The organism is Microbispora sp. H10836, assembly GCF_012999525.1.
In the GTDB taxonomy this organism is placed as follows: domain Bacteria; phylum Actinomycetota; class Actinomycetes; order Streptosporangiales; family Streptosporangiaceae; genus Microbispora.
The window spans coordinates 517390-575060 of sequence record NZ_JABBWU010000002.1 but is presented as its reverse complement, the minus strand read 5'-3'; the positions used below and the strand labels follow the sequence as shown (position 1 = coordinate 575060).

45 protein-coding genes (1 of these 45 running past the window's edge) are annotated in these 57671 nt (G+C 71.1%); 17 read left to right on the top strand and 28 right to left on the bottom strand.

The genetic code is table 11. The features are described from left to right. Positions 1-342: 342 nt before the first annotated feature. Positions 343-1437, top strand: a complete 1095-nt coding sequence (locus tag HHX30_RS41405; RefSeq protein WP_169980627.1) for a glycoside hydrolase family 11 protein — start codon at positions 343-345, stop codon at positions 1435-1437. A gap of 104 nt (positions 1438-1541) precedes the next feature. Here HHX30_RS41405 and HHX30_RS07260 read toward each other — a convergent pair whose 3' ends face one another. Both HHX30_RS07260 and HHX30_RS07255 read right to left on the bottom strand, forming a co-directional pair. After that, complete coding sequence (locus HHX30_RS07260; protein WP_169980625.1) at positions 1542-1904, bottom strand: DUF2203 domain-containing protein; 363 nt, start codon at positions 1902-1904, stop codon at positions 1542-1544. Between the two features lie 124 nt (positions 1905-2028). Further along, positions 2029-2916, bottom strand: coding sequence for a helix-turn-helix domain-containing protein (locus HHX30_RS07255; RefSeq protein ID WP_169980623.1), 888 nt, complete (start codon positions 2914-2916; stop codon positions 2029-2031). A 102-nt stretch (positions 2917-3018) separates the two neighbouring features. Between HHX30_RS07255 and HHX30_RS07250 the strand changes: the two genes are divergently transcribed. After that, positions 3019-4416 carry an MFS transporter gene (locus HHX30_RS07250; protein WP_169980621.1) on the top strand — a complete coding sequence of 466 codons (1398 nt, stop codon included), beginning with the start codon at positions 3019-3021 and terminating at the stop codon, positions 4414-4416. A 15-nt stretch (positions 4417-4431) separates the two neighbouring features. On the opposite strand, the gene gdhA is transcribed toward HHX30_RS07250, so the two are convergent. The 3 genes from gdhA to HHX30_RS07235 all read right to left on the bottom strand — a co-directional run bounded on the left by gdhA (position 4432) and on the right by HHX30_RS07235 (position 7764). Continuing rightward, the gene (gene gdhA, locus HHX30_RS07245; protein WP_169980619.1) at positions 4432-5775 is read right to left on the bottom strand and encodes an NADP-specific glutamate dehydrogenase; all 1344 of its coding nucleotides are present in this window, start codon (positions 5773-5775) and stop codon (positions 4432-4434) included. A 69-nt stretch (positions 5776-5844) separates the two neighbouring features. Beyond that, entirely contained in the window at positions 5845-6777 is a 933-nt protein-coding gene (locus HHX30_RS07240) for a GNAT family N-acetyltransferase (RefSeq protein ID WP_169980617.1), read from the bottom strand. A 90-nt stretch (positions 6778-6867) separates the two neighbouring features. Further along, positions 6868-7764, bottom strand: coding sequence for an acetyltransferase (locus HHX30_RS07235; RefSeq protein ID WP_169980615.1), 897 nt, complete (start codon positions 7762-7764; stop codon positions 6868-6870). A 342-nt stretch (positions 7765-8106) separates the two neighbouring features. On the opposite strand from HHX30_RS07235, the gene HHX30_RS07230 reads away from it, so the two are divergent. Both HHX30_RS07230 and HHX30_RS07225 read left to right on the top strand, forming a co-directional pair. Continuing rightward, positions 8107-9885 (top strand): PQQ-dependent sugar dehydrogenase, encoded by a 1779-nt coding sequence (locus tag HHX30_RS07230; RefSeq protein ID WP_169980613.1) that lies wholly within the window; start codon positions 8107-8109, stop codon positions 9883-9885. 122 nt (positions 9886-10007) lie between these two features. After that, entirely contained in the window at positions 10008-11477 is a 1470-nt protein-coding gene (locus HHX30_RS07225; protein ID WP_169980611.1) for a PQQ-dependent sugar dehydrogenase, read from the top strand. A gap of 12 nt (positions 11478-11489) precedes the next feature. On the opposite strand, the gene HHX30_RS07220 is transcribed toward HHX30_RS07225, so the two are convergent. The 3 genes from HHX30_RS07220 to HHX30_RS07210 form a co-directional block, all read right to left on the bottom strand. Continuing rightward, positions 11490-12263: a thioesterase family protein gene (locus tag HHX30_RS07220; RefSeq protein ID WP_169980609.1), complete on the bottom strand. Its 774-nt coding sequence runs from the start codon at positions 12261-12263 to the stop codon at positions 11490-11492. A gap of 62 nt (positions 12264-12325) precedes the next feature. Continuing rightward, the gene (locus HHX30_RS07215) at positions 12326-13759 is read right to left on the bottom strand and encodes a DEAD/DEAH box helicase (RefSeq protein ID WP_169980607.1); all 1434 of its coding nucleotides are present in this window, start codon (positions 13757-13759) and stop codon (positions 12326-12328) included. Between the two features lie 333 nt (positions 13760-14092). Beyond that, positions 14093-14299, bottom strand: coding sequence for a cold-shock protein (locus tag HHX30_RS07210; protein WP_169950158.1), 207 nt, complete (start codon positions 14297-14299; stop codon positions 14093-14095). Between the two features lie 312 nt (positions 14300-14611). Between HHX30_RS07210 and HHX30_RS07205 the strand changes: the two genes are divergently transcribed. Continuing rightward, entirely contained in the window at positions 14612-15586 is a 975-nt protein-coding gene (locus HHX30_RS07205) for an aldo/keto reductase (RefSeq protein ID WP_169980603.1), read from the top strand. Positions 15587-15608: 22 nt separating this feature from the next. Here HHX30_RS07205 and HHX30_RS07200 read toward each other — a convergent pair whose 3' ends face one another. Beyond that, positions 15609-16907, bottom strand: a complete 1299-nt coding sequence (locus HHX30_RS07200; RefSeq protein ID WP_169980601.1) for a TIGR04013 family B12-binding domain/radical SAM domain-containing protein — start codon at positions 16905-16907, stop codon at positions 15609-15611. 112 nt (positions 16908-17019) lie between these two features. On the opposite strand from HHX30_RS07200, the gene HHX30_RS07195 reads away from it, so the two are divergent. After that, positions 17020-17229 carry a hypothetical protein gene (locus tag HHX30_RS07195; RefSeq protein WP_169979854.1) on the top strand — a complete coding sequence of 70 codons (210 nt, stop codon included), beginning with the start codon at positions 17020-17022 and terminating at the stop codon, positions 17227-17229. 63 nt (positions 17230-17292) lie between these two features. On the opposite strand, the gene HHX30_RS07190 is transcribed toward HHX30_RS07195, so the two are convergent. Both HHX30_RS07190 and HHX30_RS07185 read right to left on the bottom strand, forming a co-directional pair. Then, complete coding sequence (locus tag HHX30_RS07190) at positions 17293-17742, bottom strand: hypothetical protein (protein ID WP_169980599.1); 450 nt, start codon at positions 17740-17742, stop codon at positions 17293-17295. A gap of 74 nt (positions 17743-17816) precedes the next feature. After that, positions 17817-26867, bottom strand: a complete 9051-nt coding sequence (locus HHX30_RS07185; RefSeq protein WP_169980597.1) for a DNRLRE domain-containing protein — start codon at positions 26865-26867, stop codon at positions 17817-17819. 420 nt (positions 26868-27287) lie between these two features. Here HHX30_RS07185 and HHX30_RS07180 point away from each other — a divergent pair, with 420 nt between their 5' ends. From HHX30_RS07180 to HHX30_RS07160, 5 genes are all read left to right on the top strand, one after another. After that, positions 27288-28190: a helix-turn-helix domain-containing protein gene (locus tag HHX30_RS07180; protein WP_169980595.1), complete on the top strand. Its 903-nt coding sequence runs from the start codon at positions 27288-27290 to the stop codon at positions 28188-28190. A 55-nt stretch (positions 28191-28245) separates the two neighbouring features. Continuing rightward, a complete protein-coding gene (locus HHX30_RS07175; protein ID WP_169980593.1) occupies positions 28246-28794 on the top strand; it encodes a GNAT family N-acetyltransferase in 549 nt (182 codons plus the stop codon). Positions 28795-28804: 10 nt separating this feature from the next. After that, on the top strand, positions 28805-29752 hold the full coding sequence (locus HHX30_RS07170; protein WP_211591648.1) for an alpha/beta hydrolase family protein: 948 nt from the start codon (positions 28805-28807) through the stop codon (positions 29750-29752). Between the two features lie 5 nt (positions 29753-29757). Then, entirely contained in the window at positions 29758-31443 is a 1686-nt protein-coding gene (polX, locus tag HHX30_RS07165; protein ID WP_169980589.1) for a DNA polymerase/3'-5' exonuclease PolX, read from the top strand. A 308-nt stretch (positions 31444-31751) separates the two neighbouring features. Beyond that, positions 31752-33308, top strand: coding sequence for a wax ester/triacylglycerol synthase family O-acyltransferase (locus tag HHX30_RS07160; RefSeq protein ID WP_169980587.1), 1557 nt, complete (start codon positions 31752-31754; stop codon positions 33306-33308). A gap of 25 nt (positions 33309-33333) precedes the next feature. On the opposite strand, the gene HHX30_RS07155 is transcribed toward HHX30_RS07160, so the two are convergent. The 7 genes from HHX30_RS07155 to HHX30_RS07125 all read right to left on the bottom strand — a co-directional run bounded on the left by HHX30_RS07155 (position 33334) and on the right by HHX30_RS07125 (position 40277). After that, entirely contained in the window at positions 33334-33939 is a 606-nt protein-coding gene (locus HHX30_RS07155; protein WP_310741915.1) for a helix-turn-helix domain-containing protein, read from the bottom strand. Positions 33940-34127: 188 nt separating this feature from the next. Beyond that, positions 34128-35738, bottom strand: a complete 1611-nt coding sequence (locus tag HHX30_RS07150) for a cation acetate symporter (RefSeq protein ID WP_169980585.1) — start codon at positions 35736-35738, stop codon at positions 34128-34130. Further along, positions 35735-36079, bottom strand: coding sequence for a DUF485 domain-containing protein (locus tag HHX30_RS07145; RefSeq protein WP_169980583.1), 345 nt, complete (start codon positions 36077-36079; stop codon positions 35735-35737). Before HHX30_RS07145 ends, HHX30_RS07150 begins: the two co-directional genes overlap by 4 nt. A 180-nt stretch (positions 36080-36259) precedes the next feature. Continuing rightward, on the bottom strand, positions 36260-37735 hold the full coding sequence (locus HHX30_RS07140; RefSeq protein ID WP_311922162.1) for a cation acetate symporter: 1476 nt from the start codon (positions 37733-37735) through the stop codon (positions 36260-36262). Positions 37736-37748: 13 nt separating this feature from the next. Further along, positions 37749-38180 carry a hypothetical protein gene (locus tag HHX30_RS07135; RefSeq protein WP_249349730.1) on the bottom strand — a complete coding sequence of 144 codons (432 nt, stop codon included), beginning with the start codon at positions 38178-38180 and terminating at the stop codon, positions 37749-37751. 19 nt (positions 38181-38199) lie between these two features. Further along, on the bottom strand, positions 38200-38949 hold the full coding sequence (locus HHX30_RS07130; protein WP_169980581.1) for a LytTR family DNA-binding domain-containing protein: 750 nt from the start codon (positions 38947-38949) through the stop codon (positions 38200-38202). A 149-nt stretch (positions 38950-39098) separates the two neighbouring features. Beyond that, entirely contained in the window at positions 39099-40277 is a 1179-nt protein-coding gene (locus HHX30_RS07125) for a sensor histidine kinase (protein ID WP_169980579.1), read from the bottom strand. Positions 40278-40397: 120 nt separating this feature from the next. Here HHX30_RS07125 and HHX30_RS07120 point away from each other — a divergent pair, with 120 nt between their 5' ends. Further along, the gene (locus tag HHX30_RS07120; protein ID WP_169980577.1) at positions 40398-40757 is read left to right on the top strand and encodes a hypothetical protein; all 360 of its coding nucleotides are present in this window, start codon (positions 40398-40400) and stop codon (positions 40755-40757) included. A 50-nt stretch (positions 40758-40807) separates the two neighbouring features. Here the strand turns inward: HHX30_RS07120 and HHX30_RS07115 are convergent, their stop codons facing one another. The 7 genes from HHX30_RS07115 to HHX30_RS07085 all read right to left on the bottom strand — a co-directional run bounded on the left by HHX30_RS07115 (position 40808) and on the right by HHX30_RS07085 (position 46707). Continuing rightward, positions 40808-41713 carry a haloalkane dehalogenase gene (locus tag HHX30_RS07115; RefSeq protein ID WP_169980575.1) on the bottom strand — a complete coding sequence of 302 codons (906 nt, stop codon included), beginning with the start codon at positions 41711-41713 and terminating at the stop codon, positions 40808-40810. Positions 41714-41825: 112 nt separating this feature from the next. Continuing rightward, complete coding sequence (locus HHX30_RS07110; protein WP_310741913.1) at positions 41826-42263, bottom strand: HIT family protein; 438 nt, start codon at positions 42261-42263, stop codon at positions 41826-41828. Continuing rightward, the gene (locus HHX30_RS07105) at positions 42260-43420 is read right to left on the bottom strand and encodes an acyl-CoA dehydrogenase family protein (protein WP_169980573.1); all 1161 of its coding nucleotides are present in this window, start codon (positions 43418-43420) and stop codon (positions 42260-42262) included. Before HHX30_RS07105 ends, HHX30_RS07110 begins: the two co-directional genes overlap by 4 nt. Beyond that, positions 43420-43938: a MaoC family dehydratase gene (locus HHX30_RS07100; protein ID WP_169980571.1), complete on the bottom strand. Its 519-nt coding sequence runs from the start codon at positions 43936-43938 to the stop codon at positions 43420-43422. The genes HHX30_RS07105 and HHX30_RS07100 overlap by 1 nt, the downstream gene beginning before the upstream one ends. Before the next feature lie 431 nt (positions 43939-44369). Next, complete coding sequence (locus HHX30_RS07095; protein ID WP_169980569.1) at positions 44370-45374, bottom strand: YihY/virulence factor BrkB family protein; 1005 nt, start codon at positions 45372-45374, stop codon at positions 44370-44372. Continuing rightward, positions 45371-46312: a DUF3618 domain-containing protein gene (locus HHX30_RS07090; RefSeq protein ID WP_169980567.1), complete on the bottom strand. Its 942-nt coding sequence runs from the start codon at positions 46310-46312 to the stop codon at positions 45371-45373. Before HHX30_RS07090 ends, HHX30_RS07095 begins: the two co-directional genes overlap by 4 nt. Next, positions 46309-46707 carry a phage holin family protein gene (locus tag HHX30_RS07085; RefSeq protein WP_169980565.1) on the bottom strand — a complete coding sequence of 133 codons (399 nt, stop codon included), beginning with the start codon at positions 46705-46707 and terminating at the stop codon, positions 46309-46311. Before HHX30_RS07085 ends, HHX30_RS07090 begins: the two co-directional genes overlap by 4 nt. A gap of 441 nt (positions 46708-47148) precedes the next feature. Here HHX30_RS07085 and HHX30_RS07080 point away from each other — a divergent pair, with 441 nt between their 5' ends. The 3 genes from HHX30_RS07080 to HHX30_RS07070 all read left to right on the top strand — a co-directional run bounded on the left by HHX30_RS07080 (position 47149) and on the right by HHX30_RS07070 (position 52675). Beyond that, positions 47149-49548 carry a glycoside hydrolase family 48 protein gene (locus tag HHX30_RS07080; RefSeq protein WP_311922161.1) on the top strand — a complete coding sequence of 800 codons (2400 nt, stop codon included), beginning with the start codon at positions 47149-47151 and terminating at the stop codon, positions 49546-49548. 153 nt (positions 49549-49701) lie between these two features. Continuing rightward, the gene (locus tag HHX30_RS07075; RefSeq protein WP_169980561.1) at positions 49702-52128 is read left to right on the top strand and encodes a glycoside hydrolase family 9 protein; all 2427 of its coding nucleotides are present in this window, start codon (positions 49702-49704) and stop codon (positions 52126-52128) included. Positions 52129-52282: 154 nt separating this feature from the next. Then, a complete protein-coding gene (locus HHX30_RS07070; RefSeq protein WP_169980559.1) occupies positions 52283-52675 on the top strand; it encodes a cellulose binding domain-containing protein in 393 nt (130 codons plus the stop codon). A 192-nt stretch (positions 52676-52867) separates the two neighbouring features. Here the strand turns inward: HHX30_RS07070 and HHX30_RS07065 are convergent, their stop codons facing one another. From HHX30_RS07065 to HHX30_RS07055, 3 genes are all read right to left on the bottom strand, one after another. Further along, positions 52868-53131, bottom strand: coding sequence for a hypothetical protein (locus HHX30_RS07065; RefSeq protein ID WP_169980557.1), 264 nt, complete (start codon positions 53129-53131; stop codon positions 52868-52870). 133 nt (positions 53132-53264) lie between these two features. After that, positions 53265-54773: a HAMP domain-containing sensor histidine kinase gene (locus HHX30_RS07060; RefSeq protein WP_311922160.1), complete on the bottom strand. Its 1509-nt coding sequence runs from the start codon at positions 54771-54773 to the stop codon at positions 53265-53267. A 10-nt stretch (positions 54774-54783) separates the two neighbouring features. Beyond that, positions 54784-55512: a response regulator transcription factor gene (locus tag HHX30_RS07055; RefSeq protein ID WP_283246692.1), complete on the bottom strand. Its 729-nt coding sequence runs from the start codon at positions 55510-55512 to the stop codon at positions 54784-54786. Positions 55513-55661: 149 nt separating this feature from the next. On the opposite strand from HHX30_RS07055, the gene HHX30_RS07050 reads away from it, so the two are divergent. Together HHX30_RS07050 and HHX30_RS07045 are read left to right on the top strand one after the other, a co-directional pair. Beyond that, a complete protein-coding gene (locus tag HHX30_RS07050) occupies positions 55662-57035 on the top strand; it encodes a ferredoxin reductase family protein (RefSeq protein WP_311922159.1) in 1374 nt (457 codons plus the stop codon). A gap of 21 nt (positions 57036-57056) precedes the next feature. After that, on the top strand, positions 57057-57671 hold the 5' portion of the coding sequence (locus tag HHX30_RS07045) for an FMN-binding protein (RefSeq protein ID WP_211591647.1). The gene runs 51 nt beyond the window's last position; the window shows 615 of its 666 coding nt (coding positions 1-615); it begins with the start codon at positions 57057-57059; the stop codon falls past the right edge of the window.

Here is a 57671-nt window from a genome sequence, read left to right as displayed (position 1 = left end):
CGTAACTTTCATCGCCTCCGCCGACGCCCGCCCCACCGCCGAGCACACGTGACCAGGAGCGATCCGCCAAGACGACCCTCTGGGCAGGGAACCGGCTTTACGCGAGTCGTTGACAGCCCGGCCGGATGGTCTGACACTTTCGCCGTCTGTCCGATAATTTCGCCCAAGCGAAGGGCCTCGACCACTGTCGATCCGGGTCACGAACCGCGACATGGTCCTCAGGTCGGCGACCGCGTGACGACCGGCCGACCTCCGCCGCGGTGCGCGACGCCGGCGCGGTGGCCGTCACCCCGGCAGCACGTAGGCCGGCCGCCCTCGGCCCGTTGAGGAGGAAGTACGTACATGAATCACATTCCCGTCCGGATGAGAAGCCGCGGACGCGGCGGTGTGCGGCTGTTGATCGGCCGTGTCTGCGCCGTGGCACTGGCCGCGGCCGTGGCGCTGCTGCCCGGCGTCGCCCACGCCGCCGTCACCACGAACCAGACCGGCACCAACAACGGATACTTCTTCTCGTTCTGGACCGACAGCCAGGGCACGGTCTCCATGGAGCTGGGCTCCGGCGGCAACTACAGCACGTCCTGGCGCAACACCAACAACTTCGTCGCCGGCAAGGGCTGGAAGCCGGGCACGCGCAGGACCGTGACCTACTCCGGCAGCTTCAACCCCTCCGGCAACGCCTACCTCGCGTTGTACGGCTGGACGCGGAGCCCGCTCGTGGAGTACTACATCGTCGACAACTGGGGCACCTGGCGGCCGACGGGCACGTACAAGGGCACCGTCACCTCCGACGGCGGCACCTATGACGTCTACCAGACCACCCGCTACAACGCGCCTTCGATCGACGGCAACCAGACCTTCAACCAGTACTGGAGCGTCCGGCAGCAGAAGAGGACCGGCGGCACCATCACCATCGGCAACCACTTCGACGCGTGGGCCCGCTACGGCATGCCCCTGGGCAACCACGATTACCAGATCCTCGCCACCGAGGGCTATCAGAGCAGCGGCAGCTCCAACATCACCATCGGCGGCACGACCGATCCCTCGCCCTCGCCCTCTCCCGCGGTCTCGCCCTCCTCCCGCCCCTCGCCCACGGTCTCGCCCTCCTCGCCGGGAGGCACCGGCGCGTGCCGCGTGTCCTACACGAAGAACGAGTGGAACAACGGATTCACCGCCGAGGTGACCGTCACCAACACCGGCAGCGGCACGATCAACGGCTGGACGCTGGCCTGGTCCTTCTCCGGCGGCCAGCAGGTCACCAACGCCTGGAACGCCACGGTGAGCCAGAGCGGCTCGTCGGTGACCGCGCGCAACGTGTCCTACAACGGCTCACTGGCTCCCGGCGCGACCGCCTCGTTCGGCTTCCAGGGCACCCACTCCGGCAACAACCCCAACCCCTCCGCCTTCAGCCTCAACGGCTCGGCCTGCACCACCGGCTGACCGGCACGACCGTGCGTCACGGCGCGGTAGCCGCGCGAGCGGGGAGCGGGCGCCTTCGGGCCCCGCTCCCTCGCCGCAGGGGCAGTGCGGCGGCAGCCGCGAGATCAGGGCAGCGGGCGGCGGCCGGGGAAGCCGAGGTCACTGCGGTGATACCAGCCCAGGTCGGTCTCCCCCTCCAGCCAGCACAGCCGTACGGACACGCCGCCCAGCACGGCGGGGAAGTCGACGAGCAGCGGGGCGACGCCCTTGATCTCGATCTCCTCGGCGTCGAACCAGCTCAGGATCTCGTCCATCCGCGCCTCCAGGCCCTTGGCCTCCGGCAGGCCGCCGAGGGGTGAGGCGCCCGCGTGCCGCAGGTCGTGGGTGAGCTCGGCCAGGTCGGCGCGTACGGCGACGAACTCCCGGGCGTGCTGGAGCACCACCGGCATCAGCGATTCGGCCTCGTCGACCGTGAAGATCCTCGCCACTCTCCGGACGCTATCGCATCGGCCCCCGCGAGGCTCACAGGCGGCGGCGCAGCAGGCGGAACTCGTCGCCCTCCGGATCGGCGGGCACGTGCCGGTCCTCCTCGCCGGTCCGGCCCATGCGGCTTCACCCCCGGACCGTCTCCTCGTGCAGCGGGCAGTGACCGGCCTCCGGATGGGCCAGCAGCCATTCGATGCGGCCGCGGCTCTCGTCGTCCGCCGGCGTGTAGACCACGATGCGGGTCTCCGGCGGCGCCGCCAGCGCCATGCTGGTGGACGTCAGCCTGATCAGCCCCACCGAGGAGTGCTGGAACAGCTTCATCCGCGCCCCCGGCCTGGCCACGTCGTGCGTCGCCCACATCCGCGCGAAGTCGGGGCTGGCCGCCGACAGCCGGGTGACGAAGTTCGTCCACGCCGGCTCCCCCACGTGCCTGCCGAAGGCCGCTCGCAGGGTGGCGACCATCTGGGGAAGCTCCTCCTCCTTGTTCACCAGCGGGCAGCAGCAGCCCGGCATCGTGAACACCCGCCACAGGACGTTGCGCTCGAGCCGGGGCCGGCCGACCACGGACGCGAAGATCGTGCCGTACGCGGCGTTCCAGGCGAGCAGGTCGTACCGGCCGTTGTAGACGCAGGCGGGCAGCGGGTCGAGCCGGCCCAGGATCGTGTGCACCTCGGCGTCGAGGCCGTCCCCGGCGTCGCCGGGGCCGGCGACCTCCGGCAGGTCGGCCAGCCGGTAGAGGTGCTCCCGCTCGGCCGCGTCCAGCCGCAGCGTGCGGGCGATCGCGTCCAGCACCTGCACCGACGCGTTGATGGGGCGGCCCTGCTCCAGCCAGGTGTACCAGGTCACGCCCACGCCGGCGAGCTGGGCGACCTCCTCCCGCCGCAGCCCCGGCGTACGGCGGCGCAACCCGGGCGGCAGCCCGACGTCCTCGGGCCGGATCCGCTCGCGCCTGCTGCGCAGGAAGGCCGCGAGCTCCTCACGCCTGGTGTGCCTGCTGCGGGTCCCCGTCGTCACCTCTCCATCCTGGCGAGTGTGCGGACGCGTTGCCAGGTGGTGTCGCTACCAGTATCCGCAGGCTCTCGGCACCGGTATCGCGGCGGCCGCATCGTTGCCGCCATGACCACTGTCGCCACCCGCGCGCCGGCCGCGCGGCGCACCTCGCCGGCCCTGCTGCTCACCGTCATCCTGGCGGGGCAGTTCATGGCCGTCCTCGACGCCACCATCGTCAACGTCGCCGCGCCCACGATGCGCGCCGGCCTCGGGGCCACCGGCTCCGGGCTGCAACTCGTCGTCTCCGGCTACACCGTGGCGTACGCGATCCTGCTGATCACCGGGGCACGCCTCGGGGGGCTGCTCGGTTACCGGCGGCTGTTCCTCGCCGGGCTCGTGGTGTTCACGGCCGCGTCGCTGATGTGCGGGCTCGCCCCCTCGATCGGCGTGCTGATCGCCTTCCGGCTGGTGCAGGGCGCGGGAGCCGCCCTGATGGTGCCCCAGGTGCTCAGCCTGATCCAGGTCACCTTCGACGGCGCCGCCCGGGGACGCGCGCTCGCTGTCTACGCCACGGTCATCTCGGCCGGCGCGGTCGTCGGCCAGGTGCTCGGCGGACTGCTGGTGACCGCCGACCTGTTCGGCACGGCCTGGCGGCCGGTCTTCCTGGTCAACGTGCCGATCGGGCTCGCGCTGCTGGCCGCCGGCGCCCGTACGCTGCCCGCCGTCCACGTGCGGCGCGAGCAGCGGCTCGACGTGCCCGGCCTGGTCACGTTGTCGCTCGCCGTCTGCCTGCTGGTCGTGCCGCTCGTGCTCGGCCACGAGGAGAACTGGCCGCTGTGGGGGTGGATCTCCATGGGACTGGCGGTGCTCGCGTTCTGCGCGTTCCTGCTCGTGGAGCGGCGGGCGGCGCATCCGCTCGTCCCCGGCCGCCTGCTGCGCGCCTCCGGGGTGGCCGCCGCCGCGTCGGGTGTCTTCCTCGTGATGGCGGCATACGGCGGCTGGCTGTTCGCCATGGCCCTCCACCTGCAGGGCGGCCTCGGCGACAGCGCCCTGCGGGCGGGCTGCCTGTTCATCCCCGCGGCCGCCGCCTTCGGCCTGACCAGCCTGAACTGGAAGCGGCTGCCGGCCCGCCTGCACCGGCCGGTGATCGTCACGTCCGCCGTCGTCACCGCCGCGGGCGAGCTGGCCCTGGCGGCGGCGCTGGCCGGCGGCGGCCACGGCGAGCCGCTGCTGGAGATCGCTTTCGTGGCCATCGGGGCCGGCATGGCGGGCACGTTCGGCCCGCTGATGGCGGTGGCGCTGGCCCGGGTCGCGCCCGCCGACGCGGCCGACGCCAGCGGCCTGCTGGCGATGATGCTGCAGCTCGGCCAGGTGGTCGGCGTGGCCGTCTTCGGCACGCTGTTCCTCAGCCTCGCCCCGTCCGCGCACGCCGCCGCGGTGACGTCGCTGTCGCTGGCCGCGGTCTCGCTGGCCGCCGGCGGGTGCGCGGTACCTCTCCTGCGCACCCGCCGGGACGGCCGATGAGTCCTACGTGGGCGCTCAGATGAGGCCGAGGGCGAGCATGGCGTCCGCCACCCGCCGGAAGCCGTCGATGTTGGCGCCGGCCACGTAGTCGCCCGGCATGCCGTACGCGTCGGCGGTCTCCAGGCAGCGGGCGTGGATGTCGCTCATGATCTCCTGGAGCCGCCGCTCGGAGAAGTCGAACGTCCACGAGTCGCGGCTGGCGTTCTGCTGCATCTCCAGGGCGCTGGTGGCCACGCCGCCCGCGTTGGCGGCCTTGCCGGGACCGAAGGCCACCCCGGCCTCCCGGAACACCCGGATGCCCTCGGGCATGGTGGGCATGTTGGCGCCCTCGCCGACCGCGACGCACCCGCTCCGCACCAGCGCCTCGGCGTCCTTGCCGGTGATCTCGTTCTGCGTCGCCGACGGCAGCGCCACCTCGCAGGGCACCTCCCACACGCTGCGCCCGGCCACGTACGCCGCCCCGCTGCCGCGGCGCTCGGCGTACGCGCTGAGGCGGCGTCGCTCGACCTCCTTGATCTGCTTGAGGAGGTCGAGGTCGAGGCCCTTCTCGTCCACCACGTAGCCGGAGGAGTCGGAGCAGGCCACGACGACGCCGCCCAGCTCGTTCACCTTCTCGATGGCGTAGATGGCGACGTTGCCCGAGCCCGAGACGACCGTCCGCTTGCCGTCGAACGACGTGCCCCGCGCCTTGAGCATCTCCTCCACGAAGAACGCACAGCCGTAGCCGGTGGCCTCGGTGCGGACCTGGGCGCCGCCGTAGGTCAGCCCCTTGCCGGTGATCACTCCGGACTCGTACCGGTTGGTGATGCGCTTGTACTGGCCGAACAGGTAGCCGATCTCCCGGCCACCGACGCCGATGTCCCCCGCGGGCACGTCGGTGTACTCGCCGATGTGCCGGTACAGCTCGGTCATGAAGCTCTGGCAGAAGCGCATGATCTCCCGGTCGGAGCGGCCCTTCGGATCGAAGTCCGCGCCGCCCTTGCCCGCGCCTATCGGCAGGCCGGTCAGGCTGTTCTTGAAGATCTGCTCCACGGCCAGGAACTTGATTATGCCGAGGTAGACCGAGGGGTGGAAGCGCAGCCCGCCCTTGTACGGCCCGAGCGCGCTGTTGAACTCGACCCGGAAACCACGGTTGATGTGCACCTCGCCCTGATCGTCCTCCCAGGGCACCCGGAAGATGATCTGACGTTCCGGCTCGAAGATCCGCTCGATGATCTTCTGCTCCGCGTACTCGGGGTGCTTGCCGAGGACGGGGCCGATGCTCTCCAGCACCTCGCGTACGGCCTGGTGGAACTCCGTCTCGCCCGCATTGCGGCGCAGGACGTTGTCGTAGACCGCCTCGAGCCTCTCGTGCAGCATCAACTCTCCTTGCTGTCTGTTTTCTCCCTATCTCACAGTAGAGGCATCCGCGTTGTGAGCAACGCAGTCTCAAGATCCGGGACGCACGAGGGCCCGCCAGACGTCGATGACGAGCACGGGGCGCATGCCGACCGACTGGTACAGGCCGAGCGCCGGAGTCGTGTTGTTGCCGTCGACGTGCAGGATCGTGCCCACCCGCCCGCGCCGCTCGTCGGCCTCGAAGGCCCGCGTGAGCAGCAGCCGGCCGAGGCCGCGCCCGCGGAAGGCGGGCCGCACCGCGAGCGTGCGGACGTAGCCGCAGTTCTCGTCGGGCACGAAGTGGTTCGTGCCGAGCAGCATGGCCGCGGGCTCACCGTGGACGCGGGCCAGCAGCAGCTGCGTCCAGTCGTTCGCGCTGGACGCCTCCATCTCCTCGGCCCACTCCTCGAACGTCTTCGGCACGAATCCGAAGTGCTCGGCGAAACCCTCCTGCTGGACGGCGTGCGCCGCGCGCAGCACCTCCTCGCCGCCGGGCGAGCCCGCTTCGACCGTGACCCCGGGCAGGAAGACGGGCCGTACACCGGCGTGGTCGGTCCGCATGCGGTGGAAGCTGGTCGCGGGCGCGAAGCCACGCTCCTTGGCGGCCTCGCGCATGACGGTGTCCTGCTCGTAGACGCTGACGTCCACCACCGCGTGGTCGTGCCCGGCCTCGCGGGCGAGGCCGCCGGCGCGGCCGAGCGCCAGGTCCCACAGCAGCGCGGCCGCGCCGGGCTCCCGCGCCTGCACGTCGATGTCCACGTTGTCGCTGTCGCCCTTGCGCCTGGCGTAGCCCCAGCCGAGGAGCCGCCCGCCCGAGCGGACCACCCAGCTGTCGTGCTCCAGGTCCAGCTCGCCGAGGGTGTCGGCGACGTCGTCGAGCGTCCAGTCGGGCTTGCCGGTCACTTCGATGTCGTGCTCGGTGACCAGCTCGTGAATCGCCGCCGTGTCGGCGGGCGCCGGCCGCCGGATGTCGTAGTCGTTCATGTCACTGGTTGTACGCAGCGCGACTTGTGGGCAGCTTGCCGAGGAGTTGGCGGCGTCTCCGCGCCTGCTCCACGTGATCTGGGGCGGCTCTCACCGGGGGACGGCGGCGGGTTCGAACAGCACCCGGGCCCGCACCTGCCGGAACCCGCTCCGCTCCAGGTCCGCCGACGCCTCCGCCCGATGCGCGTCCACGTCGGCGATCACCTCCGCGGCGCCGCCGCCGGCCAGGACCCTGACCGCATCGGCCAGGAGGTCACCCCGGGCGGCCCCGTCGAGCACGCCGAGATAGGCGATGAGGGGATAGCACGCGTCCCCGGCCGTTCCGGCCAGGCCGACCGGCTCTCCCGCGTCCAGCGCCACACGCCAGCGGCCGATCGGTCCCGTCCACCAGGCCAGCGGATCGGTGGCCGGATCCACGCCGGCGACCGCCCGCGCGATCTCGGCGCCCGTCAGCAGGTCCGGCTCCGCGATCCGCGCCACCAGGGCGTCGATCTCGGCCGCGCCGGCGGCCGGGCGGAAGGTGTACCGCCCGGAGGGCGCCGCGGGCGGCGTGCCCGTCCAGGAGTATCTGAGCCGCTCACCACGCTCGACCAGGCCGGCGAGGCGGGCCGCGGCCATCGGCGCCTCCACCACGGCGAGGACGTCCGGCCGGCCGCGCCAGTGCGGCGGCAGGGCGGCGTAGTACGACCCGGGCCCGCCGAGCGCCTCGTGCGCGGCGCGCAGCAGCGCGGCGCCCACCTCCGGCTCGGCGTCCAGGTCGAAACGCTCCAGCCAGGGAGCGCCGGCGGCGCCCGGCGGCAGCAGCCAGGCCGCCCGGCCGACGACGCGCCCGGCACGCAGGGCGACCCAGGTGCGCTCGGGCCGGTAGCCGCCGCCGGCGATGCCGTCGGCGTAGCCGACCTGGCGCAGCTGGGGCAGCGGATCGGGCATGGAGTCGAACAGGCTCTCCTCGCCCGCGACCAGCGGACGGATGACCACCTCGGTCATGGATTGATCCTCCGGGAAGGCGAACGCCCCGGATCAGATCCGCGCGAACGCCGGAGCGCGGACGGGGCGCAGAACATCGGACATTGTTCTGACCTCCTTCCTGCTCGACGGCGTACCCGGAACCTACTCGCCGCGTTCGCGAGCCGCAAGACCGCCGATCATCGGGACACCCGGGATCGCGCCGGCCGGCCGCGGGCCCGTGAAAGTTTCCCGCGCGGGACCCGGCCGGCGGGCGTACGCGCAGGTCGGAGAACAGACGCCCGTCTGCCGGTTGCCCCGGGCACGGCGGGCGCTTTCGATGACCTTGAGCCGGAAGCCCCCGTCCCGCCCCGGGAGCATGTGATGCCCAAGCGACTGTCCGCGGCATTCTCCGTCGCCGTCTGCGCCGTGGCCGCCGCGGCGGCGCTCGTCGTGACCCGGCCGGCCCCGGCGGACGCGGGGACGGGCGGTTTCGACTTCACGCGGGCGCAGGTCGTCGCGACGAACCTGCGGGTGCCCTGGGGCATGGCCTTCCTCCCCGACGGCAGCGCACTCGTCTCGGAACGCGACACCGCGATCATCGTGCGGGTGCGTCCCGGATCCTCGCCGGAACAGGTGGCCATGGTCCCGAACGTGAAGCCGGGTGGCGAGGGCGGCCTGCTCGGCATCGCGCTCTCCCCCACGTTCGCGCAGGACCAGATGGTCTACGCGTACTACACCAGCGCATCGGACAACCGGGTGGTCCGGTTCAGGCTCGGCGCCCCGCAGACCCAGCAGGTGATCCTCGCCGGCATCCCCCGGGGCCCGTCGCGCAACGGCGGGCGCATCGCGTTCGGCCCCGACGGCCTGCTGTACGTGGCCACAGGCGACGCCGGCTACCCGGCGAACGCCCAGGGATCGAGCCTCGGCGGCAAGATCCTGCGCGTCACCCGGGACGGCGCGGTCCCCGCGACCAACCCGTACTCCGGCTCGCCCGTCTACAGCTACGGCCACAGCAACGTCCAGGGGCTCGCCTGGGACGAGGCCGACCGGCTGTACGCCACCGAGCTCGGCCAGAACACCACCGACGAGATCAACCACATCCAGCCGGGACGCAACTACGGCTGGCCTGCCTGCGAGGGCGTGTGCGGCAACCCGAACCTCGTGAACCCCCTGGTGACCTGGAACTCGGCCGAGGCCTCGCCCAGCGGCCTCGCCTACGCCAACGGCACGCTCTTCGCCGCCGCCCTCGCAGGCAAGCGGCTGTGGACGGTGCCGGTCGGCGGAGGCGTCAGGACGGGTGATCCGGCGGCCGAACTGCGGGGCTCGCCGGGCCGGCTGCGCACCGTGGCGGTCGGGCTCGACGGATGGCTCTGGGTGACGACGAGCAACCGCGACGGCAGGGGGACGGTAGGCCCCGGCGACGACCTGATCGTCCGGATCCCGCCCGTCGGCACGGGGCCGCCGTCGAGCCCGTCGCCGTCGGCCGGTCCCCCGCTCTCGCCGTCGCCCGTCCCGTCGCCCTCGTCGCCGGGCGGCTCCTCGCCGTGCCCCTCCCCTTCGTCCAGCCCGTCACCGTCGCCCTCACCGTCCCCCAGCCCGTCGGCGTCCCCCAGTGCCTCCCCCTCGCTCAGCCCTTCACCGTCGCCGTCCCCCAGTCCCAGCCCGTCACCGTCGCCCTCACCGTCCCCCAGCCCGTCGGCGTGTCCCTCGCCGTCGCCCAGCCCCGCACCCTGCCCCTCCCCTTCGCTCAGCGCTTCACCCTCGCCCTCGCCGTCGCCCAGCCCGTCATCGAGCCCGTCGTCATGCGCCTCACCGTCCCCCAGCGCGTCGCCGTCGCCCGGCCCGTCGGGTACACGATCATGTGAAGCGACGATCCGGCTCCACCTCAGTTGGGCGGCGGCCTCCTGGGGCGAGCTGACGGTGCGGAACACGGGAACCCTGACCATCACCTCGTGGATCGTCACCTTCAAGGTCCCCAACGGTCTGAGCTACGTGCACATGGGGGACGGCAACTACGCCCAGCCGGGAGCCACGGTGACCGTCACCAGCCAACCCTCGAACGGTGTGCTGCCGCCGGGCGCGTCGGTGACGCGGCAGTTCGCGATCGGCTGGGCCGGTGCCGCCGTCGATGCGCCGGTGGCCACCTGCACGGTCAGATGACGCCTGTCCGCCATGCCGGCGCCCGCCCGGCCCCGATCGCGCGTACGGGGCCAGGTCCGGGCGTGGCGGACGCGTTCGACGGGGCATGAGCCGCAATCCCACATCTCGACCTGGAGCCTTCGATGTCCAAACGTCTCGCCGTGGCAATCGCGACCACCCTCAGCGCGGTGCTCGCCTCCACCGCGCTCGTCGCGGCCCGCCCCACCGCCGCGGGCGCGGCGACCGGCGGATTCGACTTCACCCGGGCGCAGGCCGCCACGACTGGCCTGCGGGCGCCCTGGGGAATGGCCTTCCTCCCCGACGGCAGCGCCCTCGTCTCCGAACGCGACACCGCGACCATCGCGCAGGTGCGTCCCGGGTCCGCGCCCGTGCGGGTGGCCACCGTCCCGAACGTCTCGCCGGGCGGCGAGGGCGGCCTGCTCGGCATCGCGGTCTCCCCGGCGTACGCCGCGGACCAGTGGGTCTACGCGTACTTCAGCTCCGCCTCCGACAACCGGGTGGTCCGGTTCCGGCTGAGCGCGCCGCAGACGCAGCAGCCGATCCTCACCGGGATCCCCCGCGCCCAGTTCCACAACGGCGGGCGCATCGCGTTCGGCCCCGACGGCATGCTGTACGTGGCCACGGGCGACGCCGGGAACTCCGCCAACGCGCAGGACCTGAACAGCCCGGGCGGCAAGATCCTGCGCATGACGCCCGACGGCGCGGTCCCGGGGGACAACCCGTTCTCCGGCTCACGGGTCTACAGCTACGGTCATCGCAACGTGCAGGGGCTCGCCTGGGACGAGGGCGGCCGGCTGTACGCCACGGAGTTCGGCCAGAACACCTGGGACGAGATCAACCACATCCAGCCGGGCCGCAACTACGGCTGGCCGGTCTGCGAAGGCGTGTGCGGCGACTCGCGCTACACCAACCCCCTCGTGACGTGGAGCACCGCGGAGGCGTCGCCCAGCGGCCTCGCCTACGCCAACGGCACGCTCTTCGCCGCGGCACTGCGCGGGACCCGGCTGTGGGCGGTGCCGGTGAGCGCGAGCAAGGCCGGCACGCCGGTGGCCGAGTTCCAGGGGACGTACGGACGCCTGCGTGCCGCCGCCGTCGGGCCCGACGGATGGCTCTGGGTGGCGACGAGCAACCGCGACGGCAGGGGGACCCCGGCCGCCGACGACGACCGGATCATCCGCGTCCCGCCGGCGGGCGGCCCGTCACCGTCGGCGAGCCCCTCACCGTCGCCCTCCGCGTCGGCGAGCCCCTCGCCTTCCCCCAGCGCGTCCCCGTCAGCAGGTCCGCGCGCGTGCTCCGCGGCGTACCGGGTGGTCAACCAGTGGCAGGGCGGCTTCCAGGGCGAGTTGACGGTGCGCAACACGGGCACCGCGGCGACGTCGTCGTGGACCGTCACCCTCACCTTCCCCAACGGCCAGCGCATCACCCAGATGTGGGGCGGGCGCTACACCCAGTCCGGGGCCACGGTCACCGTCACCAACGAGTCCTGGAACGGCACGCTCGCGCCCAACGCGTCGACGACGGCCGGTTTCACCGCGAGCTGGACCGGCGGCGCCAATGGGACGCCGGCCCCCGTCACCTGCACGGCCGCCTGACGCCCGCCCGGGTCAGCGTGGCGCGACGAAGAGGGTCTGCGTGGCCGTGCCGACCTCGCCGGACTGGTCGAACAGCGTGGTGCGGGTGAGCCCGCGTCCCCGTGGGCCGATCGTCGTGGCCGCGTCCAGGCAGATCCACTCTCCTTCGGGGGCGCGGAACAGCGAGATGGTGAGGTCCACGTTGGCGAAGAGGTAGGCGTCGAAGTCCAGGACGCCGCTGATGCCGTTGCCGCTGTCGGCGAACATCGCGAGCCGTTCCAGCGGCGTGGTCTCCTCGCCCTCGACCAGCGGCACCCGCGTCCTGCCCCACGCCACGGCGGGCCCGGGCTCGTCCGGGGACCCCTTGACGAACCGCCAGTCCGTGGCCCTGCCGTACCCGAAACCCCGTGCGATCCAGGAGTCCGCGTCGCCGGGGGCGGGCGGCGGGACCGGCGCGGGCGGCGGCGCGGCCTCGCTCGCCGGGCTGCCGGCTTCCCTGATACGCCACGCGGTCGCCCTGACCAGCTCGCGCCCGCCGGAGGCGACGGAGGCGCCGAGACACTGCACGCGCCTGCCGTCCCTGATCATCTCGGTGCGCACCTCCACCTCGGCGACCGGGACGGGTGCGAACACGTCCACCGCCAGCCGGGCCTCCGGAAGCCCGGGGAAACGGCTGGGGACGCGGGCGAGCTCGTGCACCAGCAGCGCGGTGACCGGCCCCATGTGCTGATGCCCCGGATCCCACGGCCCCTGCGTGTGCTCCGTCGCCTGGTACCGGCCCTGGCCGAGGGGGACGTACATCGTCATGGAACAAGATTCTAGAGGCGGCCCCGAATCGCGGCCGAGCCCGGTCAGGGCCGGCCCGCCTGCTACCCGTAGCGTCGGCCGTTCCGTCCCGTCCGCCGATTCGCCACCGGTGTGGTGATGGTCACGGGGATCCCCGAGGGGGCCTGGGCGCCAGTGATACGTCGTAGTTCGGCCTGGCCCGAACAGACTTGGCTGGTCTGCGGGACGATACCGGCGTCGGCCATCAGGCGGGTCACGGCACGGCGCTGGTTGGGCAGGACGAGGGTGACGACGCTGCCGGACTCGCCGGCGCGGGCGGTGCGGCCGCCGCGGTGCAGGTAGTCCTTGGGGTCGCTTGGCGGGTCGACGTTGACGACGAGGTCGAGGTTGTCGACGTGGATGCCGCGGGCCGCGACGTTGGTCGCCACCAGCACCGTGACGTGGCCGGTCTTGAACTGGGCGAGGGTACGGGTGCGCTGGGGCTGGGACTTGCCCCCGTGTAGCGCGGCGGCGCGTACGCCGCTGTTCAGGAGGTTTTCGGTGAGCCGATCCACGGCGTGCTTGGTGTCCAGGAACATGATCACCCTGCCGTCGCGAGCAGCGATCTCCACAGTGGTGGCCTGCTTGTCGGCGCCTTGGATATGCAGCACGTGGTGCTCCATCGTGGTGACCGCGCCCGCCGAGGGGTCAACCGAATGGACCACCGGGTCGGTCAGGTAGCGGCGGACCAGCAGGTCGACGTTGCGGTCCAGAGTGGCGGAGAACAGCATCCGCTGGCCCGAGGGGCGCACCTGGTCGAGCAGGTAGGTGATCTGGGGCATGAAGCCCATGTCGGCCATCTGGTCGGCCTCGTCCAGCACGGTGATGCCGACCTGGTCCAGGCGGCAGTCGCCGCGCTCGATGAGATCCCTGAGCCGTCCGGGGGTCGCGACGACGACCTCGGCGCCACCGCGCAGAGCGCTGGCCTGCCGCCCGATCGACATTCCGCCGACGACGGTGGCCAGCCGCAGCTTCAGTGACCGGGCGTACGGGGTGAGCGCGTCGGTGACCTGCTGGGCCAGTTCCCGAGTGGGAACGAGGATCAGGGCCAGCGGCCGCCGCGACTCGGCGCGCTGTCCGGAGGTGCGGACGAGCAAGGCCAGGCCGAAGGCGAGCGTCTTGCCTGACCCGGTGCGCCCCCGCCCGAGGACATCCCGGCCCGCCAGGGAGTTCGGCAGCGTCGCCGCCTGGATCGGGAACGGCTCGTTCATGCCCAGGCTGGTGAGCACCTTCATCAGCGCGGGCGGCATGTCCAGTTCAGCGAATGTCGCGGCTGCCGGCAGGGCCGGGGTGACGGTGACCGGCAGTGCGAACTCCCCCTGGAGCCCGGCGGGACGCCGCCCGGGACCACCGGAACGCCTGGGGGTGCCTGAACGGCTCAGCGCCGGCGAGCCGAATCGGTCACCCCTGCCGGGGTTGCCAGAGCCGCCCGTACGGGTGGAGGAGTAGTGGTCGTGCTTGCGAGTTGCATGGTTCATGCAGAACCTTCCTCGATGCGGCACGTGTCAGTGATTCCCGGCGCAACGAGCGGCACAAGAATGGCGAGCACGAGCCGAAGAAAGACGAGGCGGCGGAGAGCAGGCCTCGTTTGTCGAAATGATCGACATTTGCCGAAAAGAACGGCGGCTGCGATGCAGATCAGAGGGCTGGAGCGGACTTATGCCCGAACCGGAGCCATTAGTGGTCCATCCGGTGTGCCGCGGAAGAACAGACATGCTTGTGAGGCCGTCACGGCGCATTGGGTACCACAAGAGCAACGCACTGGGGCCCACACCCTACGGTGCGGGCCCCAGTTGCGTGGTGCGTCAGCGTCAGGCGGCGACGATGTTCTCGGCCTGCGGGCCCTTCTGGCCCTGGGTGACATCGAAGGCCACCTTCTGGCCCTCGCGCAGCTCGCGGTAGCCGCCGTTGGAGACGATATTGGAGTAGTGCGCGAAGACGTCGGCACCGCCGCCGTCCTGCTCGATGAAGCCGAAGCCCTTTTCCGCGTTGAACCACTTCACGGTGCCAGAAGCCACGTTGATCTCCTTTGATAGGTGTAAAGCCGAAATCCGCATCGGGCAGATTCCGCGTCGCCGCGATAGGCCCACACCCGGAGAAGACCGGAAAACAAAAATGCACCTGAGGTTACATACCGTCAGGTGCACACAAGTTTTATGGGTACCACAACTGCAACTGCCACCAACCTAGCACACGTGCGGCCGTGCCGCACATGCCCCGCAGCCGTCGGCACCATTCGCACGCCCTTCGAACGCCACCGATCACGTGGGCTGTGCCAGAGGTTGTCAAGACCCCGCCCGGCCAGATGATGGGGGAAATAGGGTGCTGGCATGGAGTATCGACGACTTGGCACCACCGGTCTGCAGGTCAGCAGGATCTGCCTGGGCATGATGAGCTACGGCGAGCCGGCCAAGTGGGGCGGCTGGGTCCTGGACGAGGAGCAGGCCGAGCCCATCGTGCGCAAGGCGGCCGAGGGCGGGGTGACCTTCTTCGACACCGCCGACGTCTACTCGGCGGGCGTCAGCGAGGAGGTCACCGGACGGCTGCTGCGCAAGATCTTCCCCCGGCGCGACGACTACGTGCTCGCCACCAAGGTCTACTTCCCCATGGGCGAGGGCAGGAACGACTACGGCCTGTCCCGCAAGCACGTCATGTCGGCCATCGACGCTTCGCTCGCCCGCCTCGGCACCGACTACGTGGACCTGTACCAGATCCACCGGTGGGACGACGAGACGCCGATCGAGGAGACGATGGAGGCCCTCCACGACGTCGTCCGGGCCGGCAAGGCCCGCTACATCGGCGCCTCCAGCATGTGGGCGTGGCAGTTCGCCAAGGCCCAGCACGTCGCGGACAAGAACGGCTGGACCCGCTTCGTCAGCATGCAAGATCATTACAACCTGCTGCACCGCGAGGAGGAGCGGGAGATGATCCCGCTGTGTCTCGACCAGGGTGTGGGGCTGATCCCGTGGAGCCCGCTCGCACGCGGCCTGCTCGCCCGCGCGGGCAAGCCGGCCGACACGACGCGGCAGGTCGGCGACGGCGCCAGGCAGGAGCAACTGTACGGCGGGCCCGCCGACGAGGCGATCCTCGATCGGGTGGCGCGGACCGCCGCCGAGCGCGGCGTCTCCCCCGCGACCCTCTCCCTCGCGTGGCTGCTCGGCCGCCCGGGAGTGACCGCCCCCATCGTCGGCGCGACCAAGGGGCACCACGTGGACGACGCGCTCGCCGCGGTCGGCCTGAAGCTCACCGACGAGGAGATCGCCCTCCTCGAAGAGCCGTACCAGGCCCGCCCGCAGCAGTTCTAGACAGACGACGCGGGCGGGGACGTCAGCCGTCGGTGGTACGGCGGCGCCGGGCACGGCGCGGGTAGGCCTTGGCCGTCTCGGCCAGCCGCGCCGCGTGCTCGGCCTGCTTGCGCCAGTGCCCGTAGGCGTCGCCGCGCTGGGCGAGCCGGTCCAGCTCACGCATCGTGTCCAGCGGGATGAACGCGGGCTCGGCGTCCCGCCACGGCGTGCCGGGCAGCGGCATGAACGTGTGGGTGTGGATGCGCGCCCCGAGATCGGCGAGGTCGGCGGCGAGCCGCAGGGACGCGTCCTGGTCCTCCGGCGTCTCGCCGGGCAGCCCGAAGATGAAGTCGACGTTCGGGCGGAAGCCGTGCTCCACGGCGATGCGCACGGCGTCGCGCACCGGCTCGCTGCCGTGGCCGCGCCCGGCCGCGGCCAGCACGCGGTCGGAGCCCGACTGCGCCCCGATGATGATGTTGTCGTTGGCCACGTAGCGCTTGAGCAGCCGCATCGCCTCGGGCGTCACGTGCTCGGGGCGGATCTCGGAGGGGAAGCTGCCGAAGAACACCCGCCCGTTCGCGGGCAACTCCTCCTTCACGCCCGCCAGCAGTTCCTCCACGGCGTCCAGCACCGGCTCCGGCCCCTGCGTGCCGTACGAGAGGGAGGTGGGGGTGATGAAGCGGACGTCGCGCAGACCGTGGGCGGCCATCCGGCGGACGTGCTCGCGCACGCTGTCCACGCCGCGGTGCCGGAACCTGCCGCCGAACATGAAGGGCGTCTGGCAGAAGCGGCACGTGTAGGCGCAGCCCCTCGTGATCTCGATCGGCCCGAAGTGGCGGCGCCGGTCGGGGAAGGACGGGAAGGCGTCCAGCGGCAGTTGCGGGGCCGGTGGCGTGCGCAGCGCGACGCCGTCGGCGTCGCGCACCGCCAGCCCGGGCACGGTGGTGAGCGGCCGGTCCGCGCGCAGCGCCTCGACCAGCGCGACGATCGTCGGCTCGCCCTCGCCGATCGCGGCGAGATCCCAGCCGGCGTCGAGGACCTGCTGCGGCTCGGCGGTGGCGTGCACTCCGCCGGCGATGTGCAGGACCCTGGGGTCGTCGGCGAGGGCGCGCACGGCGGCCAGCTCGGCGGCCATCGCCTCGGCGTCCGGCGAGTAGAACGACCAGAGGACCAGGACCCGCTCCGCGGAGCTGCCCGCGATGTGCGCCGCGGTCTCCTCGGGGGTGGTCCCGAGCCGCACGTCGCACTCCGCCTTCGCGGTCTCCAGCGCGCCGAGCAGCGCGTTCACGCCGTACGTCACGGCCCTGCGATAGCGGACAACCACGGACACATCCACGCTCACCCTGGCAGGGTAGTGCCACCGCCCGTCTCCCCCGCACCGCCGGAGGCCAGCGAGCGGATCGCAACACGGCCACGACCAGTTCACCAGGTCACTTGCGACCAGACCAGCAGCGATGGTGAACCAATCGGCCCGCACCCTGGTGCAGCATCCCCGCCTGGTCGCGCAACCTCAGCACCGCGGTCTGCGTCATCTCGCCGACCGTCTGGACGACGACCTCGTTGCCGGCATCGTCCTCCACACCGGCGCGGCCCTCCCCTTCGGCCCCCGCCTGCACACCATGCCGGTCAGCGCCCCGCCAGGCGTGACGCCCGGGTCGACCTGAGATGCGATGAAGTGATCACCTAACGCCGGAAGGCGGCCCGCGTCCGGGACCGCCTTTCGGCGTCTAGCAGTAATCATCCTCGGTCTTGCTCCGGAAATCCTCCTCCGAGCTCTTCCTCCCGGACAGGCCCAGAACTTGGTCTGTACCGGCGAAGTCTTCCGGTATGTCCGTGAGCTGGAATGCGTTGGCGATCGGAAAATCGTCAGTAAGACGTGCTGTGACATCGAGGATGGGCGGCAATGGCTCTTGCAGAGGTATGTCCTGCTTCTCAAACCCACGCGCGTCCCCCAGCACGATGACCCCGGCCCGTTCCTCTGTCCCAGTCGGTTGCGAGACCTTCCACAGCAGGCGTGGCGACTGTTGGTCCTGAACCAGGAAGGAGGACAGGGACTCCCCCGGGCACAGCGGCACCACGAACCTGAGCCGTCCGTCGTCCGTACGACCGACTCCGACGGGCCGCGGCAAGTCGTCCGCGAGGGGCGGGCGGCACGCCGCCACCGTCAGCAGCAGCAAACAGGCTGACAAGGTGCGCCGGCCGTACGAACGCGGGCGGTGAGAGGCCCTGGCGACAGCTATGGAGAGCTTCCTCAGCACTTGTAAGTATTACCCTTCTGGTCCGCCTCCCGCTCATAAATATTGACGCAGGGGTCGAGGGGATCGGTGTTGCGGATGTAGTAGACGAGGAACGTCGGCCAGAAATGCGTTTGATTGTAGTAGAACTGCCACTGCCTCATATGCTCCGCCTCATGATCCAGTAGGATCTTGGTAGGCGTCGCGTTGTCGATCAGCAGGATGTTCCCCACGGTCGTCCCACCGCGCCCGAAGTGCACGCCACTCTGCAGCCCACTGCAGACCTTTTGTCCTGTCGTCGGGTTCGTGTTACAGTGCCCGCCTTCGCTTACCGCCCACCTCTCCACCGCCAGCATGAACTTGTCGTAACTCAAGTTCGGGTTCGTGTTGGCGAGGAACATGGCGAGCTTCAACGGCAAACCCCAGACACTCGACGCCCTGGCGACACTGCTTGGTTTACAAGGTTTCACGGTCGTGTCTTCGCACAGCCATTCCCGAAGATTCAGCCACTCCTGCGCGATCAGTTGCTTGCACTTCTTCGAACTGAGGTGCTCATGACAGTCGTCGAGTGCTTTGGAAAACTTCTGCCCCTGCTGGTACGCGGAGTACAGCTGCTTTCCCGTCACACCGTTTCCACCGCTCGGCAGCATGCCGATGATGTGGTCCAACCCCTTGATGTCCTTGGTTTGCATCATCGCCCAGACGGCAAGATCCTGATTCTCTTGCTTGGTCATCATGGGATTGTAGTTCTGCAGATAGAGATTGCGGGCTTCTTCGCTCATCTTCCAGTACGGCACCCCCTCTTCGATGGGGCGGCCGTTGTTCATCACGCCCAGCTCCTTGGCGCGCTCATCCGAGAAGTAGAAACGCGGGTCCGGCGGAGGCGCCGATGCGGCGAGATTCTCCCAGTAGTTGTGCTCGAAGTACTTGGTGCAGGCGTTCAAGTCGCCATGGCATGTACCGCTCTCGTCGATTCCGAAGCCACCGGGGCCGAGGTTCACGACAGGGGTGGGCGGGTTGAAGTAGGCATCGCACTGGCCCACGGTGCCGTGGCAGACTCCGTCCGCGCCGATGTCGACCTTGGGCGCATGACCCGACGGATCGATCATGACCAGCGGTGAGGCCATCCCATAGCTGTAGCGGTTGGCCCGTGCCGACGGATCCGGTTCGAGGGTCATGGTGTCGCGGCTGGTGAAGGTGCCGGTGCCGGGCTGGTACCAGCGGGCGTGCATGTTGACCTGACCGGTGTCGCCATCGGTCCACTCGCCCTGGAAGCCGAGCTGGGACCGGGTGCCCGTACTGGTGACGGCCTGGCCGAACGGGTTGTAGGCGGTGGAGCCGGCGAGGCTTGTGGCACCGGCGGTGAAGGCCGCGACGACGTCCCCGTGTCTGTCGGCCATCTGGAACTGCCCCGCGTTGGCGCCGATCTTGGCGGACAGGACGTCGCCGAAGGCACCCCGGCCGTAGGTCTCCTGAGCCGCTCCGGCTCCGTCCGTGACCGCGACCAGGTCGTTGCTCGTGTCGGCGTAGACGTACGCGGTGGTGGTGCCGCCCCTGGTGCGGCCGGTCATCCGGTCGAGCGCGTCGTAGGTGTAGTCGGCGTTCCCGTCGCCGACCATGCGGTCGAAGGCGTCGAAGGAGTAGGCGTTGACCGCACCGTCCTTGGTCGCCGCTGCGAGCGTGCCCCGGGGGGTGTAGGTGTAGTCCACGCCTGCACCGGAGGTGAGGCGGTTGCGCTCGTCGTAGGTGAAGGTGTCGTTCCCCGCCCGCGTGCGGTTTCCTGACGCGTCCCACTCGTACGCCGTCGTCGCCGAGGACGGGTCGGTCCAGGAGGTCAGGCGGCCGGCGAAGTCATAGGTGTAGCTGTTGCCGCCCGCCCCCGCCGTGCCGGAGGTGACCTTGGAGGTCAGGCGGTCCTCCTTGTCGTAGCCGTAGGTGATGGACGCCATGTCCGCGCCGCCCCCGGACCTGAGCGCGTCGCTGGTCAGGCGACCGAGGGCGTCGTAGCCATAGGTTCGCCGCGGACCGCCGCTGCCGTAGGTCGAGGAGGTGAGACGGCCGGCCTTGTCGTAGTCGTAGCCGACGGTGACACCCGTGAGCGGGTCGACCGCCGTCTTCAGCCGGTCCTTGCCGTCCCAGGTGAAGGTCGTGGTGCCGGCCGCGTCGCCGCGCTGGACCAGGCGGTCGTTGGCGTCGTAGGCGAAGCTCGCCTGGTCGACTCCGCCCTTGGCGGTCTTCAGCAACTGGCCCCGGTCGTTGAGCGTGAAGGTGAGGTCGCCTGCCGACACGGCGCGTCCGGCGAGGTCGTAGCCGAAGGTCTTCGGGGCGGTGGGGGCAGTGCCGCCGCCGCTGCCGGCCTGCTGGGTAAGCCGCCCGAGGTTGTCGAAGGTGTTGGTGACGGTGACCCCGCCGGGCTGGACCTGCGTCACCGGATTGCCCGCCGCGTCGTACCTCGTGGTCCAGGTGCGGTCGGCGAGGTTCGGATGCTGGGCGGTGGACGGCTCGATCACCGATTCCACCAGCCCGAGGCTGTTGTAGGTGGTGATCGAGGTGTTGCCCCGGCCGTCGGTGTACCGGGTGCGCGCACCCGTCGCGTCATAGCCGAACGAGGTGGTGATCGAGCCGTCCGCGCTGACCGGCTCGACCATCCGCGTGATCCGGCCGAGCGCGTCGAAGTCGTAGGTGGTGTTGTGGCCCTCGGCGTCGGTGCGGCCGACGGGGTTGCCGTCCCGGTCGTAGTCGAACGAGCGCGTGCGGACGATAGCGCCGCCGGAGTCCAGATCCCGGACCGCGGTTGGGTGTCCGGCCAGGTCGTAGGTGATGCTGCTGGCGTTGCCGAGCGGATCGGTGACCTTGGTCTGGCGTCCGGCCAGGTCGAAGGCGAACGTCGTCGTGTCGCCCTCGGGATCGGTCAGCTCGGTGGTCTCCCCGGCGGGGTTGACGGTGGCGGTTGTGGTGTCGCCCCCGGGCCGCTTCTCGGTCAGGAGGTTGTCCGCGTCGTCGTAGGTCGCGTACGAGGTGAGCGCGGCTGTGGTGGGCTTGCGCTCGATGACGGTCGAGGTGATCGGGCGGCCCAGGTCGTCGTACGTGGCCTCCTGGCGAGCGCCGGTGGGGTCGGTGACCGACAGCAGTTCACCGTTCAACGTGTAGGTGTAGTCGGCGTGCCCGGGAGTGGCGCCGCTGGTCGCCGGCGGCTGGGCCACCCGGACGAGCCGGTCGAGGGCGTCGTAGGTGTTGGTGGTGACGTTGCCCCGCGGGTCGGTGACCGACGTGAGCCTGCCGGCGGCGTCGTACCCGTAGCGGGTGACCGGGGTGACGGCGGTGCCCCCCGGCGGGGTGTAGGACGGCGCTGTAGCCGTCTTGATCTGCCCCGTCCGGTCGTAGCCGACGGAACTGGCCCGGTTTTCCGGATCGATGACGTCGGTCCGCTCACCGGCCGTGTCGTAGCCGTACCGGGTGACCGGGCGCTGGGTGGCAGGGGAGCCGCCCGCGCGCTCGACGGCGACCGGCGGTTGCTTCGTCTCGACGAGCTGCCCGACGGCGTCATAGCGGTTCAGGGCGGTGTGGTCGAGCCGGTCGGCGCCCGAGGTGTTGCCGCGCGGCGAGGTGACCTCGGTGACCAGTCCGCGTTCGTCGTACTTCCAGGTGGTGATCAGGTCGGTGTCGCCGTTCTCGACGATCTGCTTGATCCTGCGGTCGGCGGCGTCGAACTCGGCCGTCACGCTCTCGGTACGCGAGGTGCCCGCGGCGGTCCTCGTCGTGGAGATGACGTTGCCGTCGGCGTCGTAGCCGAAGCCGGTCCTGCGCGCCAGGCCATCGGGGTCCAGGGTCTGAGAGGTGAGCAGGCCGGCCGCGTCGTAGGTGTAGTCGGTCCGGGTCTTCCCGCCACCCGTGACCGTCTTCAGCGGGTTGCCGGCCCAGTCGTACTCGTAGGAGGCGAGCACCACGTCGCGGGGTGTGGCCGAGCCGTTGAGGCGAGCGTCGTCGGCGATCTCCTGGGACAGCAGGTCGTCGTCCCAGTACGTGTAGCGCGTGGTGCGGCCCATCGCGTCGGTCTTCGCGGCCGGCCGTCCCGCCGAGTCGTAGGCGTAGGAGGCCAGGACCACGTCGGCCGCGGGCTGCGGGGCGGCCGGACTGCCTGTCCAGTTCTTGAGGGTGACCGTGGCCTTCTCGCCGCGCGGGGTGTAACCGAACTCCAGCGGGGTGCCGGCCGGGCTGGTCGCGGAGACCAGCGCGCCTGTGGCGTCGAAGGAGTACCTCGTGACGCCGCCCTCGGGGCCGGTCATGGTCGTGACCCGGCCGAAGGCGTCGTAGGTGTAGGTGGTGACGCGGTCGGGGTCGGACCCGGTCAGGTCGTCCAGCGTGGAGGTGAGGACGTTGCCGTCGGGGTCGTAGGCGGTGCGGACCTCGGCGGTGTGGGTGGCCGAGGTGATCTCGTTGGCGACGCCGGGACCGGTCGCCTTGACGACGCGGCCCATGCCGTCGTAGGCGTAGCGGGTCGTCACACCATCCGGTTCCGCCGCCGACACCACCGTCTGGCTGGTCCTGCGGCCGAGGGCGTCGTAGCCGAACCGGGTGACCAGGCCCGCCGCGTCAGTGGTCTCGGCGAGGTCGCCGTTGGACCTGTAGCGGTAGCTGATCTCGGCGCCGTTGGGCTTCTTCGCGCTCTTGAGCAGGCCGGCCGGCGTGGTGCCGCCGCCTTCCGCCGGCTCGGTGCCGTCGGTGTAGGTCCAGCTCCTCGAACGCCCCGAGGGGAAACCGGGGGTGACCGGTCCCGCCTGTTTGACCCTGTCGCCGTACTGGTCGTACTCGAAGGTGGTGAGGTAGGTGCCGTCGTTCTCGTCGGCGGATCGCGCGTCCCGGTATTCGGCGACCTGGTCGTTGCGGCCGTCGAAAAGGTTGCCGATGTCGAGGAAGTAGGAGTAGTACTCCGTGCCGCATGAGCCGCTCGTCCTGCAGGTGGTCTTCGCCAGCAGGTTCCCGCGCGCGTCGTTGGCGAACTGCCGGGCGTTGCCGTTGCGGTCGGTGATCTTCGCGACGAAACCACCGGTGTCGTATTCGTACCTGGTCGTCTTGGCGAGCTGGTCGGTCCACGAGACGAGGCGGTCGTCACGGGAGGCGTCGTTGACGTAGGTCAGGGTCCCGTTGCGCGGGTCGGTGACGGCGACCGTGGCGAGGGACGCGCCCGTGGAGTCCTTGGTATACGCGGCGGACGACAGCTTCCACAGGCCGCCGTTGCGGTCGGTGTGGGTCAGCAGCCGGCCGCCGTCGGCGGCGTAGGTGTTCACCGCGCTCACCCGGCCCGACGGCTGCGTGATCTTGATGAGCTGACGGCGCGCCGTCCGGGTGCGGTAGTGCGTGGAGACCTGCTCCGCACGTAGCGGCTTGCCGTAGACGGCGACCTCGTCGATGGAACCGGCGAAGGGGAAGGGCCCGCCGGAGCTCACCGTGCCCGGCCAGCCGGAGGAGCCGAAGCCGTAGCCGATGCGGGCGTCCCACTGACCCAGATGGGCGATCTGCCTGGTCAGGGAGCCGACCTCCTGGCCGTCGAGATACAGCGTCTGCGTGGACCTGGCTCCCGACAGCGCGACGTGGTGCCAGTCGCCGTCGTTGACCGCCGCGGCGGAGGTGATCGGAGCGGCCGTTCCCGTCCAGAACTGGCCGCGCAGCCTGCCGTCGGTGCCGACGTAGATGGCGGGAGTGTAGACGCTGGGACTGCCCTTGGCCGAGTTCTGGTAGCCGAGGATGGTGCCCGAGCCCGTGGTCTTGAACCACGCCTCGATCGTCGTGTCGCCGCCCAGGCCGTTCACGACTCCCGGGGGCAGGGACACGTACGACGAGCCGGCCGTCCCCCTGAAGGTCATGGCGGTGTCCGGCGATCCCGTCAGCGGGGCCAGGGTGCCCCCGGTGGCGTCGGCGGTCGTTCCCGCGATCCTTCCGTCGTCGACCCCGGAGACCGACTTCATCATGTTGGCGATCACGCTGCCGATGCCGGTGCCGGTCTCGTTGAGCCGCCAGTAGCCGACCGGCCTGCTGTCCAGGACCGCGCTGCGGTACTGCGAGTCGTCGCCGTACTCGTAGCGGACGCACTCGCCGCCGGAGGCCGGCGGGCAGACCCTGACCAGATAATCGCCGTCGTAGGCGTAGGTCCAGGTGATCGGCGAGCCGCCCACCGGGTCACTGGCCACGCCGGTCACATGGCCGCCGCCCCAGGTGAAGGTCAGGGAGCGGCCGCCCGCCCCGGTGACCCTGGCCAGCTTGCCGTCCGTGCCGTACTGCAGGGTCTGCGTACGGCCGCGGCTGTCGGTGACCTTCACCAGCCGGCCCGCGGAGTCGAACCAGTAGGACGTGGATTCCTTGTCCATGAGGCGCCAGCCACCACCGGATTGGGTGGCCAGGGTGGCGTACGTGCCCGCCGGAGAGGCGTAGGTGCCGTCGCCCTTGGCCGCGAACCGCCACTGCCGCCCGTCGGGATAGGTGATGAGCACCGTGGAGGTCAGCGGCTCGTTCTCAAGCCGCGTGTCCCAGCGGGTGGTCCAGCCGGCGCCGAAGGCTCCGTCCTTGCGGGGGTCCAGGCTGTTGTAGGTACGGTTCACCGACAGCGGCGGCCCCACCGCGGCGACCGCCAGATCGGTCTCGGTGTGCGTGTAGTTGCCGGTGACGTGGTTGAACTCCCGGCCGTCCGTACCCGCCGCGAGCAGGGCGTTGATCGACGCCTGCTCGGGAACGGCGGTGAAGCTCCGCCATGACGAGGTGGCCGTGGCCGCGCTGGTGGCGGCCTGGGCGTACCACCAGTAGGTCTTGCCCCACTGGAGCTTGCCCGAGGGGACGGTCCAGGCCCCCTTCACCCAGGTCGAGGACTCACACCAGGTCCAGTTGTCCTTCGGCCCGGCGCAGACCTGGTACCAGTAGGAGGTGGCGGCCTCCCCCGGCACCTGGGCGTACGCCGACAGGGACGGTGTCAGAGAGCCGACCTGGTTGTTGTCGACCGGCGTGAACTGCTGGAAGGTCACCGCGGTCAGCGGCATCGACGTGACCACGGCGGTCTGCCACGAGGACCAGGCCGAGTATTCGATGCCGTCGTACGCCCGGGCCCGATAGGTGATGGTCTGGCCGTCGGCCAGCTTGCCCGAGGGCACCGCCACCGTCGCCTTGCCGCCGGAGGAGATGCCGCTGGCCGTGCCGCTCCACACCTGGGTGCCGCCCACCTGCACCTGGAAGTCCGCCGACAGCGACTGTCCGGCGTCGGCGTCGGTCAGCACCGCCGACAGCACCGGCGTCAGCGAGGTCACCACCCCACCCGTCTCGGCGGCGACCGTCGGCGCCGCCGACGGTGTCGCCACCGCCGGCGCGGTGTTGGGCAAGGTGTAGGTCAGCGCCAGGGTCGGCTTGTTGCTACTGGCCTCGGCCGAGGCGAAGGAGCGCACCGAGGTGTAGCCCTCCTCCGGTCCGCTCAGCCGCACCCCGCGGTTGGAGCTCGGAGTCGCCAGCCACTGCTGGGCCATGTACGTCAGATCCCAGCTCATCGACTTCGGGCTGGACGAGCTGCACCCCGACCCGTTCGTGCCGGGGATCTCGTCGTACCACTCCGCGTCCGGCTGGGAGTACCAGTTGATGCCCGAGGACCAGGATTGCGTCACCCGCGCGGCGGTCACGGAAACACTGCTGCACGCGCTGGACGAAGTGTTCCACAGCGTCAGCGTCGCCGCCGACAACGAAGCCGCCTGCGGCATCCCCGAGGTGTCGAAGCGCAGGAACGCCCGGTCGATCACGTCGTCGGAGCTGGAATGGCTCGACGTGCCCGCCCGCAGCGTGGACGACGAGGAATAGCCCGTCCCAACCGAATACGACCCGTCACGCCACACCTGACCCTCGACATAGGTGTCCGCGCTCGGAGTGAGGGTCAGGGTCGGGTCCACCCGGACGGGATAACGTGTGGCGGGATCTTTCAGATATTCGGCGTCGGGCCGCAGCACCAGCGTCCGCCGGCCGTTCTCCTTCACGACGCGCGTCTCTATCTTCCCGATCTTCCCGTCCGGACCCTCCCGGTCGCCGCCTTTCCCGGGGGACGGCGAGGGTGCCGCGGAGGCGGTCGGCGGGGCGCCCTGCTCGCCCGCGGCGTACATGACCGGTTCCGGGGCCACGGCAACGACCTTGCCCGCGTCCGACCGCACCTCCAGGCCGCCCGCGGCGGTCCGCGCGACGGCCAGCCCGTCGGACTCGATCCCCATCGTGATCTCCACCGGCGACTCCGGACGCTCGCGGAGCACCACGTCCTGGGAGAACCCGTCCGCCAGCATCGTGACGACCAGGTCCGCGCCGTCACCCGCCGCGTCGACGTAGGTGGCGGTGTTCCCCCTCACCACCGGCTTGGGCAGCGCCCTCGGCCACGTCAGATCGAGCGTCTCCTTCTCACTCTTGCCGAACCTGACCAGCGGCTTCGCCGACCCGCCCGGGGAGAAGGACACATCCGCCTTGGCGGCTTTCGCCCGGAGCACTCCGTCCCGCTCGACCAGGGTCGTGTCGACCGGCACCCAGGTCCCGTCACGTTCGACGCGGGCGACGCCGGCACTCACCTCGGTCGTGAAGGTCCCGTCGCTGTTGGCGTACGTCACGGAGTTCTCGGTCGTCTCGCCCGGGACGAGAGCGCGAGTCCGGGTGCGGCGGGCGGCGGCCAGGGCGGCGAGACGGTCGGAGGAGACGGCCCTCCCCTCCTTCACCGCCGGTGGGGCCACGACGCCCGGGGAACCGGTCGCCTTGGGAGCGGGAGCCTTCAGCTCGGGCGGCAGCGGCGGAGGTTTGTCGAGCCCGCCCCCGGCCGGCTCGCGTGACGTCTTGTGCCGCTGCTCGACGGGCAGCCCTTCTTTGACGCGACCGGCCGTCTCCCGGGCCGATAACCGGCCCGCCCGCGTGGCGTCGCCGCCGACCAGGTGCGGCAGGCCGTCCGCTGTTCCCGCCAGTTGCTTCGGAGCCTCACCCGTGGGCAACGCGACCGAAACGAGGGGGAGATCGTCGTGCGCCGCCGCCGGCGACATCCCCGTCACGATCAGTCCCGATGACAACGCCATCTGAAGCACCGTCGTCGCCCGGACCAGGAAACGCGAAGACCACATGACTCGTCACACTCCAAACGCTCTGGCGAGGCGCGGGAAGAATCGCCCTCCAACCGCCGGCGAGTTGATCAGCCAGTGGCCATGTCGTGAGCATGCCGGGCTCCGGAATGAGAGTCATTCGCGTTCTCTGCACGGCGCACGGCGATTTGTGCACAGGAGAGATCGCGGCAGCGCTGTCCACCCACGGGCAACTTGTATAAGCTAAGTTAGCTTGCTAAGTTAGTTCCTCGGCGGATTTGAAGGAGAAAGAGCGCTTGGCGGCGGAGCGGCGATTCCCCGCAGCGATGACCTGCCGAGGGACGAGTAATGCAGATTCTGGAATGGAGCACCGAAGATCTGGCTGTCCGGGATCGGTTTCCCTCCTGGTACGACGCCATGTCACGGGCACATGTGCACAGCTGGCTGGCCACAGACCACCCCGCGCGCTTCAACGCGTCGGCGCGGGTCTTCGACCTCGGCGGGTTGCAGTTCTCGGTGATGAGCCACAACACGCTGCGGGCGAACCGGCCTTCGAAGCTCATCCGGCAGTCGGATCCGGAGGTTTTCCAGCTGCATCTTCTCCTCCAGGGCGCCTGCGGCTTGAGTCAGGCAGGTCGGAACGTCACGGTCCAGGCCGGACATTTCCTCCTCGTCGATTCCTCCCGCCCGTACGAAGGGTGGCGAGGAACCGACGACGACCCGGCCAAGTCGCTGCTCGTCCAGTTCCCCCGAGTCGCGCTCGGTCTGCGGTCCGACATGGTCGGGCAGCTCGCCGCCGCGCCGCTTCCCGTCCGGCCCGGCATCACCGGCGTCCTGGCCGGGCATCTCAGGCACCTGGCGGAAAACGCCGAAGGGCTCACAACTCGCGATTCGCCGGCGGTGGCCGCCGTCACCCTCGACCTGATCGCGGCCGCCTACGCCGACCGGATCGAGGCCACGGCCCTGCTGTCACCCGAGTCGCGGCGGCAGGCCCTGCTGTCGTCGATCCACGACTTCATCCGGCAGCGACTCGGCGACCCGGGCCTCACCCCTGAGACGATCGCCGCGGCACACCAGATATCCGTCCGGCACCTGTACAAGCTCTTCCAGCACCAGGGCGTGACCGTGGCGGCCTGGATCCGCCGCTGCCGCCTCGAACAATGTCACCGCGATCTCGCCGATCCCCGGCAGAGTTCCCGCTCCATCAACGCCGTCGCCGCCCGCTGGGGCTTCGCCGATGCGACGACATTCAGCCGCGCCTTCCGCGCCGCCTACGGGATGTCACCACGTGATCACCGCCATCTGGGCGGGATGACGTGACGGTCCCCGGCGGCGTACGTTGCCGGAAGTCGAGCCGGGGCGGCAGGCTAGCCGGATGCTGATCAGACGAGAGAACCCCGGCGACGTCGAGGCCGTCCGCGCGGTGGTCGCCGCCGCCTTCGCCCCCTACGAGGCGGCCCGCGGCCCCGGCCGGGCGGGCGGGCTGCCGGTCGAGGTGACGTTGCTCGACGAACTGCGCGCCGATCCCGGCTGGCTGCCGGAGCTGTCGCTCGTCGCGCCGGCGCCGGACGGCGGGATCGCGGGTCACGTCGTCTGCACGAGGGCCCACGTGGGGACCGTGCCCGTGCTCGGGCTCGGCCCCTTGGCCGTGCACCCCGCCCATCAGCGGCGGGGCGTGGGCTCGGCGCTCGTGCACGCCGTGCTCGGCGCGGCCGAGGCGCTCGGGGAGCCGCTGGTCGCGCTGCTCGGCGACCCCGCGTACTACTCGCGCTTCGGCTTCCAGCACTCGGAGACGTACGGTGTGACGGCCCCCGAGCCGAAGTGGGGGAAGTTCTTCCAGGTCCGGGTGTTCGATCGACCGGTGCCGCCGCCTCGTGGGCTCTTCGCCTACGCGGCACCCTTCTCCGGGGTTGACGGCGGGTGATCGGTATGAAATGCAGCTCCCCGTGAAGAAGATCCTGACGTGGCTCGTGCTCGTCGTCATGGTGACCGGGTGCCAGGGCACCGCCGAGTCCGCGGCGCCGCCGCCCGTCCGTTCCACGGCTGCGGCTTCGGCCAAGCTCGTCTCGCAGGAGGCCGTGGACGGGCGGACGGACAAACTCGTGATCGACTCCCCGGCCACGGGCGGGCTGCGCTCCGTGTGGGTGCTTAAGCCCGCCGGCTGGAAACCGGGTTCCACCGGCTGGCGCGTGCTTTACCTGCTGCACGGCTGCTGCGCCGGCGGCGCCTGGGACTGGCTGCGGACGGGCGAGACGGCCCGGCTGACCGCCCGCCTCGACGCCGTCGTCATCGTCCCCGAGGGCGGTTCGATGGGCTGGTACGCCGACTGGCGCGACGGCCCCGGCTGGGAGACGTTCCACATGACCGAGGTGCCCCGCCTGGTCGAGCCGCGGTACGGCGCCGGCACGCGCCGCGCGGTGGCCGGTTTCTCCATGGGCGGATACGGCGCGTTCGTCTACGCCGCCCGGCATCCCGGTGTGTTCGAGGCCGCGGCGTCGTTCTCCGGGGTGCTCGACATTCGCGACGACGTCCCCGGATACCGGTCGTTCATGGCGGACAACGGCGTGGACACCGAGGACCTGTGGGGCGACCCGAGCGCCTGGCCGGAGCACAATCCCGCCGATCTCGCCGGGCGGCTGAAGGGCGTGCGCCTCTACGCGTCCTCCGGCGACGGCGAGCCCGGTCCGCTGGACCCGGGACGTCAGAGCGGCGGAACGACCGATCACACCGAGGCCGCGATCATGCGGCAGAACCTGAACTTCGCCAGGGCCGCGGAGAAGGCCGGGGTGAAGGTGACGACGGATTTCTACGGAAACGGCACCCACACCTGGCCGTACTGGATGCGTTCGTTCGAACGAGCGCTGCCGCTTCTTCTACCCTGAGACGCATGGGACGGGCCAATGACGAGGCGGCCGCAGCGCTGCAGGAGTATGCCGAGCTCTTCGCGCTGAACGGCGGGGACGCCTTCCGCGTGCGCAGCTACCAGAGGGCGGCCAAGTCCATCGCGGGATTCCCCGAGGATCTCACCAGGGAGACTCTGCGGTCGATCCCCGGCGTGGGCGAGGCCATCGCCAAGAAGATCGAGGAGTTCCTGGAGCGTGGCAGCTTCCGCCAGCTCGACGACCTGCGCGGCCGGGTGCCCGAGGGGGTGCGCATGCTGACCCGGATTCCCTCGCTCGGCCCGAAGAAAGCGCTGTTCCTGTTCCAGGAGCTCGGCATCGACTCCCCCACCGCGCTGGCCGACGCGATCCGGGCCGGCCGTCTGAACGGCCTGCGCGGCTTCGGCGCCAAGACCGAGGAGAACCTGCTCAAAGGCATCGAGCACATGGAGCGCTCGGGCGACCGGGTCCACCTCGGCGTCGCCACCGATCTGGCCGAGCGGGTCATCGCCTCGCTGCCCGCCGACCGGATCGCCTTCGCCGGGTCGCTGCGCCGGATGAGCGAGACGATCGGCGACATCGACATCCTCGCCGTCGGCGACCCCGCCCTGATGGAGCTGTTCGCGCGGCAGCCGTACGTCACCGAAGTCATCGCGAAGGGCGAGCGGAAGACCTCGGTCAGGAGCGACCGCGGCCTCCAGGTCGACCTGCGGCTGATCCCCGCCGAGTCGTGGGGCGCGGCGATGGTCTACTTCACCGGCAGCAAGGAGCACAACGTCCGCATCCGGGAGATGGCGGTCAAGAAAGGCTGGAAGCTGTCGGAGTACGGCCTGTTCGACGGCGACCGCCTCATCGCCTCGGAGACCGAGGAGGAGATCTACCAGGCGCTCGGCATGCAGTGGGTGCCTCCCGCGCTGCGCGAGGACGGCGGCGAGGTGGAGGCCGCGCTGCGGGGCGAGCTGCCGCGCCTGGTCGAGCTGCACGACCTGCGGGGCGACCTGCACACGCACACCGACCTGACCGACGGGATCGCCTCGCTGGAGGACATGGTCGCCGCCGCCGCGATGCGCGGCTACTCCTACTACGCGGTGACCGACCACGCGCCCGACCTGGTCATGCAGCGGATGACCCTCGACAAGGCCCTCGCCCAGCGTGCCCGCATCGCCGAGCTGCAGAAGAGCTACCGGGACATGCGGCTGCTGCACGGCAGCGAGCTGAACATCGCCCCGGACGGCTCGGTCGACTGGCCGGCCGAGGTGCTGGCCGGCTTCGACGTCTGCGTCGCGTCGGTGCACTCGCACTTCACCCAGTCGCGGGAGGAGATGACCCGCCGCTTCATCGCGGCGTGCGAGAACCCGCACGTCCACGTCATCGGTCACCCCACGACCCGGAAGATCGGCAAGCGGCCGCCGGTGGACGCGGACTGGGATGCGGTGTTCCGCGCCGCCGCCAGGACCGGCACGATCATGGAGATCGACTCCTACCCCGACCGCGCCGACCTGCCCTCCGACCTCGTGCGGCTCGCGCGCCACCACGGGGTGAAGTTCTCGATCGACAGCGACTCCCACGCCATCCCCCACCTGGCCCACCAGAGGTTCGGCGTGGGCATCGCGCAGCGGGCCTGGCTCACCCCGGACGACGTGGTCAACACCTGGCCCCTCGATCGCCTGCTGGCCCACCTGGGCAGGGCCTGACCCCTCACGCGCCCCGGCCGGCGGCCGGGCGCGACGCGGCCTGCCCGCTCGCGGCGCCCGGATTTCCTCGCGCAGGTCACGGGCGCGCCTGAACATCCCCGGGCGGCACGTGGGAGAAATGCGCCGGTAACTCCGCGCCGCGATGATGGTCGCGGTGCGTGAACGGGTGATCGTCGGGCGCCGGGGACTCCCCGCGGGTGCGAGGACTGCCGGCCGACGACGCCCGGGCGGACCGGAGCCGGGCGACGACCGGCGCCGGGGCGACGGACCGGCGGCGGATCGGGCGGCGTGAGCGGAAGGATGACGAGATGCGCCAGTTGACGGCACTCGACGCGCAGTTCCTGAGCGTGGAGTCGGCGACGACCGCGGCCCATGTGGCGGGTGTCGCCGTGCTCGACCCGTCCACCTCGCCCTCCGGCGCCCTGACCAGGGAGGCGCTGCTCGCCCTGCTGCGGGAGCGGCTGCATCTCGCCCCTCCGCTGCGGATGCGGCTCGCCGACGTGCCCTTCGGGCTCGACCGGCCGTACTGGCTCGACGACCCGGACGTGGACCTCGACGCCCACGTGCACGAGGCCACCCTTCCGGCGCCCGGCGGGGAGCGGGAACTGGCGGCGTACGTGGCGGGCGTCCACGCGCGGCGGCTCGACCGCGGACGGCCGCTGTGGGAGGCGCACCTCATCCACGGCCTGGCGGGCGGCCGTTGCGCCCTGTACATGAAGGTGCACCACTGCGCGATCGACGGCGTGTCGGGCTCGGAGGTCCTGACCGCGCTGCTCGACCCGTCGCCGCGGCCGCGCAAGGTGGACGTCCCTCCCGCCCCGGCGCCGCCGGGGCCGCCCAGCCTCCTCACGATGCTCGCCGGGGCGGTCGCCCGGTCGATCGTCCAGCCGGTGGAGACGCTGTGCTCGCTCGCCCGTGCCGCCGCGGACCTGGACACGATCCCGGTGGTCGCGGCGCTGCCCGACGCCCGGCTCGTCGCCCAGGCCGCCCGTGCGATCGCGGGCGACTCGCGCCCGCTGCCCGAGACGCCGCCGCTGGTCGCGCCGCGCACGCCGTTCAACGGCCCGATCTCCGGCATGCGGGAGGTCGCCTTCGGCTCCGTGCCGCTGGCGGAGGTCAGGAGAGTGGCCAGGGCCTTCGGCATGGGCCCGAACGACGTGGTGATGACGCTGTGCGCCTCGGCGCTGCGGCGTTGGCTGGTCGCCCACGACGCGCTGCCCGACCGGCCGCTGGTGGCCGCCGTACCGGTGGCGTTGCGGCCGCGTACGCCGGACGCGGACGGGTCGTCCCGTGACGCCGGGCGGGTCGGCAACCGCATCTCGGCGATGGTCACGCCGCTGGCCACCGATGTCGCCTGCCCCAGGGAGCGGCTGACGGCCGTACGCGCCGCGCTGGCCACCGCCAAGCGGCGCTTCGCCGTGTCCCACCGCACCTGGCTGGACGACGTGTGCGCGATGGTGCCGAACGCCTTCGCGGCGCTGGCAACGCCGGTGGTGTTCCGCCTCGCGGGCGTCGCGGGGGCGGGAGTCAACCTCATCGTGTCGAACGTTCCCGGTCCCCGCCTGCCGTTGTATCTCTGCGGCGCCCGGATGCTGTCCTACCACCCGCTGTCGGTGGTCACCGACGCCACCGGGGGGCTCAGCATCACCTGCGCGTCCTACGACGGCCGGCTGGACATCGGCGTCGTCGCCTGCCCCACCCGGCTGCCGGACGTCTGGAGCGTGGTCGACCACCTGCGCGAGGCGATGGACGAGCTCCTGGCCCTGCTCGACGACTCCCCGCACGACGTGGCCCGCCAAGAGGACGCGGTGCCCGTACGGCCCCGGGAGGAGCGGGAGGAGCGGGAGGAGATGGTGCCCGCCTGACCCCCGGCGGCCGGCCCTGTTCCGGTCAGTGCAGGGCGTGGGCGATCAGCTCCGCGACCGCGTCGGGGTCGATGTGGTGGCCGGTGAGCAGGCAGATGCTCTCCTGGTAGAGCAGGACCGCGGCGAAGGTCGCGGCGGCGGCCTCCAGCCGTGCGGCGTCACCACGCCCGCCCGGCAGGGCGAGCTCCAGGGCGAACCTGGCCCGGCGGATGATCTCGGCGTTGAGACGGCCGAGCCGCTCCCGTACGGACAGGTGGGTGTCGGCCTCCCGGAACAGGATGCGCCGCATCGCGGGGGACGCGCGCAGCGGCAGCCTGCGGGCGAGCCGCGACAGCGCGCCCGCCGCGTCGCCGGGGACCGCCTCGACCTCCTCCTCGACCACCACGGTGCGCTCGTCCACCAGCGAGATCAGTACGTCGATCTTGCGGGGGAAGTAGTGGAAGACCAGGCCCTTGGGCACGCCGGCCAGTTCGGCGATGCGCGCGGTCGGCGTGGCCTCGTAGCCGCCGCCCGCGAACAGTTCCTCGGCGGCGTCGAGGATGCGGGTGCGGGCGTCGCCGTCGGGCGGCCGCATCCCTCTCCGCGAGCGCGAACGCGACCACGCCTTGGCCGTCTGGAGAGGGCTGTCCACGGACCGAACCATAACCAGAGCGGGTGCCCCAACACCATGACGCGAGGGACAGGGCACGCATACGCCCGGCCGCGCCTCGCTGCGGTGGGTGGCGCAGCGCGCGCGGCCGGGCGTGTGGGGGTGCCGGCCCCCGGCGGCGGTGTGTGGCACCGCCGGGAGGCCGGCGACGTACGGCCGGGAACCCGGTGTCAGTGGCTCGTGGCCTTCTCGGCTCCGAGGCCGGTCAGCGAGCGGACCTCGATCTCCGCGTACTTCGGAGCGTTGTACTCCTTGCTCAGGATCGTGCCGAGGTAGCCGCACAGGAAGCCGATCGGGATCGAGAAGATGCCCGGGTTCGACAGCGGGATCAGGTGGAAGTCGGCGTCGGGGAACATCGACGTCGGCGCGCCGGAGACGACCGGCGAGAAGATCACCAGCACCACGGCGGAGACCAGGCCGCCGTAGATGGCCGAGACCGCGCCCGCCGTGTTGAACCTCTTCCAGAACAGGCTGTAGAGGATCGCTGGCAGGTTGCCCGACGCGGCGACCGCGAAGGCCAGCGAGACGAGGAACGCCACGTTGAGCGACTGGGCGAAGATGCTCAGCGCGATCGCGACCGCGCCGATCACGAACGCGGCGATCCGGGCGACCACGACCTCCTGGCGCTCGGTGGCGCCGCCCCGCTTGAACACGTGCGCGTACAGGTCGTGGGCGAAGCTGGAGGAGGACGCGAGGGTCAGGCCCGCGACGACCGCGAGGATCGTGGCGAACGCCACCGCCGCGATGACCGCGAGCAGGACCGTGCCGCCCACATCGCCGAAGAGGTCCTCGCCCACCTTCTGGGCGAGCAGCGGGGCCGCCGTGTTGCCGGCCTTGTCGGCCTCGGCGATCGTCTTCGAGCCCACCACGGCCGCGGCGCCGAAGCCGAGCACCAGCGTCAGCAGGTAGAACACGCCGATGATGCCGATGCCCCACATGACCGACTTGCGGGCGTCCCTGGCGGTCGGCACCGTGTAGAAGCGGATGAGGACGTGCGGCAGGCCGGCGGTGCCGAGCACCAGGGCCAGGCCGAGGCTGATCAGGTCGATCTTGCCCCAGACGCCCTGGGCGTCGGTGCCGTACTTGAGACCGGGCTTGAGGAACGCCTCGCCCTTGCCGCTCGCGCTCGCGGCGTCGCCGAGCAGCCCGGACAGGTTGAAGCCGAACTTGCCGAGCACGAGCAGGGTGATCAGCGCCGCGCCCACCATCAGCATGACGGCCTTGACGATCTGCACCCAGGTGGTGCCCTTCATGCCGCCGAACACGACATAGATGATCATCAGCAGGCCGACCGCGATGATCGTCCAGATCTTGCCGGCCTCGGAGTGGACGCCGAGCAGCAGGCCGACGAGCGCGCCCGCGCCGACCATCTGCGCGAGCAGGTAGAAGATGCTCACGACGATCGTGGACACGCCGGCCGCCGTACGGACCGGGCGCGGCGACATCCGGAACGCCAGCACGTCGGCCATCGTGTACTTGCCGGAGTTGCGCATGAGCTCGGCGACCAGCAGCAGCGCCACCAGCCAGGCGACGAGGAAGCCGATCGAGTAGAGGAAGCCGTCGTAGCCCGACAGCGCGATGATGCCGGCGATGCCGAGGAACGACGCGGCCGACATGTAGTCGCCGCCGATCGCCAGGCCGTTCTGCAGGCCGCTGAACGATCGGCCGCCGGCGTAGAAGTCGGACGCGCTCTTGGTGTTGCGGCTGGCCCAGAACGTGATGGCGAGCGTACCGGCAACGAAGACCACGAAGAGGATCGTGGACAGCGTCTCGTGACTCACTTGGCGCCCTCCCCGATCTCGTCACGGCTCTCGGCCTCGCCGCGCAGCTCGTCGGCGATCGGGTCGAGCTTGGCCGCCGCGTGCCGCGAGTACGCCCAGGCGATCAGGAACGTCGAGACGAACTGCAGCACGCCGAAGACGAGGGCGACGTTGATGTTGCCGAACAACTTGGCGCCCATGAAGTCCCGGGCGAACCCGGAGAGCACCACATAGAGCAGATACCACGCCAGGAAGGCGACGGTCATGGGGAAGGCCCAGGAACGGTAGCGGCGGCGCAGCTCCTGGAACTGCTCACCCGCCTGTATACGCTCATAAACCGATGGATCGTGCTGGACGGTCACAAGATCTCCTCCGGCAAAGTGATCTGAATCACTTCAACGTAGGAGCGCGACGCGTCCGCCGACGAGTCCCGACGCCCGCCGCGTCGCCCAGCCGTACCGCCCGCTCGTTCACATGGCGCATCCGTGCGACGAATGGTCGTTTGCACGCGCCGAGTGGTCCGGCGGCCGCCGCCGGACGAACTACATGTACCGCGGGTGCCAGTCACCGCGGTCGACGTTCAGCGTCTCCGGCGTGTGCAGGCGGACCATGGTGCGCGCGACGCCGCGCGGCACCCGCGACGGCGTCAGCAGCGACACCACCACCATGACCGTGAACGACACGGGCACCGTCCAGGCCGCCGGCTGGGCCAGCAGCGACCCCGCCCAGCCGGTGTGCGGGCCGCCGGTGATGGTGACCACGACCGCCGCGCAGGCCAGCCCTCCGCCGGCCAGCAACCCCGCCATCGCCCCCGCCGTCGTCAGCCTGCGCCACCAGATGCCGAGCACGAGCAGCGGGCAGAACGACGAGGCGGCCACGGCGAACGCCAGCCCCACCACGGTCGCCACCGGCAGCGAGCGGGCCGCGCCGGCCAGCGCGAGCGGCACGAGCACCGCGAGCACGGTCGCGACGCGGAACGCGCGCACCCCGCCGCGCAGGATGTCCTGCGCGATCACCCCGGCGACCGACACCGTCAGCCCCGACGACGTCGACAGGAACGCCGCGAACGCCCCCGCGGTCACCAGCGCGGTCAGGAACTCGCCCACCGGCCCGCCGACCAGCCGGCCGGGCAGCGCGATGACCACGGTGTCGCTCTCCGGCATGCCGTAGACGTGGCCGAGGTAGCCGTACACGGCGGGCATCAGGTAGAAGGCGCCGAGCAGCGTCAGCACGAGGAGCGTGGTGCGGCGGGCGGCCCGGCCGTCGGGGTTGGTGTAGAAGCGGACGAGCACGTGCGGCAGCCCCATCGTCCCGAGGAACGTCGCGAGGATCAGCGAGTACGTTTCGTAGACCGGGTGCTCGCGGCCGTGCAGCGGCAGCGCCCACTCGTCCCCCGGGGCGAGCCCCGGCGTTCCGTCGGACCACCAGGCCACGAGCATGAACGCCAGCGGCACCGCCAGCGCGGTCAGCTTCAGCCAGTACTGGAACGCCTGGACGAAGGTGATCGACCGCATGCCGCCCGACAGCACGTTGGTCGCCACCACCACCGCCACCAGCAGGCTGCCCGCCCACGGCGGCGCCCCGGTGATGGTACCGAAGACCAGCCCGGCGCTCTGGAACTGCGGCATGAGATACAGCCAGCCGATCAGCACGACGAGGACGCTCGACAGCCGCCGCACCGTCATCGACTCCAGCCGCGCCTCGGCGAAGTCGGGCAGGGTGTAGGCCCCCGACCGCCGCAGCGGCGCCGACACCAGCACGAGCAGCACGAGATAGCCGCCGGTCCAGCCGACCGGCAGCCACAGCATGTCCGCGCCGAAGGTGAGGATCAGCCCCGCGACGCCGAGGAAGGAGGCCGCCGACAGGTACTCGCCCCCGATCGCCGAGGCGTTCCACAGCGGCGAGACCGTGCGCGAGGCGACGTAGAAGTCCGACGTGGTGCGGGACATCCGGATGCCGAACGCGCCGATGAGCACGGTCGCCAGCATCACCAGGACGACCGCGGCGATCTGGCTCACCGGCGTACCGTCCTCACCGGCGCTCCACGAGGTCGGCGAAGTCCCGCTCGTTGCGCTCGGCCTGCCGCACGTACAGCCAGGCGCCCGCGACGAGCGCCGGGTAGACCAGCCCCGCGAGCACGACCCACGGCAGCGGCAGCCCGAACAGGTGGACCGCGCGCAACTCCGGGACCAGCAGGAACAGCAGCGGCAGGCCGCCCACGACGCAGGCCAGCACGGTGCACACGAACAACGCCAGGCGGAACTGGGTCCGCACCAGCGAGCCCATGTAGACCTCGCCCAGGCGGGTCTGCTCGTCGATCTCCCGGGTGAGCGGGTGCCGCGGCCTGGGCGCCGCCGCCGTGCGGGGGCTGGTCACCGTCACCCTGCGCGGCTTTCCGCTCGGCGCCGTCCCCTCGCCCTGTCCGCGCGCGCCTGCCGCCGCCCTGCGGGGCTTGCCGGTCACCGCCCGGGCTCCGTGGCGCTCACCGGGCCTGGCCCTTCCTGGCTCGGCGGACGAGCAGGTCGCGCAGCTCCCGGGTGTGGCGGCGGCTCACCGGGATCTCGGTGTCGCCGACCCGCACCACGCACTTGCCCGAGTCGATGTGCAGCTCGTCGATGTGCTTCACCGCGACGAGGTGGCTGCGGTGGACGCGCAGGAACCCGGCCGACGCCCAGCGTTCCTCCAGCGTGGCCAGCGGGATGCGGACCAGGTGACTGCCGGTCGCCGTGTGCAGCCGCGCGTAGTCGCCCTGCGCCTCGACGTAGCGCACCTCGGTGCTGGCCACGAACCGGGTGACGCCGCCCAGCTCGACCGGAATCGTGTCCGCCTGCGGTCCCTCTCCCTGCTCGCCCCGGCTGCCGCACACCCGGCGGATCGCCTCGGCCAGCCGCTCCGGCCGTACGGGCTTGAGCAGGTAGTCCTCGGCCTTCAGCTCGAACGCGTCGACGGCGTGGGCCTCGTACGCCGTCACGAAGACGATCTTCGGGGGCCGGGTGAACTGGGTCAGCAGCCGCCCCAGCACCACCCCGTCGAGCCCGCGCATGCGGATGTCGAGGAAGACCGCGTCCACCGGCCTGCCGTCCGCGATGGCGCGGTCGAGCAGCCGCAGCGCGGCGGCTCCGTCGCGGGCGGTGAGCACGTCGCCGATCCGGGGGTCCGCGCGCAGCAGGTAGGCGACGTCCTCCAGCGCGGGCTGCTCGTCGTCCACCGCCAGGACCCGCAGACCGCTCACGATCACCCCTTTCGCACCGACCGATGCCTAAGAGGGTGATGACCGGAACGTGCGGAAGTCAACGCCTCCCCATCACGACCGCATCACGGCTGGGATCGCGGCGGGCCGAGCTCAGCCCGGACGACGGCGGAGCCGAGATGATCCTCGGCTCAGGTCCGGACGCCGGGGTGATACTTGGGGACCCGTACGGCGACCTTGGTGCCGGCCCCCTCCCCGGTCTCCACCACGAGGCCGTACTCGTCGCCGTAGACCTGGCGCAGCCGCTCGTCGACGTTGGCCACGCCGATGCCGCCCGCGCCCGAGCGGTCCTCCCCCGCCAGCACCCGCCGCAGCCGTTCGGGGTCCATACCGACGCCGTCGTCCTCGACGGTGATGACGCACTCCGCGCCGGCGTCCTCGGCGACGATCGTGATCCGGCCCACGCCCGGCTTGGCCTCCAGGCCGTGCCGTACGGCGTTCTCCACGAGCGGCTGCAGGCACAGGAACGGCACGGCCACGGGCAGCACCTCCGGCGCGATGCGCAGCGTGACCTGGAGCTGGTCGCCGAACCTGGCCCGCTCGAGCGTGAGATAGCGGTCGATCGAGCGCAGTTCCTCGGCCAGGGTGGTGAAGTCGCCGTGCTGCCGGAAGGAGTAGCGGGTGAAGTCGGCGAACTCCAGCAGCAGTTCCCTGGCCTGTTCCGGGTCGGTGCGGACGAACGACGCGATGGTGGTCAGCGAGTTGTAGATGAAGTGGGGCGAGATCTGCGCCCGCAGCGCCCGGACCTCCGCCTCCATCAGCATGGTCCGGGAACGGTCGAGCTCGGCCAGCTCCAGCTGGGAGTCCACCCACCTCGCGACCTCCTGCGCCGCCCGCACGAGCCCGGCCGAGGCGTGGTCGCCGTACGCCGCGAGCGAGCCGACGACGCGGTCGTCTGTGGTGAGCGGGACGACGACGGCGTGCCTGACGGGGCACTCGGGCCGCGCGCAGTCGAGCGCGAGCACCTGGGTGCGGCCGTCCTTCAGCGTCTCCGCGGCGTGCTCGAACGCGTCGGCCGCGTGGTGGTCGCCCGCCCCGTCGTAGACGAGCAGCTCCTCCACGCTGGTGACGGCGATGGCCGGGGAGCCGAGCAGCTCGCGCAGGTGCCGCGACGCCTTGAGCGCCCCGGCCTGGGTGAGCCCGGCGCGCAGCGGCGGCGCGGCCAGCGACGCGGTGTGCAGCGTCTCGAAGGTCGCCCGCTCGGCGGGGCTGCTGCCGAGGTCGCGCCGGCCGCGCAGCACCCGCCACAGCACGACGGCCGGCACGGTGACGAGGACGGCGACGACGAGCGCGGTGACGACCGGTTCCACGCCGCCGCAGCCTACCCCCCGTCCGCCGCCCGCCCGCTCGCGCGGCGGTGAACGGTCGTCATCGCGCGCCGGGACGCTCGGGCGAGCGCGCCCGATCCGCGGCCCTTCAGGCTCGTCCTCATGAAGGCGGACGACCCCGCCGAGCGTGTCACCATCGCCGTCGGGGTTCTCATCATGGATCTCGCCCTGCTGATGGCCACGGGGTTCGCCATCGACTGGGCGCGCGACCGCGGCGTGCTGTGCGACGGCGCCTCGGTGCTCTGCTCGGGCGGGGACCCCACTTTCGCGCAGTGGACGGCGGAGATGTCCTTCCGCTCCACCGTCGCCTACGGCTCCTACGGCGTCATGGCCGCGATCCTGGCCGCCAGTCTGGTCGTCGCCGGGCGGCGTGGACGCAGGGGAATCGTGGTCATGCAGCTCACGGCCCTCGTGGTCGTGGCGGTGCTCGCGATCCTGTGGAGGCCGTACCGGGAGGCGTGACGAGCTTCGCGCGGCGAAGACGGCTCCCCCGGCGGTGGCGGTCCCGGGGGCTACCGGGCGGGCGTCTTGTGGACGAACGCGGCGACGGCCTCGCCCAGCTCGCGGCCCGCGTCCTCCTGCAGGAAGTGGCCGGCGTTCGCGATGACGGGGTGGTCGAGCCCGGCCGCGCCGCGCATGGCCCTCTTCAGGATCGGCGCCATGCCGCCGGTGATGGGGTCGCGGTCGGAGAACGCGACGAGGAACGGCAGGTCGAGACGGGTCAGCGTCTCCCAGGCGGCGCGGTTGGCGGGGGCGGCCGGGTCGCCGGGGGTGATCGGCACCAGGCCCGGCATCGCCCGCGGCCCCGCCTTGAACTCCTCCGAGGGGTACGGCGCGTCGTAGGCCCGCCGTACGGGCTCGGGCAGCTCGGCGACGCAGCCGGACTGGACGAACCGGGCGATGTCGAGCACGGGCGCCTTCTCGACGGCCTCCCGGAAGCGGTGCCACACCTCCGGCATCGGGATGTCGCCGGTCGGCAGGCCGGTGTTGGCGGCGACGACCCGGGCGAACCGGTCCGGATGCTCGGCCACGAGCCTCAGCCCGATCAGCCCGCCCCAGTCCTGGCCCACCAGCGTCACGCCCCGGAGGCCGAGCGCGTCGAAGGCGAGCGACCGCACCCACTCCACGTGCCGGGCGTAGGTGTGGTCCTCCAGGCGGGACGGCTTGTCCGAGCGGCCGAAGCCCACCAGGTCGGGGGCGACGGCCCGGCAGCCCGCCTCGGCCAGCACGGCCATGACGTGCCGGTAGAGGAACGACCAGCTCGGCTCCCCGTGCAGCAGCAGCACCGGCGGGCCGTCCGCGGGACCCGCCTCGACGTACGCCATCCGGGCGCCGCCGGTCACCTCGGCGTAGCGGGGTTCGTGGGGGAAGTCCGGCAGCTCGGCGAAGCGCTCGTCGGGGGTACGCAGGAAATCCATGCTGCTGTCCTTTACGACGTAGATTTGTCGGATACGACAGGGTCGGCGGGGCATGTGACGCGGCGCCTGGAACGGGCGGGCGATGCCTCCGCCCGCCAGGGCTGTCCGGGCTTCATCGAGGACCCGCGGGCGCGTCCAGCGCGGCGCGGATGCGGACGGCGTAGTCCTCCATCTCGGCATCGCCGTCGTATTTGACGCGGGGCCAGAAGAAGCCGCGCAGGCCGTCCTTGCGGTTGCGCGGCACCACGTGGACGTGCAGGTGGGGCACGCTCTGACTGATCCGGTTGTTCATCGCGACGAACGTGCCGGCCGCGCCGGTGCCCGCCTCGACCGCGCGCGCGACGGCCTGGACCCGGCTGAAGAACGGCCCGACCGATTCCGGCGGAAGGTCCGGCAGGGTCTCGGCGTGGCCGCGCGGCACGACGAGCACGTGCCCCTTGAACACCGGCCGGGCGTCGAGGAAGGCCGCCGCGACCTCGTCGTCCAGCACCACGTGGGCGGGCCGCTCCCCCGCCGCGATCTCGCAGAACACGCAGCCGTCCACGGTCACCAGCCCAGCATGGCGTCGCCCTCGACGAGGGCCTTGGCGATGATCAGCCGCTGCACGTCGTTGGTGCCCTCGCCGATCGCCATGAGCGGCGCGTCCCGGTAGAGGCGCTCGACCACGAACTCCTGCGAGTAGCCGTACCCGCCGTGGACCCGCATCGCCTCCATGGTCGCCCGCAGCGCCACCTCCGAGGCGAAGTATTTCGCCATCGCCGCCTCGCTGCGCACCGGCCCCGCCGCCGACCTCGTGGCCGCCCAGTACGTCATGAGCCTGGCCGCCTGGATCTCGGTCGCCATGTCGGCCAGCTTGAGCTGGATCGCCTGGAAGCCCGCGATCGGCTGCCCGAAGGCGTGCCGCTCGCGGGCGTAGCCCAGGGCCGCGTCGTAGGCGCACTGGGCGACGCCGACGGCCCGGGCGGCGATGTTGAGGCGGCCGAGTTCGAGCGCCGACAGCACCTGCTGCATGCCGCGCCCCTCCACGCCGCCGAGCAGCCGGGACGCCGGCACCCGCACGCCGTCGAGGACGACCTCGCACGTCTCCGTGCCCTTGTAGCCCAGCTTGGGCAGGTCGCGGCTGACGGTCAGGCCCTCGCTGCCGGCGTCCACGAGCAGCACCGACATCCCGCGGTGGGCGGGCGTCTCGATCGAGGTCTTCACCAGGACCGGCAGCGGGTCGGCGTGCCGCGCGTTGGTGATCCACGTCTTGGTCCCGGTGACGACGTAGTGGTCGCCGTCGCGGACCGCCCGGGTGGCGATGCCCTGCAGGTCGGTTCCCGCGCCCGGCTCGGTCAGCGCGATCCCGGTGCGGCGGGCGCCGGTGGCCAGGTCGGGCAGGTAGTGGCGGCGCTGCTCCTCGGTGCCGTACTTGGCGATCATCCAGGCGGACAGCGAGTGGGAGCCGAGCACCCCCGCCACGCCCATCCAGCCCCGGGCGATCTCCTCGAAGACGAGGGCGAACGACACCCGGTCGAGGTCGAGCCCGCCGTACTCCTCCGGGATCGTGATGCCGAACAGCCCCAGCTGCGCGAACCGCTCGACGATCTCCGCCGGGTAGCGGCCCGTGCGCTCCCACTCCGGCGCGACGGGGACGATCTCCTTGTCCACGAACTCCCGCAGCGTCTGCCGGAACAGCCGCTGGTCCTCGTTCAGCTCGAAGTCCATCACGCCTCCATCGGGCCGGTCTTGGCGCGCGGGAAGTATCCCTTGTCGTGCGGCGCGTCGCGCTTGTAGACCATCACCGAGCGCCGCCAGGACATCACCTCGTCGCCGTCCTGGTTCAGCCCCCGGGTCCGGCAGGTGACGATGCCGGCGTACGGCCGGGACCTCGACTCGCGCTTGTCGACGACCATCGACTCGGCGTAGAGCGTGTCGCCCACGAAGACCGGATGGGTCAGCCGGATCTCGTCCCAGCCGAGGTTCATCATGGCCGTCTGGCTGACGTCGATGACCGACAGCCCGAGCACGATCGCCACCGAGAGCCCCGAGTTCACGATGATCTTCCCGGCCGGAGACCCGGCGGCGAAGTGCGCATTGAAGTGGTTCTGGTTGGTGTTCATCGTCAGCAGCGTGAACCAGGTGTTGTCGGCCTCGCTGATCGTCCGGCCGAGCGGGTGCTGGTAGACGTCGCCGACCACGAAGTCCTCGTAATAGCGCCCGATGCGGGCTTCATGGACCGTCACACCAGAATACTATTCTGGATCTTCCCGCCGCAGGGGACCGACGGCACCGGTTCTCCAACGTTCGGAATTGTTCCGGACATGCACAGACCTGGCATCCGTGACTCGTGTCTCCAACAGTGAGGATTGCTTCGCGCGGGCTTCACCGCAGTGGAACGCGGCCGAGCCCGGACGCGCGACAGATCCCCCTACCGAGACTCGAAAAGGAGCTCGTCATGCGCCGACGTATCGCCGCCGCCGTTCTCACCGCCCTCATGTCCATCGGCGTCACCGCCGCAATCGCCGCGGCGTCGGCCACGCCGGCCAGCGCGGAGTACTACTGCTGCTGACCGGACCCCGGCCCCGTCGTCTCCCGTGCCGGGAGAAGGCGCAGGAAGGCCCGGCGCAGGGCCGGGCCTTCCGGGGCTTCCAATGCGATGACGCCGAGGGCGGCCTCAGCGCGCGTCGGTCTCCTGGCGCGCTTCGCGCCGCGTCTCGGGCACCTCGCCCAGGCCTTCCTCGGGTTCGGGGTTCTTCGGGGGATCGCGGGGGTCGACGTACGGCTCCGCCGGGGACTCACCATCCGCGATCTTGCGGCCGCGCTGGAGCTCGGCGTCGAGTTGGGCGCCGCTGAGGATGACGATGTTCGACAGCCACAGCCAGACGAGGAAGACGACGACGGCCGCGAGCGTGCCGTACGTCTTGTTGTAGGAGCCGAACCGCGCGACGTACAGCCCGAAGCCGGCGGACACCACGACCCAGGCCACGACGGCGAACACGCTGCCGGGGCTGAGCCACCGCACGCCGGGCTGGCGGACGTTGGGCGCGGCGTAGTAGAGCAGCGTGATCATGCCCGCCGCGAGCAGCACGAGCACCGGCCACTTCACGATGCCCCAGACGGTGACCGCCGTCGGCCCGAGGCCGATCAGGTTCCCCGCGATCTCGGCGAGCCGGCCGGTGAAGGTGACGGCGAGCGCGGAGGCCGCCATCAGGATCACCAGCAGGAGCGTCAGCCCCACCCGGAGCGGGGTCACCTTCCAGAACGGACGGCCCTCGCGGATGTCGAAGATCGCGTTGGTCGCCCGGATGAACGCACCCATGTAGCCGGAGGCCGCCCACAGCGCGAGCAGCAGACCCGTGACCGCGAACACCCCGGCGGTGCCCTGGTGCTCCTGCACGTTGGCGAGGCCGGTCTGCAGCATCTGCTGGACCGGCCCCGGCGTCAACGACTTGATGTTCCCGAGCAGCGGTTCCGTGGCGCTCTGGCCCAGCAGGCCGAGTATCGACACCAGCACGATCAGCCCGGGGAAGATCGAGAGGACGGCGTAGTACGTCAGCGAGGCCGCCCAGTCGGGAACGTTGTCCTCCTTGAACTCCTTGGCCGTGCGTTTGACGACTCCGATCCAGTCGCGACGCGACAGCCTCTCGAGCGGCCCCTGCTCGTCCTCGGGGTCGGTCATCGGTGGGCGAACCTCCGCATGAGCGTGTGACGTGGATGCGAGAACATCCGGCGGCCGCCGAACATGCGGCTCCGGCCGAAGATGCCGCGCATTCCCCTGCCGCCGAACATGGTCTTCCGGCCGAACGCGCTCATCCCGCCGAAGCCGCGCTTACCACCGGGCATGCGCAGCCCACTGAACGCGCTCTTCCCGCCGGGCACGCGCAGCCCGCCGAAGGCGCTCTTCCCGCCGAACACGCCCTTGCCACCGAGCGGGCCCAGGCCGCCGACCCTCTTCTTGGCGCCGAGCATCCGATATCCGCCGACCGGCTTGCCGGTCTTTCCGGAGGTCCCGAGCCTGCCCATCCCCCGGCCCATGCGGCCTCCGCCGAACCCGCGGGCCTTCGCCGGCATGCCCTGCTTCTGGAACATGCCGGACACGCCCGGCCTCGCCGTACGGCCCTGGCTCCGGGTGATGACGCGGCGGAGCAGCAGCAGCGCGGTCCCCGCGACTCCGGCGGCGGCGACCACGCCGGGACGGCGCCTCGCCTGTTCGCCCACCTTGCCGGCGGCTCCGCGCACCGGCTCCGGCGTGGCCTCGCGCACACGGCCGGTGACTCCGGCGACCCTGGCCCGCGCGGCGGCGGTGGTCGCGTGCACGCGCTCCTGCGCCCGCGCCTTCACGTCGGCCTTGGCGGCCAGGGCCTCGATCGTGTCGCCGAGGTGGTCGCGGGTCCGTTCGATCTCCTGGCGGACCTCGGCGATCTCGTCGTGGCCCTTCTTCTCGTCCTCGCCCTTGGTCTCGGTGTCCCGGGCCGCGGCGACGGGTTCGGGACCGGGCCGCGACTGCCGCACGGCGTTCAGCGACTCCGGCTCGGTGACCGGCTCGGACACGTCCTGTCTGTGCACACCCACGGCACCGGCGTTCGGCCGGGCCGCTCCGGGGTCGGTCTCGGTCATCTGCGCGCACTCTCCTTCATGACGTCGATGTCTGCTTTGAGGCTGCGCATCGCCTCGTCGGGAGTGGGCGGCGCCGCGCGGGACACCTGCTCCTTGCCCACCAGGGCGAGCAGCCCGGCGAGTGCCAGCAGCGCGGCGCCTACGATCAGGGCGCTGCCCCACGCGGGCAGCACCAGTGCGAGCGCCAGGATCGCCGTGGCCACGAGGGCTCCCCCGCCGTAGAACGCGATGAGACCCGCGGCTCCGAGCAGGCCCGCGCCCATACCCGCGCGTTTGCCCTTACGCGTCATTTCAAGCCGCGCCAGCCGCAGTTCGTCGCGGATCAACCGGGAGACGTCCTCGGACAGCCGTCGGACGAGTTCGCCCGTGGACAGCGACTCCTTCTGGATGGTCATGGCCTGCCTCCCTTCCAGGGTTGGGAAGCGCCTACCCGCAGCCGAGAGCCCTAACCACCGGCCACGGCGGGCTGAACGGCCGGGCCGTTACAGATGAAAGTTTCAGTTATGAAATCTCGCCACATCCGTCAGGGAGGGGCAAAAGACCAGCAAGGGGCCCCGGCTCACCGTGCGGCGGGGTCACCGGGTGAGGCGTCGGCAACCTGTCATTGACATACGGGGGGCCCAATCCACAATCCTGTGGTGGGAGCGCTCCCATCCTACCGGTTCAGATTCACCCTTGCCCGCATCGGCCGTGAAATCCGCTACCTGGGATTTCTCCATCCGATGCTCCCACCCCCAACCCACTTTGGAGACCCTCCAAAAATGAGAACGAGAGCTCTTAGTACGGGAGCGCTCCCACGATCGCGGAGACCGCTGGCCCTGCTGGCGGCCGCCACCGTGAGCGGCGGCCTCCTCGTCGGGCTGGCGCAGACCCCCGCGTCCGCCGCCGTGGCCTGCGACGTTCAGTACGCGCTCAACTCCTGGGGTTCCGGCTCGGGCGGTTTCACGGCCAGCCTGGACATCAAGAACCTTGGCGACCCGGTCAACAACTGGACGCTCCGGTTCACCTTCCCCGACGGACAGAGGCTGTCCAACGGCTGGTCGGCCAACTGGAGCCAGAGCGGCACCACCGTCACGGCCACGAACATGTCCTGGAACGGCAGCCTCGGCACCGGTGCGACGACCAACATCGGGTTCCAGGGAACGTGGACCGGCAGCAACAACAAGCCCGCCTCGTTCTCCATCAACGGGGTGACCTGTGGGGCGACCGTGAGCCCCTCCCCGCCCGTGAGCCCGTCGCCGTCCCCGTCGCCGTCGGCCTCTCCCTCGGCCTCGCCGTCCGCTTCGCCCTCCGCCTCTCCCTCGGCGTCGCCGTCCGCGTCGCCGTCGGCGAGCCCCTCGCCGGGAACCAACCAGTACATCAACAACTTCATGACGATGTACAACAAGATCCACGACCCGGCCAACGGGTACTTCTCGCCGCAGGGCGTGCCGTACCACTCGGTCGAGACGCTGCTCGTGGAGGCGCCGGACCAGGGCCACGAGACGACGTCCGAGGCCTACAGCTACTACCTGTGGCTGGAGGCGATGTACGGCAAGGTCACCGGCGACTGGTCGAAGTTCAACACCGCGTGGCAGTCGATGGAGAAGTACATCATCCCGGCGCGCGCCGACCAGCCGACCAACGACAAGTACGACCCCAGCAAGCCGGCGACGTACGCGGGTGAGTGGAACGACATCTCGGGGTACCCGTCCAAGCTCGACAGCGGCGTCAGCGTCGGCACCGACCCGATCGCGAACGAGCTGAAGAGCGCGTACGGCACCTCCGACATCTACGGCATGCACTGGCTGCTGGACGTCGACAACACCTACGGCTTCGGGCGTTGCGGCGACGGCACCACCAAGCCGGCGTACATCAACACCTACCAGCGCGGCCCCGAGGAGTCGGTCTTCGAGACCATCCCGCAGCCGTCGTGCGACACCTTCAAGTTCGGCGGCCCGAACGGGTTCCTCGACCTGTTCACGGGTGACGCGTCCTACGCGAAGCAGTGGAAGTACACCAACGCGCCGGACGCCGACGCCCGCGCCGTCCAGGCCGCCTACTGGGCGCTGACCTGGGCGACCGAGCAGGGCAAGCAGTCGCAGATCTCCACCTCCGTGGCCAACGCCGCGAAGATGGGTGACTACCTGCGCTACTCGATGTACGACAAGTACTTCAAGCAGCCGAACTGCACCAGCACCTCCTGCCCGGCGGGCACCGGCAAGAACGCGTCGAACTACCTGCTGTCCTGGTACTACGCCTGGGGCGGCGCGACCGACACGTCGGCCGGCTGGGCGTGGCGCATCGGCTCCAGCCACAACCACTCGGGCTACCAGAACCCGATGGCGGCCTGGGCGCTGTCGAACGTCAGCGCGCTGAAGCCCAAGGGCTCGACCGCGGTCACCGACTGGTCGACCAGCCTCACCCGCCAGCTGCAGTTCTACAAGTGGCTGCAGTCGGCCGAGGGCGGCATCGCCGGCGGCGCGACCAACAGCTGGGAGGGCCACTACGCCGCCCCGCCGTCGAGCCTGCCGAAGTTCTTCGGCATGGCCTACGACTGGCAGCCGGTCTACCACGACCCGCCGTCCAACCAGTGGTTCGGCTTCCAGGCCTGGAGCATGGAGCGCGTGGCGGAGCTCTACTACGCCACGGGCAACGCGGACGCCAAGGCGATCCTCGACAAGTGGGTCAGCTGGGCGCTGGGCGGCACCACGGTGAACTCCGACGGCACCTTCCAGATCCCCTCGACGCTGGTGTGGACCGGTCAGCCGGACGCCAGCTTCAGCGGCACCGGGATGCCGCCGGCCAACACCGGCCTGCACGTGACCATCCGGGACTACACCGACGACATCGGCGTGGCCGGCTCCTACGCCAAGACGCTGATGTTCTACGCGGCCAAGGCGAACCACGCCCAGGCCAAGGCCACGGCCAAGGCTCTCCTGGACGGCATCTGGAAGAACAACCAGGACGCCAAGGGCGTGTCGGTCAACGAGACCAAGGCCGACTACAACCGCCTCGACGACCCGATCTACGTCCCGTCCGGCTGGAGCGGCAAGATGCCGAACGGCGACACGATCAACAGCAGCTCGACCTTCATCTCCATCCGGTCCTGGTACAAGAACGACCCGGACTGGCCGAAGGTCCAGTCGTACCTGAACGGCGGATCGGCCCCGGTCTTCCGCTACCACCGCTTCTGGGCGCAGACCGACGTCGCGACCGCGCTCGGACAGTACGGCCTGCTCTTCCCCAACGGCTGAGCGGGTCCCCGTGAGCCGGGGTGCGGTGTCGCCTGACCCTTCACCGCACCCCAAGGAAGTGTCCCCGCGGGACACGACCGAGTAAGCCGGGGCGCGGCGGCGCCTGACCCGCCGCCGCGCCCCCGACCCCCCACCTATGTGAGGCACATCTCCATGCGGCGTACGTTCCCGGCACTGGCGGCGCTGATCATCTCCACCGCGGTCGTCCCGGCCGCGGTCCCCACCTCGGCTTCCGCGGCCCCCGCGTACAACTACGGCGAGGCGTTGCAGAAGTCGCTCTTCTTCTACGAGGCCCAGCAGTCCGGCAAGCTGCCGTCCACCAACCGCGTCACCTGGCGCGGCGACTCGGCGCTGAACGACGGCAAGGACGCCGGGCTCGACCTGACCGGCGGCTGGTTCGACGCCGGCGACCACGTCAAGTTCGGCCTGCCGATGGCGGCGAGCACCACGATGCTCGCGTGGGGCGCGGTCGAGTACCGCGACGCCTACGCGTCCTCGGGCCAGCTCACCTACCTGCTGAACAACCTGCGCTTCGTCAACGACTACTTCGTCAAGGCGCACCCCTCCCCCAACGTGCTGTACGGGCAGGTCGGCAGCGGCAACCCCGACCACGCCTGGTGGGGACCGGCCGAGGTGCTGCCGATGAGCAGGCCCTCGTACAAGATCGACTCCTCGTGCGGCGGGTCCGACCTCGCCGGTGAGACCGCGGCCGCGATGGCGGCCTCCTCCATGGTCTTCCGGCCCACCGACCCCACGTACGCCGACAAGCTCCTCACCCACGCCAAGCAGCTGTACTCCTTCGCCGACACCGTGCGGGGCAAGTACAGCGACTGCATCACCGACGCGGCGAACTTCTACAAGTCCTGGAGCGGGTACAACGACGAGCTGGTGTGGGGCGCCATCTGGCTCTACCGCGCCACCCAGGACGCCTCCTACCTCGCCAAGGCCGAGTCGTACTACGCCAACCTGGGCACCGAGTCGCAGTCGACGACCAAGTCGTACAAGTGGACGATCGCCTGGGACGACAAGTCGTACGGCTGCTACGCGCTGCTGGCGAAGCTGACCGGCAAGCAGCAGTACACCGACGACGCCAACCGCTGGCTCGACTGGTGGACGGTCGGCGTCAACGGCCAGAAGGTCAACTACTCCCCCGGCGGCCAGGCCGTGCTCGACACGTGGGGCTCGCTGCGCTACGCCGCCAACACCGCCTTCGTCGCGCTCGTCTACAGCGACTGGCTCACCGACGCCACGCGCAAGGCCCGCTACCACGACTTCGCCGTCCGCCAGATCAACTACGCGCTCGGCGACAACCCGCGCAAGTCGTCGTACGTCGTCGGTTTCGGGAACAACCCGCCGCGCAACCCGCATCACCGGACCGCGCACGGCACCTGGACCAACAACCTGAACGGCGAGCCCGCGCAGAGCCGGCACATCCTGTACGGCGCGCTGGTCGGCGGCCCCAAGTCGCCCGACGACGCCTACACCGACAGCCGGGCCGACTACACGATGAACGAGGTCGCCACCGACTACAACGCCGGCTTCACCAGCGCGGTGGCGCGGCTGTACAAGGAGTACGGCGGATCCCCACTGGCGAACTTCCCGGTCGCGGAGACCCCCGACGGCCCGGAGATCTACCTCCAGGCGGCGGTCAACGCCACAGGCCAGAACTTCACCGAGATCAAGACGATGGTCTACAACCACTCGGCCTGGCCCGCCCGTGCGCTGACCGACGGATCGTTCCGCTACTACTTCACCCTCGACGGCGACACCACGCCGAGCCAGATCACCCTGACGGCGAACTACAACCAGTGCAAGCCGCCGACCGGGCCGACGCAGTTCTCCGGCAAGGTCTACTACGTCACGATCGACTGCTCCGGGCAGACCATCGCGCCGCAGGGTCAGTCGGAGTCGCGGCGTGAGGTGCAGTTCCGCATCGCCAGCGCGGGCAGCTGGGACCCGTCCAACGACTGGTCGTACACCGGGGTGTCCACCACGCCGTCCACGCCGGTGACGGTGCAGAACATGACGCTGTACTCGGGGTCCACCAAGATCTGGGGCAACGCGCCGGGCGCCGAGGCGTCCCCGTCCCCCAGCCCCTCGGTCTCCCCGTCGCCGTCCCCGTCCCCGTCCCCGTCCCCGTCCCCGTCGCCGTCGCCCAGCCCCTCGGTCTCCCCGTCGCCCAGCCCGTCGCCGACGCCGACGTGCCCGCCGGCGAACGGCGGCAGCCCGTGCGAACCGCCGCTGTCGCCCTCGCCGTCGCCCAGCGCGACGGTGTACGGCAAGGCCTGCACCGCCACGTACAAGGTCACCAACTCGTGGCAGGGCGGCTTCCAGGCGGACGTCACCGTAAGCAGCTCCGGTACCACGGCCATCTCGGGCTGGACGGTGGGGTGGTCGTTCCCGAACGGCCAGACCGTCTCCCAGCTGTGGAGCGGCACCGTCAGCCAGAGCGGCTCGAACGTCACGGTGAAGAACCTGTCCTGGAACGGCAGCCTGAACCCCGGCGCCACAACGAGCTTCGGCTTCACCGGCAACGGCTCGGGCACCGCCCCGTCGACCCTCACCTGCACCCCCGCGTAGCCCGCGCTCCCGGGCTCGCCCAAGTCGCCCGCCTTCCCCGGATGGACCCCTCTCCGGGGAAGGCGGAGCACCAATCCGCATCGCGGACCGACCGGCATGGGCCGGATGGTCCGGCGTCCCGGCGACGACCGGGCAGTGCGAGGAAGGGAGATCGATGATCAGGAAGGCGATCACCACGGCGGCCCTGGTCCTGGTGTCCACCGGGATCGCGGCCGTTCCGGCGTCCGCGGACTCGATCGGCTGCGCGGCGAGCTACACGATCACCAGCACCTGGCCCGGGACCACCACGCTCGGACAGGTCACCGTGACCAACACCGGTTCGTCCGCCATCAAGGGCTGGCGTGTGTCGTGGCGCTACACCGACGGCAGCGTCGTCACCCAGGTGTGGGGGGCCGTCCCCCTCCCGGTGATCGGCATAGTCGGCACCTATGCGTTCGGCAACGAGAGCTACAACGGCGATCTCCCCGTCGGCGGCTCGACCGTCTTCGGCTTCGCCGCCCGCCTGGGCGGTGGAAGGGCGCCGGACATGACCTGCACGCCCGCCTGACCCGCACGCCCACCTGACCGGCGGGACCCGGCGACCTCGCTGGACCCGGTAAGAGACAGGCGACCGGGCAATCCCCGGGCCGCGTGATCAATAGACACATGGACGATCCCCCGGGACAAACTCCCGGGGGATCGTCGTCTTCCGCTATACGAACATGACGCAACCGGACCTGTCACACCATGCCAAGCCGGATCACCACGACTCGGGAGGCAGATTCACGTCGCCGACACGGTCGTAGATGATGGTCTCGTCCGCCAGTCTGACGACCACCACGCGGCGGGCGAGTCCCGCTCTCTCCAACGCCTTCGCGGACTCCACGGCGTTCTTGGCGTAGTGGTAGCGGTCACGGCTACCGGTGAACGGGCTCTCCCTGTCGCATCTGACCTCATAGCGGTCATCCGGCCATGGGTGTGGAAGCCCGTCAGTAGTGCGGCGCTCGGTAGCGGTCGCGGTCATTGCACACCTCTCTTGTCGCGGAGGGACCTCCGCTCAGAAAGACCCCCCTGCCCCCCCAACGTCTAAGTATTCCTCATATGCAACATTTGTTTCACGGCACCCCCTCGAACAGAGGGCCGAGGACAGCACGATGTCACGCGTCGGGCAGCATGACGCGGAACGCCGTACGGCCGGGACGGCTCTCCACGCCGACGGTGCCGCCGTGGGCCGCCACCACCGCCTTGACGATCGCGAGTCCCAGCCCGCTGCCGCCCGAGGCGCGGGCGCGGGCCTTGTCGGCGCGGACGAACCGTTCGAAGATCTCGCCCTGCAGGTCCTCGGGGATGCCGGGGCCGTCGTCGGTCACGGTCAGCTCGACCCCGTCCGGTCCCGGCAGATCCGGTATCCGGGAACGCAGGGCGACGGTGACGGTCGTACCGGGCGGGGTGTGCGCGCGGGCGTTGCCCAGCAGGTTGGCCACCACCTGGTGGAGCCGGTCGGGGTCCCCGGGCACGATCACGGGCTCCTCGGGCAGGTCGAGCCGCCAGCGGTGGTCGGGCCCGTAGGCGCGGGCGTCGCCGGTGGCGTCGATGGCCAGGCGGGTCAGGTCGACCTCCTCCCGCGCGAGCGGGCGGCCGGCGTCGAGCCGGGTCAGCAGCAGCAGGTCGTCCACGAGCGTGCCCATGCGGGCCGACTCGGCGTCGATGCGCTCGAGGGCGTGCCGTACGCCGCCGGGGACGGCCGCCTCGTCGCGGCGGGCGAGCTGGACGTGGGCGCGGACGGTGGCGAGCGGGGTGCGCAGCTCGTGGCTGGCGTCGCCGGCGAAGGTGCGCATCCGCTGCTCGCTGGCGTGACGGTGGGCGAGGGCCCGCCCCACGTGGCCGAGCATGCGGTTGAACGCCTCCCCCACCTGGCCGATCTCGGTGCGGGGGTCCTCGTCGGGCACCCCGTCGGGCAGCGCGACCTCGCCGTCGGCCAGCGGCAGGCGGGCCACGCGCCGGGCCGTGGCCGCGACCCGGTCCAGCGGGCGCAGCGACAGCCTCACCCACACGGCGCCGGCGATCCCGGTCACGAGCACGACGACGGCGAAAACCCCGATCTCGGCCATCTGCAGGCGCTGGACGGTGGCGCGTACGTCGTCCAGCGGCAGGCCGGTGACGAGCAGTTCCCCATCGTCGTTGCCGACGGCCATCACCCGGTAGTCGTCGAGACCGCCCGAGGACAGGTCCACCGTGTGCCCGAGCCCGTCGGCCGGGACGGCGGCCAGCGTCCTGCGGTCCTTCGCCGACAGGACCGGGTCGTCCCGGCCCACCACGGCGGGCTCGCCCGCCTCGCCGTCCCGCACGAGCACGCCCAGCGTGCCGGGCGCCTGCCCGCGCGAGTCCCCGCGCTCGCCGTACGGGTTGCGCCGGTCTCCGTGCTCGTGCTCCTCGCGTTCCTCGTGGGCCAGGCTCTCCGCGAACCGCCCGGCCGTCATGTACAGCTGCTGGTCGAGTCGTTCGACCATGAACCGTTCGAGCAGGAGGGACGAGGCGGCCCCCGCCGCGGCGCAGGCGAGCACGAGCAGCACCAGCGTGCCCACCACAAGGCGGGCCCGCAGCGTGCGCGGCACCAGGCGAAAGCGGCGCGGACGCGGCGCCCCCGGCCGCGGCGTCCCGGTCACCCGGGCGCCGTCACGGCCGCAGGACGTATCCCACGCCCCGCACCGTGTGGATCAGCGGCCGCCGGCCGGCGTCGATCTTCTTGCGCAGATAGCTGATGTACAGCTCGACCACGTGCGCCTGCCCGCCGAAGTCGTACGACCAGACGCGGTCGAGGATCTGCGCCTTGCTCAGCACCCGCCGGGGGTTGCGCATGAGGAAGCGCAGCAGCTCGAACTCGGTCGGCGTGAGCTCGACCAGCTCCCCGTCGCGCGTCACCTCGCGGGCGTCCTCGTCCATCACCAGGTCGCCCACCACCAGCCGGTCACCCTCGGCGCTGCGCGCCATGCCGGCGCGGCGCAGCAGCCCGCGCAGCCGGGCGAGCACCTCCTCCAGGCTGAACGGCTTGGTCACGTAGTCGTCCCCGCCCGCGGTGATGCCCGCGATGCGGTCCTCCACCGCGTCGCGCGCGGTCAGGAACAGCACGCACACGTCCGGGGCCTCGGCACGCAGGCGGCGCAGCACCTCAAGCCCGTCGAAGTCGGGCAGCATGATGTCCAGCAGCACCGCGTCGGGCTGGAACTCCCGTGCCTCCTTCACCGCCGACGTCCCGTCGCCCGCCGTGCGCACCTCCCAGCCCTCGTATTTCAGCACCGCGCCGAGGACCTCGACGAGGTCCGGTTCGTCGTCGACCACGAGGACGCGTACGGGGTTCCCATCGGGGCGGACCAGACCGGGCTGGTCGTTCGAAGTCTTACGCATGATGGGTCAAGCGTCCTCCCCGCTCACCGGGCGTGCTCTGTGAGCTACCTCAGAGAATCCTATGAATGATCCGCAGATGCCCCGGTTCATAGGAAAACAAGAGGTTCGGTTGGCACGGTGTGCCGGGTGATGACGAAGAGGAGGAATCGGTGACGACCACTCTCCCGGACGCAGCGGTGACGACCGGACACGTGCAGGCGCCACGGCGGCGCGTACGCGCCCGCCCCGAGGCCGTCCTGGCGCTCATCGCCGCGGGCGCGGTCGCGGTCATCGGCATGTGGTGGGCGAACACGCCAGGCGTGGCGGGGCCGGACGACTGGCTGACGAACGCCGGCCGCGTCACCGGGCTGCTCGCCGGGTACGCGATCGCCGTGCTGCTGGCGCTGATGGCCCGGGTGCCCGCGCTGGAGCGCGGCGTCGGCTCCGACCGGCTCGCCCGGTGGCACTCGACGGGCGGCCGCTACGTCGTCGGACTGGCCGTCGCGCACACGCTGCTGACCATCTGGGGCTACGCGCTGACCGACCGCACCGACGTGGTGAGCGAGACGGTCACGCTGAACCTCACCTATCCCGACGTGCTGAAGGCCACCGTCGCGCTGCTGCTCCTGGTGGGCGTCGGCGTCGTCTCCGCCCGCAGGATCCGGCCGAAGCTGCGCTACGAGACATGGTTCCACCTGCACTTCTACACCTACCTGGCCGCGTGGCTGGCCTTCGGGCACCAGCTCGCCACGGGCGCGGAGTTCGCCGTGGCCCCGCTCGCCCGCACCTCCTGGTACGTCCTCTACCTCGGTGTCGCGGCGCTGATCGTGTGGTACCGCTTCCTCACTCCCCTGCGGTTGGCCGTACGGCACCGGCTGAGGGTCTCCCGGGTGGTGCCGGAGACTCCCGGGGTCGTCTCCGTGTACGTGACCGGGCGGCGCCTGGACCGGCTGCGGGCCGAGCCCGGCCAGTTCTTCCGCTGGCGGTTCCTCACCAGGGACCTGTGGTGGTCCCCCAACCCGTACTCGCTGTCCGCCCCGCCCGGGACGGGCGAGCTGCGGATCACGGTGAAGGACCTGGGCGACCAGAGCCGCTCTCTGACCCGCCTGCGGCCCGGCACCCGGGTGGTCGCCGAGGGGCCGTACGGCGCGCTCACCGTGCGGGCCCGCCGGGCGCGCAAGGTGCTGCTCGTCGCGGGCGGCGTCGGCATCACCCCGCTGCGCGCGCTGTTCGAGTCGGCGCCCGCCGCCCCCGGCGACCTGACCCTCCTCTACCGCGCGCGCAGCACCGACGACCTCGTCTTCCGCGGCGAGCTCGAGGAGATCGCCGCGGCCCGCGGCGCGACCCTGCACTACTGCGTCGGCGCCCGGACCGCCGTCGGCGACCCGTTCACGCCCGCGGCGCTCACCGGGCTGGTGGCGGACCTGCCCGGCCACGAGGTGTACGTCTGCGGGCCGGCCGAGATGACGCGGGCCGTCATCACGGCGCTGCGGGCCGCCGGAGTGCCGCACCGCCGCATCCATCACGAGTCGTTCGAGTTCTGACCATCCCGGATTGGAAGTTCCATGCGCAGAGCCATACTGGCCGTGCTCGCGACCGCCGTCGGTCTCGTGCTGCTGCTGTCGTTCAAGCCCCACGAGATGACGGCGCTGGCCCAGCGCCCCGCCGCCGTCACCCAGGGCGACGCCGGAGCGACGGGCGGGCGTGGGGAGGGCCCCGGCGACGGCTTCCTCGGCCGTGACCGCGACCACGACGACGACCACGATGACGACGACGACGAGTTCGACGACGGGGACGGGGACCGCTTGGGCGGGGGCTCCTCGCGTGCCGCCGGTTCCTCCGCTTCCGGTTCCTCCGGTTCCTCCGGTTCCTCCGGTGCCGCCGGTTCCTCCGGTGCCGCCGATCTCACGGGTTCCTGGACCGGGCCGGGCGCCACCGCGGGTGCCACCAGCGGTGAGAAGACCGTCACCGGCGACTCCGCCGACACCCGCTGGGGACCGGTGCAGGTGGCGATCGTGATCTCCGCCGGGAAGATGGCGGGTGTCAAGGTGCTCGACGCCCCGGCGAACAACCACCGCGACATCAGGATCAACAACGAGGCCCTGCCGATCCTGAACGAGGAGGCGCTGTCGGCGCGGTCCGCCCAGATCGACACGGTCTCCGGCGCCACCTACACCAGC

Coding starts and splice junctions, on each gene's coding strand:
- HHX30_RS07205 (WP_169980603.1), top strand. CDS start 14,612: ATGGAGTATCGACGACTTGGCACCACCGGTCTGCAGGTCAGCAGGATC.
- HHX30_RS07230 (WP_169980613.1), top strand. CDS start 8,107: ATGCCCAAGCGACTGTCCGCGGCATTCTCCGTCGCCGTCTGCGCCGTG.
- HHX30_RS07225 (WP_169980611.1), top strand. CDS start 10,008: ATGTCCAAACGTCTCGCCGTGGCAATCGCGACCACCCTCAGCGCGGTG.
- HHX30_RS07215 (WP_169980607.1), bottom strand. CDS start 13,759: ATGAACCATGCAACTCGCAAGCACGACCACTACTCCTCCACCCGTACG.
- HHX30_RS07075 (WP_169980561.1), top strand. CDS start 49,702: ATGCGGCGTACGTTCCCGGCACTGGCGGCGCTGATCATCTCCACCGCG.
- gdhA (WP_169980619.1), bottom strand. CDS start 5,775: ATGCTGCACGAGAGGCTCGAGGCGGTCTACGACAACGTCCTGCGCCGC.
- HHX30_RS07085 (WP_169980565.1), bottom strand. CDS start 46,707: ATGACCATCCAGAAGGAGTCGCTGTCCACGGGCGAACTCGTCCGACGG.
- HHX30_RS07105 (WP_169980573.1), bottom strand. CDS start 43,420: ATGGACTTCGAGCTGAACGAGGACCAGCGGCTGTTCCGGCAGACGCTG.
- HHX30_RS07070 (WP_169980559.1), top strand. CDS start 52,283: ATGATCAGGAAGGCGATCACCACGGCGGCCCTGGTCCTGGTGTCCACC.
- HHX30_RS07120 (WP_169980577.1), top strand. CDS start 40,398: ATGAAGGCGGACGACCCCGCCGAGCGTGTCACCATCGCCGTCGGGGTT.
- HHX30_RS07095 (WP_169980569.1), bottom strand. CDS start 45,374: ATGACCGACCCCGAGGACGAGCAGGGGCCGCTCGAGAGGCTGTCGCGT.
- HHX30_RS07220 (WP_169980609.1), bottom strand. CDS start 12,263: ATGACGATGTACGTCCCCCTCGGCCAGGGCCGGTACCAGGCGACGGAG.
- HHX30_RS07195 (WP_169979854.1), top strand. CDS start 17,020: ATGGTGAACCAATCGGCCCGCACCCTGGTGCAGCATCCCCGCCTGGTC.
- HHX30_RS07235 (WP_169980615.1), bottom strand. CDS start 7,764: ATGACCGAGGTGGTCATCCGTCCGCTGGTCGCGGGCGAGGAGAGCCTG.
- HHX30_RS07240 (WP_169980617.1), bottom strand. CDS start 6,777: ATGAACGACTACGACATCCGGCGGCCGGCGCCCGCCGACACGGCGGCG.
- HHX30_RS07180 (WP_169980595.1), top strand. CDS start 27,288: ATGTCACGGGCACATGTGCACAGCTGGCTGGCCACAGACCACCCCGCG.
- HHX30_RS07185 (WP_169980597.1), bottom strand. CDS start 26,867: ATGGCGTTGTCATCGGGACTGATCGTGACGGGGATGTCGCCGGCGGCG.
- polX (WP_169980589.1), top strand. CDS start 29,758: ATGGGACGGGCCAATGACGAGGCGGCCGCAGCGCTGCAGGAGTATGCC.
- HHX30_RS07250 (WP_169980621.1), top strand. CDS start 3,019: ATGACCACTGTCGCCACCCGCGCGCCGGCCGCGCGGCGCACCTCGCCG.
- HHX30_RS07065 (WP_169980557.1), bottom strand. CDS start 53,131: ATGACCGCGACCGCTACCGAGCGCCGCACTACTGACGGGCTTCCACAC.
- HHX30_RS07175 (WP_169980593.1), top strand. CDS start 28,246: ATGCTGATCAGACGAGAGAACCCCGGCGACGTCGAGGCCGTCCGCGCG.
- HHX30_RS07090 (WP_169980567.1), bottom strand. CDS start 46,312: ATGACCGAGACCGACCCCGGAGCGGCCCGGCCGAACGCCGGTGCCGTG.
- HHX30_RS41405 (WP_169980627.1), top strand. CDS start 343: ATGAATCACATTCCCGTCCGGATGAGAAGCCGCGGACGCGGCGGTGTG.
- HHX30_RS07055 (WP_283246692.1), bottom strand. CDS start 55,512: ATGCGTAAGACTTCGAACGACCAGCCCGGTCTGGTCCGCCCCGATGGG.
- HHX30_RS07115 (WP_169980575.1), bottom strand. CDS start 41,713: ATGGATTTCCTGCGTACCCCCGACGAGCGCTTCGCCGAGCTGCCGGAC.
- HHX30_RS07160 (WP_169980587.1), top strand. CDS start 31,752: ATGCGCCAGTTGACGGCACTCGACGCGCAGTTCCTGAGCGTGGAGTCG.
- HHX30_RS07170 (WP_211591648.1), top strand. CDS start 28,805: ATGCAGCTCCCCGTGAAGAAGATCCTGACGTGGCTCGTGCTCGTCGTC.